A 57,671-nucleotide genomic window follows, 5' to 3' on the forward strand; every position below is an offset into this window, starting at 1 on the left:
TGACCATCCGATTACCGCCATTGCCATCGCGAAGCAACTCGGAATTTACAGTGATGATGCGCAGAGTGTTATAACTGGGCATGAGCTTGACCGTTTATCAGACGAAGAGTTGAGCCAAATTGTGGAGCAAGTATCCATTTTTGCCCGGGTCACGCCTGAGCATAAGCTTCGCATTGTAACAGCGCTGCAAAAACGAGGACAAATCGTTGCTATGACTGGCGATGGCGTCAACGATACGCCTGCTATCAAACAAGCCAACGTTGGTATCGCAATGGGAAGAACAGGAACGGAAGTAACGAAGGAAACTGCGGATATGGTGCTAACGGAAGATCATTTCGGCACGATTCTGGAGGGGGTCAAAGAAGGCCGAACAATTATTGGAAATATTCGTAAGGCACTCGGCTGTTTATTAACCGGAAATCTGGCTGAGATCATCGTCACCAGCGTTGCCGTGATGGTTGGATTGCCGATCCCTTTGGTTCCTATTCAAATTCTGCTGATGAATTTGTTGACCGATGCTTTGCCGGCAATGGTTCTCGCTGTAAATCCAGGGCAGAAAACGAAGCAGCAGAAACGAATCGATTTCATCGATAAAGACCTGTACCAGAAAGTGATTACAAGAGGGGTTCTGCTGGGATTGGGATCGCTCGGCTTATTTGCTGCAAGCCTTGCAGTCGGTACGCCAATGCCTGTCGCTCAGAGCGTTGCTTTTGCAACATTGGTCTCAGGGCAATTGATCCAAACCTTTTCGTGGCGACAAGAAGGCTCTGAAGAAACAGTGCGCGATTGGACGAAAGATCGCTTTTTGATCGGGGCTCTCTGCGTTTCTTGGCTGGCTCTGCTAGGAGCGCTGTATATTCCGCCATTGGCTGGGTTTTTCCATACCGCCAGTCTGCCGCTGAAATATTGGATTCCCATCCTTGGTGTAGCCGGATCGGTATCTCTTTTGTCCAAACCGATTTTGGCTCTAATTTCAAAAAAGCAAGCAATCAGGGCTTTGCCTGCAAATCAAACCTATGCTGCGGCTTAAACGGCCGCAGTAATACTTAATTACTAGGAGGATCACGATGCTGCAAAATAACATTGATAAAATTGTAATTGGCACTGCGCTCGCCTTTGCCGCTTCTGCTTTGCTTCCTATTGCTAAAACTACTTTCCGCCCTCTTGCCGAAGCTGGTATGCAAGGCGGAGCCAACTTGATCAATCGGAGCAAATCTTACATTGAATTAGCCCGGCAAGAAGTGGAAGATATCGTTGCCGAGGCCCAATTTGAAAGAATGAAAAAGCAGCTTGACCAAGAAATCGCATTGCTTGACAATACCCAAAAATGAGGAGAACAGATAAATGAACGAACAAAGTATAGATAATCATTTACGTGAAGCCTTATTGCACTTGGAATCTGCCTTAAACCAGAGCGTAAGATGCGTCCTTGAAAACGATAGCACGAAAAAAGAAATAGGTTTAAAGTGGGAACGATTTCTTGGAGAATTTATGGGACAAATCCGGGAAAAGGGAAAAAAATCAAGATTAAATCTGCTGGGCTGGATCAGTTTTCCACGAATACGCTAATCAATTGTATGCAGCCTAAGTCGACAGCAGGCTGCATACTGGATTCTCTATACCCCAGAGAGTCTTTTTTCTAGCTATCCTGTACAATCATAATGAGGATAGGTAAAATCAGGAATGAGGCTAAAGTGCTCCACAGGATACAGGTGGACACGAGTTTGGGCGATGCATTGAATTTTTCTGCCAAGATGACAGCATTCACGGCAACCGGCATGGAAGCCAGGATAAAGAGCACGGAGAACAAAAGGCCCGATATCCCCAGGATCAGCATGGCAAGACAGGCCGCAAGCGGAGAGAGCAGAAGCCGAATGATAAGCCCTGCGTAGCTGGCTTTTTTAATAGACGGCTCCAGCTTGAATATTTTTACATAAGCCACCTGGGTGCCAAGGATTGCCAGCACGACTGGAGAATAGGCTGCTGCAATCATCGAGACACCCGATTGGACGCCGGAGGGCAGATGCCAATCCAGTAGTCGAAGGCTCAGCGCGAGTAATGCCGCATAGATCGCAGGCAGCGAGAATACGGACTTGAAGGCGCTTTGAACGGAAAATTCAGAGCGGGCCGCAAAGTAAACTCCAAGGGTATTGACCAGAATCATCTGGATGACAACATACACAGAGGCCTTGTCCAATCCAAGCTGTCCAAAGGCTAGTAAAATGAGCGGTAATCCATAATTTGCACTGTTGGTCAGCGTGGAGATCAAGGTGAGTCCAGCCGTTTCAGGGGCGCTTAGCTTAAAAATTTTTCCTGAAAGCTGTGCAATTCCCCATAACAGCAGCAGATTCAAGATCGAAAAGGCGGCTGTTTGCGCCACATCATGCAAAGAAAGCTGTGCCTTGAGCAACGTGTCCAGAATCATCGCGGGACTTAAAAAATATAAGTATAAAGTCGAGAGCGGTTTCGTTTCCAGCTTCATGAATTTGCCGAGTAAAAAACCGGCGATTACCGGAAGGGACAGCGGAACGATAACGGATAAAAGAGTTGAAAGTACAATTTGAATCATGAAATCCACCTATCCTTTCTGTAATGACATTTTTCATTATAAGGCGCAGCTTTTAAGCCCGTCCAAGATGAAAATGCGATCAAGGCTATAGGTATATACTATGAATCTATAGACAGTTATTCTAATTTGCAACGAGTAGAATAACAAAAAGGGATGCCCAGAGCCATGTTGATAGGCTAGTGGGACATCCCTTTTTACGATGAAACCAATTATCCTGCTAATTTATGCAGAAGCAACGGCTTCTGCTTTGGTCCGGCATTCATCAGAGCAATAGTGTTGATGATGCTCTTCACAGTCTGGACATACGATATGCTGGAGATTGCACACCGGGCAGTTGATATAATGATCGTTTGGCGTTTCACAATGGAAGCATGAGCCGACAATAACGTCCTCGTCGGTATGGTTGATCGGGATCGAGATGCGTTCATCAAACACATAACATTTTCCGTCAAACAAACGGCCTTGAACCTCCGGGTCCTTGCTGTAGGTTACAATGCCGCCATCCAGCTGGCCTACATCGTTAAAGCCTTCTTTGATCAGAAGACCGGACAGCTTTTCGCACCGGATGCCGCCAGTACAATAGGTCAGTATTTTCTTGTCCTTGAACTGACTCATATTGTCGCGGATCCACTGTGGAAATTCACGGAAGGACTCGACTTCCGGACGAATGGCTCCACGGAAATGACCGATGTCATATTCATAGTCGTTACGTCCGTCCAGCACAACCACATCTTCACCTTGAAGCTGCTCATAAAATTCCTTCGGTGACAAACGCTTGCCACTGATTTCGTTAGGGTCTAGTTCATCCTCATGACGCAGCGTAACCAACTCCTGACGATGGCGTACAAATATTTTCTTGAACGCATGACTGTCAGACTCATCTATTTTAATAACGATATCGTGGAATTTCGGATTGGCGCGCAAATCACGGATGTATTGCTCGGTTTGCTCTACCGTACCAGACAGTGTTCCGTTAATTCCTTCCTGAGCGATCAAAATTCTTCCCTTGACGCCCAACTCCTTGCAGTAAGCCAGATGATCTGCCGTAAAGGTGGCAGGATCTTCAATATTGACATATTTGTAAAACAACAAAATTCTGTAAGCATGCTTGCACACGTAAAATCACCCTCTGATTCAAGTCAAAGTTTTTTAACAACCAATTTTAAATGTACCACATTCTTTAAGTTAGTCAACTAATTTGTATGAAAAGTGGGACTGGAAAATAAAGAGGCAGGTGACGAGCGACAAAAGTAAGGGTTTACATTATAATAATACCGTAGTGACGAGGTGGATTTTCGCAGCAGGATGAGTATTCTTATGATGAAAGGATGAATCGGAATGAAGCATCATTTGGTAGCGCATACACCACCAATGGGGTGGAATAGCTGGGATTGCTACGGCGCAGCGGTGCGTGAGGAGGAGGTACGGGGAAATGCGCAGTATATGGCAGAGCACTTGAAGGAATACGGTTGGGAATATGTCGTGGTGGATATTCAGTGGTATGAGCCGGGAGCTGTTTCTTCACAATATCGCTCCTTTGTTCCGCTGGAAATGGATTCATTTTCACGTCTCATTCCGGCAGTGAATCGTTTTCCTTCTGCAGCAGATGGACGCGGCTTCCAGGCTCTTGCGGAATATATACACCGTCTGGGTTTGAAATTTGGTATACATATTATGAGAGGCATTCCGAGGCAGGCGGTGCATCAGGATACGCCGATTTTGGGAACTCAGGCAACAGCAAGGCAGATTGCACATCCCAACTCCATTTGTCCCTGGAATACAGATATGTATGGGGTAGATGCTACCAAGGAAGGCGCACAGGAGTATTATAACTCGCTGTTTGATCAGTATGCCGAATGGGGTGTCGATTTTGTAAAAGTGGATGACATTGCGGCCTCCCGACTCTACGGCATTCATCTGGCGGAAATTGAATTGATTAGGCAGGCCATCGCCCAATGCGGGCGTCCGATGGTTTTGAGTCTGTCGCCCGGTCCGGCACCCCTGGAGCATGCAGCCGAATTAATCGCCAACGCCAATATGTGGCGCATGACCGACGATTTCTGGGATGTATGGCCTTTGCTGCATGGCATGTTTGAGCGCTGCGAGAAATGGGCTGAACACGTGGGGCCAGGCCACTGGCCGGATTGCGACATGCTGCCACTGGGTCATCTGGGTATTCGCTCGGTAGATTCTGTAGATTCCGGTAGCCATGACCGCTGGACACGCTTTACGAAGGATGAGCAATTGACGATGATGACCCTGTGGAGTATTTTCCGATCCCCGCTGATGTTTGGGGGAGAATTGCGGGATAACGATGCGTGGACGCTTTCTCTGCTGACCAATGAAGAGGTGCTGGATGCTCACCGCAACGGTTTGGATGCCCGGCAGGTGTACAGAAAGGATGAACATATTGTCTGGACTTCGCATAACGGGGAGGGTCATGTATATGCGGCTTTGTTTAATGCTGGAGACGAAGCCTCGCGAGTCTGTGTATCGCTGCAAGACCTGGGCATTGAAGGACAGACCAGTGGCAGAGACTTATGGAATCGTGTGAATCTGGGCACTTTAGAGCAAGAACTGTCCGCAGAGCTACCTCCTCATGGAGCTGCTCTATTTATTTTAAAATAGCATATTGTAACGAAGGATTTAGGTTGTATTTTTAATCGAATCACCTATTCGTAAAATGGATGATATTTTTACGAATGGGTGATTTTTTAATGGACTCGACATTATTCTTGAGAATTTGACATTTGGAACATGTTAATTTGATATAGTACCTATTTCTGTACAAATTTAAAACATCCTCTGCCAATAGATTTGCGAAAGGAGTCAAATGATGAAATTAAAGCAGATTCACAAAAATGAACTGGACGAGCCTTGGCCCTCTAGACAAAAAATACTATGTATCGGGGGGGCTAATCTTGACCGTAAAATTATGATTAAAGGTGCATTTCAGCTTCACACCTCCAACCCGAGCAGCACCAGGCAGCAATCATGCGGTGGGGTGGCTCGCAATGTAGCCGAAAATTTGGGGAGGCTAAGCCAACAGGTCAGTCTGTTAACCGCAGTTGGGGATGATGCGGAAGGCGAATTTATAGTCGAGCAGTCTAGACATTATATGAAAGTGATTCCTCTGCAAGTCAAAGGTGAACCGTCAACAGGAGTTTACACTGCTTTGCTGGACGAGCGTGGGGGGCTGATTGTAGCGACAGCAGAGATGGAAATTTATGATCAGATCCTTCCTTCAGTAATCTTTGAAAATACTCCTTTGATCGCCTCGTCCCGACTAGTGCTGCTGGACACGAATTTCTCTATGAACGTAATTGCTTCCATCATACGGCTATGCCATGAACATCGGATTCCGCTCGTCGTTTCTTCAGTGTCCGCTTCCAAAATGAGAAGGCTTCCTCGAAATTTGAATGGGGTGAGTTGGCTGGTATGTAACCAGGTAGAAGCTGAATCCTATTTGGGAATAGAACTTACGGATGATCAGAAAATGCTGGACGCAACCCGAATTTTTCATCAACTCGGGGTTCAAAATGTAATTCTTATTCGGGGAGCTGACCGTGTTTTGTTTGCCTCGCAGGATGGATCTCATGGACAAATTTTGATGCACCCAGTTCAGGAAGTTAAGGATGTCACGGGCGCAGATGATGCTTTTATTGCCGGAATGATATATGGCATTATCCAAGGATATCCTATGGAGCAAGTGTGTCAATTCGGAATCAGCTGTGTCGCCTTAACTATTCAAACAGATCGGACGGTTTCAGAGACCATTTCTCTAAATAATCTTCATTCCATGTTCAAAGAGCTGTACGGCATACATCCGCGAAATTTTGTGTTTTTTAAGGGGGTTTATTTTAAGGAGAAAGATACATAAATGAAGAAGAGAATCTAACCTACTTTTTGTTGCTGAAACTGTAAAAGGAGCAGGCCGCTTGATGAACAGTGTGAAATACGCTATCGTTTTTCTGCCGCTGTTCCTCCTGTATGTGTTTTTAAAGGGAGGTTCTTTCGTGGTAGGTTCGCTTTATCGACTGATCTATACAATGCTGCCCTTACATCGAAGGCTGAATGACGAAATTTTTGCTGTGCAGCACGCCAAACGTATTATCGTGATCGGTTCGCCGGGGAGCGGCAAAACCTTTTTTGCCAAACGTTTATCCAAGTGGACTCATTTGCCATACATCTCTCTGGATGATTTGTATTGGGGACCGGAGTGGAAGCGGAGCACGGATGAACAATTTTTGCAACAGCTTGGGGAAGTGCTTCAAAGAAACGAGTGGATCATTGAAGGGAATTATCATGATTATTATTTTACAGAGCGGCTCCAGCGCTCTGATACGATCATTGTGATGGATGTCAGCACGATTGAAGCGATAACAGGAGTTATTACACGATCGCTTAACCGTTTTCTCTTCTCCAATGAGTTGCCCAAAGGAATAGAACAGGAAGCGATTCGTATTTGGGACATTTCGCCTCGTTTTATCCGCTTTGTTTTAGGCTTTCGCAGGCGTATACGTCCTAAAATTTGGCCATTCATTATGCAATATGGCAAACAACGAAGTTTAATTATTTTGAAATCAAAATATCGTTCATGTCTCTGGAAGAATTCCAGATAGATAATTATCTGCTTGACCACGGCTTCCGTTTCGTGTAATGTAATGAAAATTGTAATATACAGGAATAGTGTAGACCAAGGATCAAAGGTTCAACAACCGCCGTACAGAGAAGAAACCCATGGGCTGAAAGGTTTCTCGCCGCGAATGAACGTTTTCCTGCCTTGTGAGCTGTAGCGGAATGTATTTTAAACCGTTACCGGTTAGACGCCGTTATCTGATGAAGGGCCGTTCCATACTATGGATATGGTCAAATTAAGGGTGGTACCACGACACATTCGTCCCTGACGGATGTGTCTTTTTGCGTACATTTTATCGTCCATACAAGGAGGCAGCCACACATGCGCCAAAGTCGATTATTACTGACAACATTACGTGAATCGCCCGCAGAAGCCGAAGTGATCAGTCATCAGCTTATGCTGCGTGCAGGGTTTATCCGGCAACTCGCAGCCGGAGTGTATAGCTACATGCCACTCGGCAGACGTGTTCTCCGGAAAGTGGAGCAAATCGTACGGGATGAGATGGATCGTACAGGGGCTGGGGAGCTGTTAATGCCTGCATTGCAGCCTGCTGAGCTGTGGCAAGAGTCAGGGAGATACGATGTGTACGGTCCAGAGCTGATGCGTATTCAAGACCGACATGATCGGGAGTTTGCCTTGGGTCCTACCCATGAAGAGGTCATTACGTCATTAGTGCGAAATGAGGTGAACTCCTATCGAAAATTACCTGTCATGCTGTATCAAATTCAAACCAAGTTTCGGGATGAACGACGGCCACGATTTGGCCTGCTCCGTAGCAGAGAATTTTTGATGAAGGATGCCTATTCGTTTGATGCGAGCTGGGAAGGGCTGGATCAAGCTTATTGGAGTATGTTTAAGGCCTATCATCGTATTTTTACCCGTTGTGGCCTAAACTTTCGCGCAGTTGAAGCAGATGCGGGTGCTATTGGCGGCGAAGGTGGAACACATGAATTTATGGCGCTGGCTGACATTGGCGAGGATACGATTGCTTCTTGTAATTGCTGTGACTATGCCGCTAATCTTGAAAAGGCCGTGCCACGAAGCATGGAAAAATCAGAAGCATTAACTGCCGCAGATAAAATGGAAAAATTTCACACTCCAGGTCTGCGCACGATAGATCAACTGGTTGAATCGCTGCAAATACAGCCACAGGGTATGATCAAAACACTGATTTATATGGCTGATGATCAACCTGTTGCTGTAGTCGTCAGGGGAGATCATGAGGTCAACGAAGCGAAAGTTAAACATATTTTAGGTAGTGAAAAATTCGAAATAGCAAGTTCAGATACCGTATCAAAGGCGACTGGAGCCCCTTCGGGGTTCATAGGTCCATGGGGCTTGACGATCCCTGTGTGGGTGGATTACGCCGTTGTTCAAATGTCCAGCGGTATCGCAGGCGCGAACGAACTGGATTATCATTATCGGCATGTGAATCCAAGACGCGATATGGACCTTCGTCATGTGGCAGATTTACGCAACGTTATGGAAGGGGACCTATGTCCTCGCTGTGACAAAGGGGAATTGAAGCTTCATCGTGGAATTGAGATTGGACACGTGTTTAAACTGGGCACCAAATACAGCGAGAAGCTGGGTGCGACTTTTTTGGACGCGTCTGGAGCAAATCAGATGATGATTATGGGCTGCTACGGCATTGGCGTTTCCCGAATCCTCTCTGCCATCGTTGAGCAAAATCATGATCAGAACGGAATGATATGGCCTCATGCGCTGGCCCCGTTTCAAGTTCATATTATTCCGATCTCTGTTAAAGACAGTCTGCAAATGCAGATGGCTGAGGATTTATACAACCAGCTACAGGATCACGGTGTCGAGGTGTTGATGGATGATCGAGAGGAACGCCCCGGGGTTAAATTCAAGGATTCGGATTTAGTGGGTATTCCCGTGCGCATCGTTGTGGGTAAAGATGCTGGACACGGGAAAATAGAGCTAGTAGATCGGAGAACCAGCAACAAAGAGACGATTCATATCAAAGATGTAGAGAGACGGATATTGGAGCTTATTCAACAATAGCTACTCAGCTTATTCATTTACAGGCCTGTACCACCTACGCTCCCACAATTCAATACGCCCGGACTATAATCGTGTGGGCGTATCTTTAACAACAATTACTATATATCATCAAGTATCTCTGTCTTGTAGAATGTGACCTTCTCCAAGTGCAATCTCATTGAAGTCAGCCATATGGCGTGCCTGAAATCGGATCGGCTTGTCTCGGCCTATCATAATGATATTTTGCAGGTCAGCAGCGCCTTCCGAGGGGAGGGAGAAAGCTGTGACATAAGCGAATACCCCACGCAACGTTGTATGAATGGCATTCATCAGATGATCGTGTTCACTTTTGCCCATTACATTCATAATCATGGACCCTTCCAAATCCAGCTTTTCTTTGACGATCCCGAAAAATTCTCTGGATATTAAATGCGGCGGCGTTCCCTGATCTGTGAAGGCATCTAAAATAATATAATCATAAGTATCTGACGCTTCTTTCTCCAAAATGAGGCGACCATCACCAACGGTCACGTTGTCCTTGTCATATCCAAAGAATGTTCGGCTGAATTCCACGACTTGTGCATCCAGCTCGGCAATCTTAAAACGTTTATCTGTAAAATGACCCGCAATCGTACCTATACCGTGCCCGATTACAAACACGTCTTCAAATGACGGATCGTTCAGCTCCATGAGATGGATGATTGCTCTCGGATATTCGAACAGAATGCGTTGAGGATGATTCAAATCCACCGCGCCTTGTACGGCTGCATTTGAAAACTGCATCACCCGGAATAATCCTTTTTCACCATACAGCTCTGTGGTATCGTATACCGTTATTTCATGATTATTGCTCAACTTTTTATATAGTACATCCAAGTGATCTATCCCCTTCAAGTCATACTCCACCATCATATTAGACATTTATGAGCCTGTTGTCCATATATTAAGCGGCGGTGCCGTTCTGCTCTTGCCAAGCAGCTCCAATCCATATAATTGTTCAATCATGCGCAGCACGGAAAAATGATTACTTTTCCCTTCGTAGGGACCGTTTTTCAAATGAGGACCTATGATCATAGTCGGGATTTTGTTGTTGCTGCTCATGTCATCTTCGTCCCATGTTACGACTAAAAGACTGTTATGCTGCGGCGCCCAGCGGGCATAAGAGGACAAGTGGGCTTGCAACCATTGATCCGCTTCCCGGATCGTGCCGTCGTGCATATCGTGGTTCAGGTTGGGAATGACAAAAGAAACGGCCGACAACTGATTAAAATTTTGCGGAAAGCTGGTTAAAGGCATATTGATCGAGGCTGGCAGGTTGGTGAAATTCACCCACGGATTATGTTTTCTGGCATATCGGGTTTTCAGATCATAAGGGCCTGTAAATCCGGTTTTGGGCAGTCCCTCTGAGTAGCCCCCAAACGTATATCCATGTTTCGTAAGCTCCAATGCCAGATTGTTGGCGTTCATCTTCTTGGGAGTCAGGTCATTATTCACCCCTTGATTGGAACCGGAAAAAAGATCCAGATAGTTCGGTTGACTCGGGTGTTCGATCGCATAATGATTCATCAGAGAGACACCGTTTTTCATCAGGTCATTCATAAAGGGTGCGGAAGAATTGCCTGATATTTTTTTCGACGAATGATTTTCTTCCACAACAATGACGATATGATCCATACGGTGCGGAGATTTGGCGGCATTGGACTGCGTTGTTTCAGACTTGACGGGTGTGACCGCCAAAGCCGAGGGTTGAACGCCCTTAGCATCAGAACGGTTCGTAAACCAGTCGGAATGAGACATTATACAAAAGGCTACCGTTAGAGCGATGGCGGTCAACAGTATTTTCATTTTCAACAGAGGAACCTCATTTCATGATTAATTGATCACAGAACTGTGTTCATGGATTCATGATCAAGCTTACTCAGGACACATTAAAATATCATGAGAAAAATAAAGTGAAAAGATCATTATTTTTTAATGTACATAGAGTAAACTGGTTTCTATATCAAGCATACTAGGAAAAGACGCCCCGAGCATAGAAAGGATAGCTATGAAGAAGATACTGCTGATCGAGGATGAGAAAAATTTGGCCCGTTTCATTGAACTGGAACTAAAGCATGAATCTTACGAGGTAACCGTCAACTATGAAGGTCGGAAGGGGCTGGAGTCTGCGTTAAACGAGGAATGGGATATCATCCTGCTGGATTTAATGCTTCCAGGTCTCAACGGAATCGAAGTATGCCGACGGATTCGCAAAACGAAGCAAACTCCCATCATTATGCTGACCGCCAGAGACGGTGTGATGGACAAAGTGATGGGGCTGGACAGCGGGGCAGATGATTATATCCCTAAGCCATTTGCTATTGAAGAGTTGCTGGCACGGATGCGTTCTTTGCTGCGACGCAGTGGCTCTGTGGAGGATACCAATCAAATTATCTACAATGGATTGGTGTTGGACAGCGAGGCCCGCATTTTGACCAAAGACCAGCAGATTATTGAGTTGACGAAGCGTGAATTTGATCTGCTGTCCATATTAATGCAGAATATTGGGCGCGTCATGACCCGGGAGAGGCTAATGGAACTCATATGGGGCTATGATTCAGAGGTGGAAACGAATGTCGTCGATGTATATATTCGTTATCTGCGAAGCAAAATCGACGAGCCTGGGGAACCGAGCTTTATTCAGACACTACGCGGATTGGGGTATGTGATCCGAAGATGACAACGTTAAAATTCATATTTTCCCGACTCCCTATTCGTTGGAAATTGGCGGTGTGGTCTTCGTTGCTGCTATGTATTCTGTTTGTTTTGTACAACGGTGTCCAATATTTTACGATTAACCAATGGATGGTCAGCGAGGGAGAAGTGAGCATCCGCAAGAGTATGAATGAAATCCAAAACTTTTTTCAGGAAAAACAGATGTCTGCGCAGGAAATAGTAAACAGTCAACGTTTTGTTGAGGATATGAATGATCCGCATCAAATGATCCGCATATTGAATCAGCAAGGAACCCCACTATTGAGCGTCAGCGATGAGATGCCTGAGGATTGGTTTCCGCCGCAAACGGCGCAAAGCACCCGGATTATGACTGCCTGGCATCTGGAGGATCAGGTTTTGATCATGCGAAGTCCGCTGAATTCAGGTGGTTTTAGGGGAACAATTGAAATTATCAATAATATGGAAAATTTAGAGAAGGTGAGTGACAAAATAAAAGGTGTCATGATTATGGGCGGTATAGGTGCTATTCTATTAAGCGCTTTAGGAGGAGTTTTTCTTTCACGCCAGTTAATCCGGCCGATTCAGTCCATGACGGATACGATGACAAGAATACGGAAAAAAGGGCTGCATGAGGAACGTGTCCAAGTATCCGATAACAATGACGAGCTGTCAAATCTGGGAAGAGTGTTTAATGGGCTGATTGATCAGTTGGAGCGTTCTTTTCTACAGCAAAAGCAGTTTGTTGAGGATGCCTCCCATGAATTACGTACACCCATTTCGATTATTGAAGGCCATATCTCCTTATTGAACCGCTGGGGCAAACACGATCCGGCCATATTGGACGAGTCGCTCAGTGTGTCCGTCCAGGAGCTTGAGCGTTTGAAAGGCATTGTAAACGATCTTTTGGAGTTGACGCGGGCCGAATCGGGAACTTCTGAACAGAATGTGCCTGTAATAGATATCCGTCACACCGTTCAGTATACGCTCACCAATTTTGCCATGCTGCATCCTGATATGATATTCCGGGAGGAACTGACTCCCCTCGAAAAGGTGCAGATTCACATCACGCCTCAGCATCTGGAACAACTGTTACTGATCGTGCTGGATAACGCCGTTAAATATGCTGGCTCTTCGAAAGAAATCCTTGTAACGGGGACGCTGGAACGAGACGAGGTTTATATTCATATTACCGATTACGGAATCGGAATTCCGGCGGAGGACTTGCCATATGTATTCGACCGATTTTATCGGGTGGATAAGGCCAGAAGCCGCGAGCAGGGCGGGACAGGTTTGGGCCTTGCGATAGCCAAGCAGCTGGTCAAGCGATATAACGGTGACATCAGAGTAAGCAGTATTGAACATATAGGGACAACCGTAACGCTTTGTTTTCCAATATACAAAGTCTAAATAGGTTAGACAAATCAAAGAAGCTCCGTAAGCCATATCCATGGTTTACGGAGCTTCTTTCACACTCAAGCATCGTCAGCTTGTGGTTTGTTTGATCTGTTCCAGATTTTATGTTCCATTTTTTCGTACAGGTTCAAGCAAGAGTTTACCAGTTTCCGAGGACGTTTGAAACGCAGGAGCAGATATCGGGTACTAACCGCGCACAAGGTGCCAATCAGCGCACCAGCGGCAATATCTGACGGGTAATGAACGCCAGTCCAGATACGGGAAAAACCAATAAGTAAAGCTGCGGCGAGCCACAACAATCTAAACCTCTTACCGTACAGCCAAAACGTGGCCGCCAGCGCAAAAGCTCCAATGGCGTGGTCGCTCGGGAAAGAGGCGTTGGCCGGATGCTTGATTAGCTGAATGACAGCGTGGGTGACGAAGGGACGATCCCGGTACACAAGATGCCCGATGATAAAGCTGAGCCCCATGCCCAGACATACGGATACCACCGCCGATATGGTCATGTTACGGTTGGGTTTATTTCTTGAAAACCAGTACAGGAGCAAGCCCAAGGCGAATACATATTGGGCATCTTCGGCGAAAAAACGCATCAGCCCATTCAAAACAGAAAAGCTATTCGCTTGTTCATTAATGAAATGGAAAATCTGATAGTCCAGGTTAGATAACATATTAGAGATTACTCCTTTTCTTATATGATTCAAAAGTTGAAAGTAATATGATCTTAACTCTTGAACATGGGAGCACCTTTAGATGAAAATTAGAATTTCATGAGAAAAGGAGATATTTTTATCACTAAATCCTTTGAACTTGTTCAAGTGTCCTTTAGGAGATATAATATACAAGGCAGCATTTTGCATCATTCGATTCCCGACGCTTGAAAGTACAATATATAGACGAACTAAACCGTTTCGATCTATATATTGCTGATCTAAAATCGCTCTTGGGATTTATGCAAAATGCTCAAGGATATAATGAATACCGTTGTGTATATTCATATAGAAAGAGAGCGGGATATTATGGGACGTAAGTGGAACAATATTAAAGAAAAAAAGGCATCCAAGGATGCTAATACGAGTCGTATATATGCTAAATTTGGCGTAGAAATTTATGTAGCAGCCAAACAGGGTGAGCCTGATCCTGAATCCAATCGGGTTCTCAGAGTCGTGCTAGAACGTGCAAAAACGTACAATGTACCGAAAGCCATCATTGACCGGGCGATTGAAAAAGCAAAAGGTGCCGGGGATGAAAACTATGTTGAGCTTCGCTATGAAGGCTTCGGACCGAACGGTTCCATGGTCATTGTAGATGCACTCACCAATAACGTAAACCGTACGGCATCTGATGTGCGTTCTGCTTTTACTAAAAATGGCGGCAGTCTGGGTGTAAGCGGATCTGTAGCCTATATGTTTGATTCAACGGCGGTTATTGGTCTGGTAGGTAAAACCGCAGATGAAGTGTTGGAACTCTTGATGGAGGCAGATGTAGAGGTACGTGACATCATCGAAGAGGATGAGGCTGTTATCGTATATGCGGAGCCTGACCAATTCCATGCTGTACAGGAAGCCTGCAAGCAGGCGGGAGTTACAGAATTTACAGTGGCCGAACTTACCATGCTTGCCCAAAATGATATTACACTTCCAGAAGATGCACAGCTTCAATTTGACAAATTGATTGATGCATTAGAAGATTTGGAGGATGTTCAACAGGTTTACCATAATGTAGATTCTGATGAATAGCTTCAAGCTGAACGACCTTAATCCGTAAATTTATAAAAACATCGTATTCCGATACGGTGTTTTTTTGCGTATTTGCAGCTATTTCTGTGTAATTAGGCAACGGCCTTGGTTTCTTGAATGGGAGAATAGGCTTTTTTTCTTGACTGATTAGTCTGATAAAAGTATGATCTTAGGCAAGGTGGTGAACGTGGGGATTGGGAAGAGCTAAAGAATTTGATACGGAGAGTGTACTGCGAAAAGCCATGGCTGTATTTGGAGAGCATGGTTATGAGGGAACTTCTCTGACGATTTTACTGGATCAGTTGGGTATAGCACGGCAGAGTCTTTACGATACCTATGGAACGAAATATGATTTATTTTTCTCGGCTATTCAGCTCTATATAAGTGACAAAACCGAAGCCGTAGTTCATCTTCTAAGTCAACCAGGGAGCATTAAGGAAGCCATAGCGATGATTTTTAATGAATCTGTCAGGGTTTTGACGGACCCCAATCTATCCAAGGAATGCTTTATTATGAACAGTGCTATTGAACAGGTTCCGCATCATCATGAAATCAAAGTTTTTATATCTGAGAGTACAGAAAGGCTTGAGCTTGCTTTCTACAACGCCCTGGTCCGTGCTCATAAAGAGGGAGAGATTCATTCCACGGAGTCTGAGCTACGGTCGATCGCCAGATTTCTAAATCATGCCCGACTATCGTTGACATTTACCGCCAAGACAGGCGCAAGCCCTGAGGTGCTTAAAGATATCGTGCGTACGACGCTGTCGATTTTGGATTGATTTTTTATGAGCGCTCTATAGCGTTTATTTTTTTGATAATTCCGGACCGATTAGTCAAATTTTTTTTAGAAATTCCAGACTGTTTAGTCTGAAAAATTTCGTTTTCGATAAGGAGAAAAGTCCAATGACAAACAAAAATATAACATTGATTACAGGGGCAAGCGGCAAAACCGGTAGTCGCATTGCTGCCAGACTTAAGCAGTTTCAGCATCCAGTCCGGTTAGCAGGACGTAGCAACTCGACAGATTTGCCCGGCTCAGATCATATACATTTCGATTGGTACGATGAATCAACACATATAAAAGCGCTGACGAATGTAGATAAAATTTATTTGGTTGTGCCTGTATTGGACGTAAACCCCGCCAAAGTCATGATTCCTTTTATTGAAAAAGCCATTCATGAAGGCGTGAAAAGGTTCGTGCTTCTGGGCAGCGCATCTATCCCTGCGGATGGCCCGGTATTCGGACCGGTGCATCAAGCCCTCAGCAATTTAGCTCCTGAGTGGACAGTATTACAGCCATCCTATTTTATGCAGAACTTTACCGAAGGTCAGCATGTAAGCACCATCAAAAACACCGGCACGATTTATAGTGCGACAGGGGATGGGAGAGTGGGTTTCGTCAGCGCAGATGACATTGCAGAAGTGGGGGTAAGAGCCCTGATTGACGATAAGCCTCATAACACAGCTCATGTAATCACTGGACCTCATTCGTTGACATATGGTGAAGTTGCTCAGTTGATCGGCCATGTTATAGGAAAAACGATTCAGCACATCTCGCTGTCTGACGAAGAACTGAAAGTCGGCATGATTCAGGCAGGTATGCCTGCGAACTACGCTGCCATGCTGGCGGGATTGGATCAAAGGATACGTGAAAACGGAAGTGAAGACCAAGTTACCGATATCGTGGAGCGTGTCACCAGGCGCAGCCCGATCTCATTTGAGCAGTTTGTGCAAACCCATGTAGGCACCTGGAAGTAAATGTAGGGGCGTCTCAAACAGATCTGATAGCCTGGTTGAGACGCCCTTGTCAGTTGGCGACAGACACTTTACATAATGCTTGATGTTACCTTCCAGTTATTGAAATCATAGGTCCGTCTCTCTCTGTCATGAACCAAATCGAGTTTATTTCCATTATAATTCTGATGCATCCACGGATCATCCAGCAGAGGCCAATTAGCATAATTGACTTCTGCACCCTGAATTTTACGTGAGGTGGCATATACGATTTCCATCTCTTTACCTGTTAATCCTTTGTAATAGACCCGGGGATTGGTATCGTTAACACCGCTGAAATCCACTACGGTTTTCGTCAGGACAGCCTCAGCAAAGCAGTCAAGCTCTCTAATGCAAGAACCGCCTGCGTAGTCCATAAGAGGTGCTGTTTCAACGATGACCGCATTTTTTGCCCCGTCACTCCGCAACGCTCTCTGATAACCTCCGTATCTCCACGATTCCGTGTCATAAGGCCAATCGTAAGGTTGTGCCGTTCTGACAGCCATCAGCATTTTACCTGTATGGAAGAATACCCAGCCGTTCCTGTTGAATGGGTCCTGTTCGATCGTTGCTTTGATTCCGTTATATGAAACAGGGCCGTCGATCCATGTATTTGAATTTGTGATATTGTATACAGCAATGAGTGCACCGTCGTCCTGAAGCACTTCCTCCATATTCGTTCCGCCAATCCAATATTCCGAGTTGGACGGATTCAAGTTAATCGGCTCACTGAAGTGTTGCTTCATGAAGAACGTATTTGGTTCGTCACTGTATGTATCTCCCACCCATTTGATGCCCCAACGATGAAGCTGGTTTTGTGCGAGCCGATTGTCCTTTTGACTGAATACGGCGTAATCCGGGGTGATGTAGCTTGTCTTATACGGTTTGTTACTGTTTCTAGGCATCCGTTCCTTATGTGTGTAAGTTGTAGAACGGGCTGTCGCTATACTCTTGAAAATGTCTGGTAACTCGTAGTTCGCAACCGTAAATGGAATCGTGGTAAATTTCAGATTGGTTTCATTGCCGAGATATATCGGCTTACGACTGTCTCCAAACAACATCCACAGTAGCACTGCACTCTCATCAAGTGTATATCCCGGCTCTTGCTGCGCATTATAAGTTCTGGCCTGACTGGTCACCCAGTACCCATGCAGCCACTCCCCTACGATACTGGCAAAATACCACTCCAACGTCAGTTTGGCCATATTCCGCAATGTCGCATCTTTCAAGTGTTCGGTAATGAACAATAGCGGTCCTACATGATGGATAAAATATGTTGGGGAGTCGTATTCAAAGTACCCCTGTTTTGTAATTGTGGAAAGTTCGGACAGCAGATAGCTTCTGGCGATGGTAGCATAATTCACCGGATAATCTGGCCATTCTTCCGCTCCGACAACCCCGACTGCCGCATACATGAGCCGTTGATTTTCTGTATTTCCCGACAGAGCCGTCCCATCGGCATTCAAAATGTTAAAACTTAGCATTTTTGCTTTTACTTTATCCTTTAATGCAGGTGAGTAATACTCTTTATACTTCATATAAGCTTCCATTACGTTAATTCCCCAGAACATGTCTTTGTTTCGATCCAAATGAATGTTGACGTAGGCAAGTCCAGTGCTGATATTTCCTTTGGAAAATTGCGCCATAGCCGCATAACCACCGACCTTTCGGCCCTGATCATACTCACTATAAGGGTAGCCCAATGCTGCTACATCGTCGATTACGATCTGTTTGCGCTCCTGTAGTGAGCCTGTTAAAATCTCATTTTTAAACATAATTAAAGCCACTCCCCTGATAATGGAATAATAACGCAAAAATAGTGTAAATTTAGAGATGTGAGAGAAAGAAAAACCTGAACATAAATCTGGCTGAGAATTGCGAATTTTAATTGTTAGAAGAGATTATTTGTTGTAATTATAAGATGTTTGGTTATTAATCTCAATATTTTTACTATATTTTTATTGTGAAAATATAGCATTAGAATCAAGATGAAATCTACCCGGGATTATTCCGGCTATGTCCCGGGTACGTTTTCTTCTATGCTTTTTAGCTGATTATGATGATGGTTGGGTTTGATCTATTCCGGATTTCGTCAGGTAGATCACCAAGGTTAAAATAGTTACGAGAAAAATCACGCTGGTTCCGGCCGTACCCAGGCCGAGTCCGCCATCGGTGTGAGATTGTGACAGATAATCCCCAAGAGAGGCGCCGAGAGGCCGGGTCACAATGTACGCCATCCAGAAGGACCACACGGCATTGAATTTAAACCGATTGCGGGCAATCGTTACGATACCAATCAGTGAAGCAAACATAAGCGCTGACCTCCAGTAACCTAAGTCAAGGCCTTCTGATATAAGATCACCAGCCGCTGTACCCAAGGCAAAGGTAAAGAATATCGTTGTCCAGTAGAATATTTCACGCTTGATCGTGTAAATAGAATGAATGGATAATGTTTTCTCGCTCCCATACCAAAGTGTAAAAGTCACCAGGAGAGCAAGGGCAAAGACAGTCGTGGTAACTTGCAGCGAGACCCCTATGTGGTCCACAAGGTTATCTGAGACAAGCGTGCCCACAACACTGATGAGAGTCACCACGAGCCAGTAGATTCCAGGTATATATTTGCGCGACCTGAACTGAAATAGAAGTGTGACGAGTAAGAGAACAACCATGACCACAGTTGTACGAGTCAAGCCCCAATGCAAATTAAAGTTAAGAAAGTCGGCAGCGGTTTCTCCCACGGTCGTCGTCATAATCTTAATAATCCAAAACAAAATGGTGACCTCCGGCACCTTGTTTAGCATTTTGCGGATTATGGATATGTTCGCCGTCTCCTCCGTGGAAATGGAGAGACTTTCGCTTTTCATGTTCTGATCCTGTTCCTCTTTTTTCATTGATAATCCTCCTCATGTTCTGGGGAACCTATTTAGATACTTGTCCCTCCTGAACAATGTACATAAAGAACATGAAACGATAGTGAGAATTACATGTGAAAAAACATAGAACATTTAAGCTTAGATTAGAAACTGATTAGGAATGAGGGACTTCAATGTATTCAATGCTCCATCTAGGGAAGGAAGAAAATCAACCTGTAGATGGACTCCAAAGCGACTGCTATGGGTTAAACTGGCTACGTACAGTTGAGAAAAATAAGGAATGTGGGGGGAGAACATGGGCAGCTATGTCATTATTTTGGTTATTGTCGTTTTTTTAATGCTAAAAGAGAAAGAAATTCGCCCGTCCCGTTTATGGATCACACCAGCGTTGTTCGCGTATCTAACTTTTTCAAGCATGACCGGAAACACCCTGACAGCAGGAAGCTTCTTTCTGTACTCGATTTGTTTGCTTGTTGGGCTTGCTATCGGCGCATGGAGAGGGAAACTGGATAAGGTTCGAATCCATCCTGTAACCGGCAAAGCAACCTCTCAAGGCTCCATTGCCGGGGTTATTCTTTTCTTAGTAGTTATGCTTCTTCGTGTATTGGCGGGTTCATGGGGAGCACAATGTCCTTCTCTTTGAAGGAACCTGTCGCCTGAGCTTGTTTGATCCAGCGGTCTAAAGCTGAGGCTGTGAGGCCATATTCCTCCACAAGGGCTGCTCTGGATTTCCCATTTTCATAGAGTCCCACCATTTGTTTTTTGAATTCTGCTGTAAAGGTACGTCGTTGTTGTTTTGGCATTGTAGAGATTCGCTCCTTAACATGATAGGTTTATTCTACAAGCCCTTATTTTTTCTGTCCAACTTAGCTTAAAGAGTGGATACAAGATTCGCAAACGTCATTACCGAAGCAACTCCTGTGACGATGACCGATAGTCCGGGCAGTACACCCCGGAATATTCGTATTTAGAGTAAGAAAAGACGCCAAGCCGGTCATGCTCAAAGGCTTAGCGTATATTTTCGTTAAAATGTTGGCGGGACCCCGTTAAATGATTAACTTGCGTTTAACTCTGGTGTTTGTTTCATTTTAGAAGCATTTAGAGTAGTATAGATAATTAAAGCTATAAGAATTGTAACCAGTACCAGCGAAGATCCCATAGTTCCTAAATCCAATCCTCCCTTTGCGTGGGATTTGGTAAGAAGGTCTCCAAATGTCGCTCCAAAAGGACGTGTTAATACAAACGCTAGCCAGAACAGAAATACTCGTGAAATATTTGTGAAATAAGTTAATAGTAGAATAATACCCAGCAAGCTCCCTATTAAAACCGCTCCTCCTACAAAACCAAGACCGGAACTATCCGCCAAAAAATCACCTAAAGCAGTACCTAAAGTGTTTGAGAACAAGATGGCAATCCAATAAATCAATTCTACTTTCCGTGTAGTAATATTATTGACGTTCAATGATCGCTCACTAAAATACCAAAATGAAAAAATGGCTAACAATATACATACTAAAATTAATGATCCCGTTGCATAACCCAACCCTAGGCTACGATCCATGTAGTCAGACATGGTCGTGCCAGCAGTGCTCGTTGTAAGAATTACAGTCCAATAAAGAAATGGATGGTACTTCTTAGAAGAAAGTTGAAAAATAAGACTAATTAAAAAAACACTAACAAAATCATGGAACTAATGGCATAGCCTACATTAAGGGTTTGTGACAATAAGTCACCTGCGGTTTCACCCAGCGTAGTAGCGCAAATCTTCATAATCCAAAAAAAGGCCGTGACTTGTGCAATTTTTTGCATCTTTCATTTCTCACTCCCCGAATTTTAACAGCCTTTTATTTTTATAAAGTGCTATTTGCTTTAATATATTCGGAGATAATTAAATTCACATTAGAAAGCAGTAAGAAATGCATGAGGATATGCTTTTTTCTGAGAGCATGGACAAGACGCACGTTCACCGAATTCTTCAGAGTTCATCCTTTGGATAAAAAGAATAACCGGGATACTTGACGACAGGCCATTTTACCTTCCGCAAATTAGAGGTCACATCAGCACCAACATTTAAATTGCTCTGAATGAGCTCTGTGGGGGTAAGAGCCATCCATTGATTCAGGGAAACATCCGCGAAACGGTCACTTTTAAACATTTCAAGAAACCATAACGTACTTGAACCTGTATTTTGGATGTAATGACCGTAAGCAAAAGGAACATATCCAACATCCCCGGCTCTGAAATCAAACGTGCGCGCCGCGCCATTTCCGCCAAAAACAGTCATTCGGCCTTGCCCGGTAAGATAGTATTGCCATTCGTCATTATTGGGATGCCAGTGCATTTCCCGAATGGCTCCAGGCTCAATCTCAACAAGAGCAGCGGCGATCGTTTGGGATATCGGAAAATTGGAAGAATCGACGATTCGTACGCTTCCACCCGGCGTTTTGATGGGGGGCTGAGCGAGTAATTCATATTTAAAGGATTGAGGTATCGTACCATAGGGAGAGGAAACCGCCTGGCTTTGGATTGAACCAGGAACGTTATCCTGATAAATGTATACTTGTTCTTGAGGAATGGACGAAAAATCAGCTTCAGGAACGCCGAAATTGGCAGACAATACATCTTTTGGAGTATGTGCAAACCAATCGGAGATGGATAACGTGTTCAGATCAGAAAAGTTGCCGTCATCAAAAACTAGCAAAAATTCGCAGCCTTCCTCAAGACCTTGTATAGAGTGTGGAATGCCGGGTGGGAAATACCAGAGATCACCAGGACCCACATCAGCAATAAAATTCCGACCATTTTGGTCGACGGCTGTAATACGGGCACTCCCCAACAGCATATAAGACCATTCTGCCTGCTGGTGCCAATGAAGCTCGCGTACGCCGCCTGGTGTCAAACTCATATTAACTCCGGCAAGAGTGGTTGCAATGGGTAGCTCCCTTGCGGTTATTTCTCTTGACCAGCCACCGTGATTCAACTGCATATGGGCATCTGAAAAAGAAAACCTCATGTTCGGGATGAGTCCATTATCTGTTACGGGTGGAACCAGCATGTCAGGATTTTGCAAATCCCTCATCACATCCCGGGGACCCTTATCAATGCCTCCAGCGCCATCACTTCTGATGGGCTGCGGCACTTTGGAATTTTTCGAGCAATCATTATGCATCATTTGATCTTCCTCTCCAAGTTGAGGCTTCATCAATCTTAGAATAAGAAAAAATCCGCATAAAGATTTTATGAACTCTTGGAGGGTTTTATGCCTTCTGAGCCAGATCAGCAAACTGTGCATCCATGAGCTGAACTAAATCCTTCGGACTTAATTCAAGTTGGGTTCCAATTTTCCCGGCGCTCACAACAATGGTTTCCAACTTTACTGCGGGTTGGTCAATAAAAGTAGGATAGAGCTTTTTCATTCCTATAGGAGAGCAGCCACCCCTGATATAGCCCGTATGCTTTTGCAGCTCTTTGACTGGAAGCATTTCGATTTTCTTTTCTCCCGCTGATTTGGCAGCCTTTTTGAGATCAAGCTCTTTATGTACAGGAATCACAAAAACAAACAGATGTTGTTTGCTATGTGCAACCAACGTTTTGAAGACAGCTTCCGGAGCTTTTCCGATTTTCTCGGCTACATTCATACCATCTATTTTTCCATCCTGATGATCATAACTCAGAATTTTGTAGCTTACATTCTGTCCATCCAATATTCGCATCGCGTTTGTTTTACTCGCACTCATCTTATTTCGTCGTCCTTTCTAAGCTCTTGCCGAGGCAATTGTAGCAACCATATCCCCCGGCAGAATTATTTGGTTCTCATCATTAGAGTCGTTCCAGATCATCTACATAGTCCTTTGCTTCCTTTAAAGAGAGGTCTTTAGCTACTCTTAGCTCTTTTATCGCCTGAATCTTTTTGCCTTCTCTAATCAACAGGAGCAGCCTTTCATTGATATCCTCCGAAATTCCTGTGTATAGCACATGTGGTGGCGCGGTAGCAGTTGTGCCTGACAGCGATATTCCCGACACTCCAGAATGATTCTCAAGGCGCTCTATATCGGCTTTCAGGTCATTAAGCCGAGCTTGCAAGCTGTAGACTTTGATCAAAAGTATGATGGAAATAATCAACGCGATCAATGCTATAAATTCCATAGTTTCCACTAATGTTCCCCCTTTATTTTCTTATTTCTGCTTAAAACTGACACATTAATAATCGTTTAATTACAAATAGTATAGCATGAGAAATTCATTTTCCCATCACTAAGGTTGCCTCGTGGCTACAAATTGACTTTTTGCAGACAGAACGTTATAACAGATCTTATTTTAATTAACAATAAATCATACCCGTGAAAAAGAGCCGTCCTCAAATCGATCGAGGGCGGCCTTTATACGTGTGCATCCTAAACTTTTTATTTCCTGCCCAATCAACTTTCACTGTTAGCCGTAACGTCATGCCAAATAAGGCGAATGACCGTGCCTTTCCCTAAAGCCGTGTCGACCGTAATTTGCCCTCCCATGGCTTCAATCAGTCCTTTGGATACAGCCATACCAAGACCTGTCCCATTCGGCGTAGTAGAGGTATTGGTTCCCCGGTAATAACGTTCAAATAATCGGCTTACCGTATTTTCATCCATTCCTCTACCGTTATCAGCAAATTCAATCGTGAACCCTTTACCACCTTCGCTGGATATAACCGAGACGGTAAGTGTCGTTTCAGGCGGATTATGAAGCAGAGCATTGGCAGTCAAATTGTTAATGACCCTTTCTAGCCAAGGCGTATATAGCTTAACAAAGATGTCGACAGGAGCAGGCCGGAACAAAATGGCTTCTTCCTTATAAAAAGGGTCGGTACCTACCTGCTCTAACGTTTCCCGTAGCCAGCTATTCAACTCAATTTCCTCAGATTCAGGGGGACGGGCGCCACTTTTTAAGCGATAACTCATGGCAAGATCGTTAATCAGCATATCCATGTGCGCAGATTTTTCCAGCATTGTACCCGAAAATTTACGAACTTCTTCTGCGGTCCAATCATATTGCGGCTCAGCCAGTAAGTGAGCGTAACCTTTGATGGAAACGAGCGGTGTTTTCAGATCATGGGTGATCCCGGCAATCCATTCCTCTCTGAGACTATCGGTTTGCTGACGCAGTACCTGATCTCTTTGCAGCGTACATGAGAGCTTATCAATAGAATCCATCACATCCGCAAAAATGAGGTAACGTCGCTTCCATTTGCCTGAACCCAACCGGCTGCGTTGAATGCCTCTATGATCAACAGGCTCTTGATATACGGATTTACCGAGTGCATCGAGCCAGGAGAGCATATGAAGTAACGGGACTCCGAAGCGATGCGCCTGCCACAGTGAGAGAAGCAGGAATAAAAGAAAAATAGCTGAGAACATGGCGACTATGGACTTTAGTATCGTTCTTTCTTCCTCAGGAGGAAGCCAGCTATTGCCTGTAGCAACACCGCCAGCATTCGGAAGACTAATGACCCATGTACGATCCGTTTCTTCCATATATTCGGAGGAAAGGTGGAAGCCGTATCTTTCACTGTACATGGTGCGAAGGGAAAGCTCCTGAAGAGTATAGGCTGTCGGTGCAGATGTTGGACGATTGTAGGAAGCAAGCTCCGACCCGGTTGCATCCAGTAACTGTATGTAGCCACCAAGCTGCTTGAGACGGGCAGTGACTTCATGGGGCAATATCAGCTTTCTATTCGAAGACAATGTTCCCTGACTGCTTACTGTTTTTAATAGGGTTCCCATAGGATTAGGCTGACCATATAGCAGTGTGAAAGTTCGACCATCCTTCTCCTGAACCCAAAGAGAAAGCGCATAGGGGAAGGAGCGGGTACCTGTCCAATAAGAGACGAACTCGCCGGGTGCATATTTCTTCGGTACATCTTGCGGTGTATTGTAGGACTGATTCACCTGCCCGTTTTCGTCAAGACTTTGCAGCCAGCCGCCGTTTTTCTTGACCTGCTCTAGCAAAAGTGGATCAAAGTGTATGCCATCCTTGCCTATTTCGGAGGACGCTACAAGCTGTTCTAATCCAGTAGAGGCAAAATCATTGGAGAGACGGATATCGACCAAGCGCTGATACGCCCAAAAGAACGTAACAGCAGCAATCAGGAACGCAAAAGCTTCAGCGGTAGCCAACTGAAGCACGAATCGCATCATTAGCTTGCGTTTAATATTCATAATCGTTGGGAACTCCCTATTTTCGCTTGTACGAGCTTATAGCCAAGTCCTCTAACATTTACGATAAAGCTTGGATTGGCAGGATCAGGTTCAATTCGTTCCCGGATGCGATGAATATGTACCATGACGGTATTGTCATCGCTTAATGCTTCTTCTCCCCAGACGGCTTCATATAGCTCGCTTTTGCTGAAAATTCGATTGGGGTTTTTGCATAAGAAAAGCAATAATTGGAAGACTAGCGCAGGACAGGCTACGACTGTTTGCTCAACACGAAGCTCGCCGGCTGTTTCATCGATCTGAAAATGTCCATAGTCATAAATGGCGTTCATTTTGCTGGAGGGCTGTGCAGATCCAGATTCTTTGGTTGTATTATTAATGGTCAAGTAACGCCGTAGTTGTGAACGTATGCGTGCGACAACCTCTAACGGATTAAACGGTTTGGTAATGTAATCATCGCCGCCAACAGCGAACCCAGTCAGCTTATCAAAATCAGATTCCCGAGCGGTTAAAAACAAGATGGGTGCATCCGTCGTTTGACGGAGAAACGGACATATTTCGATTCCACTGCGTCCTGGCAACATGACATCTAATATGATCAAATCGTAGATTTTCCCTTCACAGGCAGTAATGGCCGCTTCACCGGTCATTACTGTATCGACATTTGTGTAGCCTTCCTTATGTAGGACGGTCAGCAAGAGTTCAAGAATAGATTGCTCGTCGTCGACAAGTAAAATTGCCGCATTGTTCATGCTTTCATTCCTTTCTTCTATATCTTTATCCCTTTCATCATATCATGATTCCTCAGAGATGAACGAAGCGTTGTTTAACGGAAGCTTGATTGTGATCTGTAGATCTGAAAAAGAGTTAAGGCTTAGTTAAAGTGATGTTACACGGGATCTAAGACCGTCTTGTTAGAATGGGGTAGATAAAATAATAATATACACAAAACGGGGGTGCAGCAGTGAAGAAGGCAACTAGAAAGAACAGGATAGAAATCTTCCACTATGGCAAAATGGTACTGGTGGCAAGTGCGTTTGCTGCTTTTATAACGGCATGCGGAGGAGGAGGGAGCTCGGAAGTGGCCAAAGACATACCGAATGAAACAACAAATACAAAGGACCAAACGGTAAAGCCCGAGGAGGTACCGGAAAAGCTGCTTGAGGGCAAGTATGCGGAGGTTTATGACCAATTCAGCAATGAGTTTAAACAACGACTGAGCGAAGATGATTTTGAAAAATTGGCTCCTGACTCTCTAAAAGGTGCTGATTCATTTAAGCAGGCGTCAGTCATGAAACTCAATGGCAGCGAACAACGTTCATGGATAAGCGACTCAGGGAAAATAGGGCTGATCACTGTTTTTGATGAGAAAGGAACTATATTGGGGCTTCAAGCCAAGAAACTTTCCCCTTCGCCGGAAACAGACAATCGCCTGACCAAATTCAAATACGATTGGCCATTGAAGGGGGAATGGTTTGTTACCTGGGGGGGAACCAATGCGCTTGTGAATTACCACTATGAATATGAAAGCCAGCGATATGCCTATGACCTTATACAGAAAAAAGATGGCTATTCCTATAAAGGTGATCAGCTGAAAAATACAAGCTATTATGCTTTCGGCCAACCGATTCTTGCGCCGGCAAGCGGAACCGTGGTCTCGGTTGTAAATAACATTCCTGATAACGAACCTGTCGGCGTGATGAACGAGAAGGTGCCTGCCGGGAATGAAGTTGTGATTGACCATGGCGGGGAATATAGCGTGCTAGCTCATATGAAGAAAGGCTCTGTTAAAGTGAAGGTAGGAGATAAGGTGAAGAGTGGCGATGAAATCGGGCTACTTGGTAATTCAGGCAATTCCAGCGAAGCCCATCTTCATTTTCAGGTGTCAGACGGTGCAGATTTATTCAAGTCTCGTTCGATCAACATCAATTGGAAAAACCGGATTGCTCCTGTGCAGGGAGAGACAATAACAGCCGAGTAATTTCAAAAAAATTCAAACGCTCAGGCAAAGGTTGATCTTCAGTTTTATGATGATCAACCTTTGTTTTTTGTCATCTGACAGCAAGTTATTGAAAAATATCGTCCTCATTACAAAGCAGAATGTTATTTTAAGTTCGTTGACAACTTGTATATACATGATATATTCTTGTATATACAAGAAACATGAAAGCGTTATAATGTTTAATTTAGGGAGAAAGGAACGAGTATGATGCAATCGATAAACAAAGCTTTGATTCATCAAGATACGGACTGGTGGCGCAAATCGGTGGTCTATCAGGTTTATCCCAAAAGCTTTAATGATACAACAGGTAATGGAACAGGTGATATACGAGGATTAACACAAAGGCTGGATTATTTATATGAACTGGGCGTTGATATTATCTGGTTACAGCCGGTATATGTCTCCCCGCAGCGTGATAACGGGTATGATGTAGCCGATTATTGCAGGATCAACCCCGATTTTGGAACTATGAAGGACTTCGAGGAATTGAGTCAGGAGATCCAAGCACGTGGAATGCATCTGATGATAGATATTGTAGTAAATCATTCTTCGACAGAACATGTCTGGTTTCAGGAGGCACGACAATCAAGGGATAATCCATACAGGGACTATTACATTTGGCATGATCCTGCACCCGATGGTGGGCCCCCTAACAACTGGAAGTCTAAATTCGGTGGACCCGCTTGGCAGTATGATCAAACAACAGATCAATATTTTCTAACCCTGTTTGACAAAACTCAGGCAGATCTAAACTGGGAAAATCCGAAAGTACGTCAGGAAGTCGTAAAACTGCTGGAGTTTTGGGCTGAAAAGGGAGTCAGCGGATTTCGGCTGGATGTGATTAATTTAATTTCCAAAGATCAGCGATTCCTGAGTGATGATCGCAGCACTGCTCCGGGCGATGGACGCAAGTACTATACGGACGGTCCGCGCGTACATGAGTACATTCACGAATTATATGAAAAAGTATTTCAAAAGTATAATAACGTGACTGTGGGCGAGATGTCCTCTACGTCGCTGGAGCACTGCATCCGTTACTCCAATCCAGAGAAAAAAGAATTGTCCATGACCTTCAATTTTCATCATTTGAAAGTAGATTATCCGAAGGGTCAAAAGTGGGAACTGATGCCCTATGATTTTGAAATGCTGAAAAGCCTATTCTCGGAATGGCAAATGGGCATGCAACAGGGTGGCGGCTGGAGTGCATTATTCTTTAACAACCATGATCAGCCACGAGCGATCTCCCGTTTTCTAGATGATAGCGTATACCATGCCGAAAGCGCTAAGCTGCTGGCTACCACACTACACGGACTTCAAGGAACGCCCTATATATTCCAAGGCGAAGAAATTGGTATGGCCAATCCGAAGTGGTCAGATATCGAAGAATTTCGAGATGTGGAATCTCTAAATATGTATCGTATTCTGCAAGAACAGGGTAAGAGTGCTGAAGAAGCATTAAATATGATCCGGGAGCGATCCCGCGATAATTCGAGGACGCCGATGCAATGGGATGATAGTCCAAATGCGGGGTTCACTTCAGGTACTCCCTGGATCAAGATAGATGAGCGTTATCCACAAATTAATGTGCAGGCCCAGTTAAAGGATCCGAACTCCATCTACCATCATTACCAAAAGCTGATCAGACTGCGCAAGACGGTGCAAGTCATTACCGATGGGAATTATCAGCGACTGGACGAGGCCCATCCTCAGATATATGCCTACCAACGCAGCAATGAAAAGGAGACTATGATCGTCATCTCTAATTTTAGCGGGCAGGAGGCCAAATTCCAAATACCTGATTCATGCTACTTACAACTAAAAGATCAGGCATTGGTTTCTGCTGAACTGTTAATTGGTAATACCGAACAAGCTCTTGAATTAAAGCAGTCTATCACTTTGTCCCCATATGCTTCCTATATGTGGCTCGTTCATAGACGCAGTTTATAGTGTAGCAACAACCAATAGCTCCAGGTTCCTTCACTGTTATGGCAACCTGGGCTGCTACTTTATTAATTAAGGGAGTGGGTTAGATGTCGATTGAAAGAGCACAGGTGGAACGAATTATAGAAGCCGTTGGCGGCAAAGATAATATTGAGGCAGCTACCCATTGTGTAACCCGTCTGAGGTTTGCCCTCTATGATGACAAACAGGTTGATAAAGATGCATTGGATCAAAATGATTTGGTCAAAGGCCAATTTTCCTCACAAGGACAGTATCAGGTCATCATTGGACCGGGTCTGGTTGATAAGGTGTATGACGAAATGATGGCAATTACAGGCGGCAACCGGGCTTCCAAAGATGATGTTGAAGATGCGGCCAGCAAGAAACAGAATCCTATTCAGCGTGCCATCAAGTCACTGGCAGATATTTTTATCCCTATATTGCCCGCGATTGTGACAGCAGGCTTACTGCTTGGCATTAACAATATTCTGACGGGTCAGGGGATTTTCTTCGAGGGAATGTCTCTGGTTCAGGTCTATCCTGAATGGACTGATTTTGCTGCTATTATTAATACGATCGCCAGCACTGCATTTACGTTCTTGCCCGCCTTGATCGGATGGTCGGCAGTTATCCGATTTGGTGGCAGCCCATTACTCGGGATTGTACTTGGTCTGATTCTGGTTCATCCAAACCTGCTGAGCGCTTACAGTTATGCAGATGCAGTGACTAAGGGAACGGTTCCGGTATGGAATCTGTTTGGCTGGGAAGTGAACAAGATTGGTTATCAAGGACAGGTTCTGCCGGTTCTTGTATCCGCTTACGTGTTGGCACAAATTGAGAAATTCTTGAACAACAGAATAGCTGATTCATTTAAGCTGTTACTGGTCGCGCCGATTACATTATTAATTACGGGATTTCTTGCATTTACGGTTATCGGACCGGTTACTTTTATGATCGGTAATGCAATTACGGGTGGACTTGTATACGTTTTCGCTCAAGCTCCTGCGCTGGGAGGGCTGATTTATGGAGGTCTTTACGCGCTGCTCGTCATCACGGGAATGCACCATACTTTCTTGGCCGTAGACGTACAATTAATTGGAACACAGGGCGGGACCTTCCTATGGCCAATGCTGGCGCTTTCCAACATTGCTCAAGGTGCTGGTGCATTGGCTATGATGCTGGTATTAAAGGATCAGAAGGGCAAAGGGCTGGCCTTTACTTCATCCGTGTCTGCTTTTCTGGGTGTAACGGAACCGGCGATCTTTGGGGTAAACATCCGTTATAAATATCCATTTATGTTCGGAATGATTGGTTCAGGTATTGCGGGTGTATTGCTAACGGTGAATCATGTTATGGCTTCTTCAATCGGTGTTGGGGGTATTCCAGGTTTCCTGTCTATTTTTCCTATGAACTGGGGCGTGTTCTTCATTGGAATGGCAATCGTGTTAATTCTGCCGTTCAGCTTAACTTTAGCGTATGGAAAATTATTAAATAAGCGCCAGCAAAAATCAGATCTTACTAAGGAAGAGTCGCCAAATGCTAATCATTCAACTTCTTCATTCACAAATCAGAACAGTCCAGCTAACATACCTGCCGAGACAAAAGGCACTGACCATAAGACTTCCGCGCTCGATGTACTTGAAGTCATGACTCCGGTTCGGGGACGTATTGTGCCTCTGGAACAGGTTCCTGATCCGGCTTTTGCCGAGCGTCAGATGGGACAGGGAATTGCGGTGCAACCGGAGGAGGGTAAAATTTTTGCCCCTTTCAGCGGAAAGGTCATCCATATTATGATGAAGAGCAAGCATGCCCTGATTCTGGAACATGCGTCAGGTGTACAGATTCTGGTACATGTGGGCGTTAACACCGTGTCGCTGAAGGGTGAAGGTTTCACTATGCATGTGAAGACAGGTCAAACTGTTGAACAGGGACAATTGCTGATGGAATTCGACCGTGATCTAATCCAGGAATCCGGATACCCGGTTATTACACCAGTAATTGTTCCGGATGGTCAGGAAATGATTGAGTCCGTTGAAGAACTGCCAGGTGAGGCGAACGCTTTGCAATATATCTCTATGAAAATTCACTTAAAGGCTTTATCTGTAGACAAGAATAAATCACAAACTTAAAAAGCATACAGGTCGCCAATTAAAGTAAAAGAATGCTACAATAAACGTGGTGATGAAAATTGACAACGAATATTTTTCTGCAAATTTATCAGGATTATTTGGAACGAATCCGGGCAGGTGAATTAGCCTCAGGCACGAAGATACCCTCTGAAAATGAGCTGGCCAGGGAATATAATACTTCCCGTGAGACCGTACGTAAGGCACTTCACTTGCTTGCGCAAAATGGGTATATCCATAAAATAAAAGCTAAAGGTTCCTTTGTACTGGATATCGGGCGTATGGATTTTCCAGTTGGCGGATTGGTCAGCTTCAAAGAGATGTCCGAACGAATCGGGCGTAAATCACGGACGATTGTGCATGAGAATCGCCTGATTCCGGCTTCAGAAGAAATAATCGGTCATCTTGAACTCGACAAGCATAGGCATCTTGTCTGGGAAGTGATTCGCGCGCGTGAGATTGAAGACGAATCCGTTATTTTGGATAAAGATTATTTTCGATCAGACATTGTGCCTGTGCTTACCAAGGAGATTAGCAGCGGATCCATTTATGAATATCTGGAGAATGAGCTTCATCTTCAAATCAGTTATGCCAAAAAAGTAGTGTCCGTAGAAGAGGCAAGCGAAGAAGATCATAAGTTGATGGATCTCAACGACTATATTCACGTGGTAGTAGTGCGCAATTATGTCTATCTGGAAGATACCACCTTGTTCCAGTACACCGAGTCAAGGCATCGGCTGGACAAATTCCAATTTGTCAACTTTGCCAGACGTGCTCACGGGGAAGAGAAAAAATCGGATCTATCCAGAAACCCTGTCTTTTGAAGACAAGGGTTTCTTTTCTGTATAAGTTGAACTCGAAAAATGCACATTAAAACGGATAAACCTTCATGAACGGGGAAAAGAATAATACGAGCATTTTTCAAAAATGTTGTATTAAAAAAACACTTGACATGAAACGCGTTACAAAACTTAGAATCTAAGATAGAAACACTTTATAACACATTAGCATAAGGGGACAAGGTCCTACCCTAGTTAATGAAAAAACATAAGTAAAGGCGGAGAGAACATGAGTACACAGTTTCCAAAAGATTTCCTGTGGGGCGGCGCAGTTGCTGCTAACCAGCTCGAAGGCGCTTATCAAGAAGATGGAAAAGGCTGGTCTATTCAGGATGTAACCCCTCGTGGTGGTTGGGGACCTGTTACGGATGTGCCGACAGAAGATAATATGAAGTTGATCGGTATTGATTTCTATCACAAATATAAAGAAGATATCAAACTTTTTGCAGAAATGGGCTTCAAAGTGTTCCGGACTTCCATCGCCTGGTCACGCATTTTTCCTAAAGGCGACGAGCTGGAACCCAACGAACAAGGTCTGCAATTTTATGATGATTTGTTCGATGAGCTTCATAAATATGGAATTGAACCGCTCGTTACATTATCTCACTATGAAACACCATTACATCTGTCCAGAGAATACGACGGTTGGGTAAACCGCAAGCTTGTTGATTTTTATGAGCGCTATGCTACAACGGTATTTAACCGTTACAAAAATAAAGTAAAATACTGGTTGACATTTAATGAAATCAACTCCATTCTTGAAGCTCCATTCATGAGTGGCGGGATTAGCACGCCAAAGGATCAGCTTACTAAGCAAGATCTTTATCAAGCCATTCACCATGAGCTTGTGGCGAGTGCAAGAGCGGTAAAAATCGGTCACCAGATCAATCCTGATTTCAAAATCGGCTGTATGGTGCTGAGTATGCCTACTTATCCGCTGACACCTAATCCAGACGATGTGATCGCTGCGATGGAGTTTGATCACAGAAATATGGCCTTTGCAGATATTCATGCCAGAGGTCAATACCCAGGCTACATGAAACGTTTCTTTAGAGAAAACGGAATCTCTATTCATTTTGAACCAGGAGATGCCGAAGATTTGAAGCATACCGTTGATTTTATCTCGTTCAGCTATTACATGAGCACTTGTGAAACGGCTGACGAAGCCAAGAAAACGAAAGGTGAAGGCAACATCCTCGGTGGTGTCAGCAATCCGCATCTTGAGGCAAGCGAGTGGGGCTGGCAAATTGATCCTCAAGGTTTGCGTTATGTACTGAACACATTCTATGACCGCTTCCAAAAACCACTATTCATAGTTGAAAATGGTTTGGGCGCCGTTGACGAGCTTATCACCAATGAAAAAGGCGAAAAAACCGTTGAAGATGACTATCGGATCAACTATCTGAATGATCATCTGGTTCAAGTTGGCGAAGCTATTGACGACGGAGTAGAAGTTATGGGCTATACGTCTTGGGGTTGCATCGACGTTGTTAGTGCATCCACAGCTCAGCTTAAAAAACGTTATGGCTACATTTATGTAGATCGTCATGATGATGGAAGCGGCACACTTGAAAGATATCGGAAGAAATCGTTCCATTGGTACAAAGATATTATTTCGACCAATGGTGCAAGCTTGCGACGGAAATAAGATGCTGCTTGCTTGATCAAGGCAGCAATTCAACAAAATAGGGTTTTATACAGCGACCGCTTCCTGCTATTGTACAGGGAAGCGGTCGCTTAGTTTTGTTTGCATCACGATCAGGCCCTTAGCTGATAATTTTATTACTGACGAGCGATTGTCAGAAAGGCTATGATACGGTGAGAAGCATATTCAGAAAGGAATGAACCATTATGAAGCTTATGTTTGTATCGGATATTCACGGCTCGCTGCACTGGTTGCAGCTGGCACTGGAAAAGTTCAGGGAGGAAAAAGCAGACCGTCTTGTCCTGCTCGGAGACTATATGTACCATGGACCGCGTAATCGGCTACCGGAAGGGTATAATCCGGCAGAAGTGGCCGCTAAACTGAATCAGTACAAGTCGCATATTGCAGTGGCTGTACGAGGTAACTGCGATGCAGAAGTGGATCAGATGCTGCTGGAGTTCCCGATGATGGGCGGTTATGCTTTATTGTACCATGAAGGTCGGCGCATCTATATCACGCACGGACATGGCTTCAGCATTGGGAACTTACCACCACTGGAAAAGGGGGATGTGTTCATCCAGGGACATACCCATATTCCGGTAACGGATGTGGAAAAGGGAGTCTTTGTGCTGAACCCCGGTTCGATAGCGTTGCCGAAGGAAAACTATCCTCCATCCTATGGGCTATTGGAGGGAGTGCAATTCACGGTTAAGGATTTTGATGGCGACACGATTAAAACGATCACATTTTCAATGTAATCCATTTTAGCTTGAATGGGATCCCTTCAAAACTTTTTCGATCTGATTGAGACAAAGATCATATTATTGTATGATAGGAACGGAGTCTGTCCGTCTTGTTTATTAGACAACGTTTTCCAGTTACAGAAAAGACTCAACATTATGATGAAGAAAGAGAGCTTCAATACATGCAAATTAAGGATTCACAGTATAAGATGCCGCCTGAATGGGCGCCGCATGAACGTACGTATATTTCTTGGCCTGTACAGTTTTCCATGGTTTACCCGGATATGCATGCCGATGTATGCATGGGCTACGCTGGAATTGTACGTGCCATGGCTGAGTTTGAACCAGTTACCGTGGTCGTAAATCCAGATGATCTGGAGAGCGTCCAGGTACTTGAGCTCGGGGAACGGGTGGAGCTGCTTCCAATAGAGCATAGTGATGCGTGGCTGCGCGACAATGGTCCTACTTTTCTAACGAATGAGCATGGACAGTTGGCAGGTGTGAACTGGAAGTTCAATGCCTGGGGCGGCAAATACGCTCCGTGGGATCTGGACGATCAGGTAGCGCCGCAAATTTTAGACACGCTTGGATTACCAAGATTTGATGCACCGCTTGTAATGGAAGGTGGCTCACTGCACGTAGACGGCGAAGGCACACTTATTACAACGGAAGAGTGTTTGCTGAATCCGAACCGCAATCCCGAATTAAGCAGAGAAGAAATCGAACGGTATGTCTGCGAATATACAGGCGTTGAGAAGATTATCTGGCTGAAACGTGGACTTAGTGGCGATGAAACGGATGGGCATGTGGACAATATTGCTTGCTTTGCTGCTCCCGGCAAGGTCATTATGCAAGTATGCGATGATCCTAAGGATGAAAATTACGAAATCACGCAGGAAAATCTGCGCATTCTGGAGCAGGCAACGGATGCAAAAGGCCGCAAGCTGGAAGTGATCCAAATTGGGCAACCACCGCGCGTGGATTTTGACGACAGCCGGTTGACGCTGAGCTATATCAACTTCTATTTTGTGAACGGCGGCATTATTTTGCCGGTGTTTGGCGGCACTGCTACTGAAAGCGATCGCGCAGCCGAGCAGGTCCTGGCCAATGTATTTCCGGAACGTACCATTCGTACCGTGGACGGCATGGCGGTCATACGTGAAGGCGGCAACGTACACTGCACTACCCAGCAGATGCCTGCTGCAAATAATTGAACTTTATAAACATCCCCGAGGAGGACTGACGTGAGAAAAGTAAAAGTGGCAGCAACCCAAATGAGCTGCTCTACCAACATTGATGAAAATATAAGCAAAGCTGAGAAGCTGGTACGTGAAGCGGCTGCGGAAGGCGCGCAGATTATTTTACTTCAGGAATTGTTCGAGACTCCGTACTTCTGCCAGAAGGAAAAGTCCGATTATTTTGCATATGCAACCGAACTGGAGCATAACAAGGCGGTTAACCATTTTAAAAAGATTGCCAAGGAATTGCAGGTTGTGCTGCCAATCAGCTTTTATGAGAAAAAAAACTACGCCCGCTACAACAGCCTTGCTGTGATTGATGCGGACGGGGAAGTGCTGGGTAAATACCGCAAGAGCCACATCCCGGACGGTCCCGGGTATGAGGAAAAGTTTTATTTTAATCCGGGCGATACCGGTTTTAAAGTGTGGAATACACGATATGCCAAAATTGGAATAGGCGTATGTTGGGATCAGTGGTATCCTGAAGCTGCCCGTTGTATGGCGCTGATGGGTGCAGAAATTTTGTTCTATCCGACAGCGATTGGTTCGGAACCGCAGGATTCTTCCATTGACTCCAAGGATCACTGGCAGACTTGCATGCTCGGTCATGCTGCTTCCAATCTGATGCCAGTTGTTGCTTCCAATCGCATTGGAATGGAGACAGATGAGGACTCCAGTATCACATTTTACGGTTCATCCTTTATTGCTGGGCCACAGGGTAACAAAATTGCAGAAGCTGGTCGTACGGATCAGGAAGTGCTTACTGCTGAATTTGATCTGGACGAGCTGGAAGTGGGGCGGATTGAATGGGGCATTTTCCGTGACCGCCGCCCGGAACTATATAACATGATTGCTACCTATGATGGTGATTTAAAAGTATAACCTTTATACGAATATAGACAAAGTTCCCCTTGCTGATAAGCCAAGGCGTTTCCCACATTCGGATTCGCTCGGCTTTTCGGGAAGGGGATTTTTCGAATGCTTGAGCGAATATGACTAAAGATAAAATTAAGATTCTCCGAGGACTTTGCAAAGTTACAAAATAATAATTTGCCCTATCGTACATGAGGTGTATACCCTTAAGTACGATTTTTTTATTTGGTATTCGATTTAAGATGAATATAAGAAATCTAAGTAAATTAGCAGGATGTTCATAATGTGAATTTTCTTTTTATGATATGAAGGGTGTGGTCAGTTGAAGAAGTTCATTAAATATGTAAAGATAGAAGGGATTGGGTTTAATGACTAATCACACTTCCAAAATCAATAAGTTTTTTAAATGGTGTATAGGCATTATTTTTGTTCTCATCATTATATATTTGTGCACACTGGTCAATTTTTTATTTAAACCGCTAACTTCTTTAATCAGCATTGTCTTACTTCCATTAATATTGTCTGTTTTTTTCTATTATCTTCTGCGCCCGTTGGTAGATTTACTGGAAAAACACAAGTTAAATCGTTCTCTTGCGATCATACTCATTTATATCGCCATTGCAGTCATTTTAGCTGTCTTTGTTGTTGGTATTTGGCCTTCCATACGTAACCAAATGATCAATCTGGTGGAGAGCGCACCCAGTCTATTTAGTACATTAAGTAAAAAAGTTCAAGAATTAGAACAGAACGGGGCACTTTCTGCCATTTTCCTGGGCGACATTAATCCACTGTCACACCTAACCGAATACTTGAACAAAGGTTTCTTTTTAATTACGGATTATGTAACCGGATTGTTTAGTCTTGTTTCCAATGTAACAATCGCATTGTTTACCTTTCCTTTAATCCTTTTTTACATGCTGAAGGAAGGGAACAAATTCGGCCGCAAACTGGTTAGTTTTGTTCCTAAACGCTTTCTAATAGCTGCAAACGAGGTTTTGGATGATATTGATAGTGCGCTTGGCAGCTTTATTGTGGGAAGGGTAGTTATTAACTTGGCACTTGGTGTGTTAATGTATTTGGGATTCTTATTAATCGGATTGCCATATGCACTATTATTAACCGTGGTTGCGGTGATTATGAATTTTATTCCTTTTGTCGGCGCCATTTTATCATCAATCCCTATTGTTATTATTGGCTTCATTCAGTCACCGACTGTTGCTATATGGTCACTTATCGTTATTCTTTTGGCCCAGCAAATACAAGACAATATCATTTCTCCTTATATATTCGGTAAGCAGCTGGATGTTCACCCTTTGACAGTCATCATTCTCGTACTGATTGGAGGAGATTTGGCAGGAATTACAGGAATCGTGCTGGCTATCCCATTATACATGATTATTAAAGTCATCTTTAGCAAGGTATATTTTCTTTTTTACAGAGAAAAATGGGAAAATTTATAATTGATATTGAATATTTAGCATACGAATATCTATTTTTGCCCAAACGTACACACGTCCTCGCCCATGTGTACGTTTTTTTTATCTCCATCATTTTGTAAAATGGTTTGAGAAACAGTTTACTTACTTATAGCTAAGCTACAAAGTGATAAAATATAAGTATAATTTTTTTGTAAACATTAAAGAGGTGGACTATGGGCAAAGAATCCAGGGAACAAAACCAAGATGTAGACTTAAAGATACACAGTGGAGAACATGATCGACTTGATATATCCAGAGTTCCTATTATATTATGGATCATTTTGATTTATCTCGACGGAATTATTTTTCAAAATGTTCCCCCACTACTACCGCTTCAAATTATATTATTCACTTTTACAATGTTTCTGCACGTACTTTTGTACTGGCATGCTCGTAAAATTCTACAGTACTTTTCATGGATTTATTTTATTATTCAAGCAGTAATTATCTTTTCAAGCGCATTTCTCCTGCCTGAGAGTTTTCCGATTGTGCTGATTGGATTAATCCCAATTTTAATCGGGCAGAGCATAGGTATTTATTATCAAACGAAAAAAGTTGTGTTGGTGTTTTTTAGTTTCTATTTTCTTTTTTGTGTTTCTATTATATGGCATCAAGATGGCAAGAACTCCGTGCTGTTTATTGGCTTGCTCATTCTTATTGTTATTGTCGTCGCTGCATATGCTATTCTTTTCTTCAGGCAAGTCAATGCGCGGATTCGTACCCAAAACTTTCTTACTGAATTGGAGCTTGCACATCAAAAAGTGGAAGAGCTTACGTTAGCCAACGAGCGGCAACGCATGGCCCGGGATTTGCATGACACACTGGCTCAAGGTCTTGCTGGCCTGATTATGCAGCTGGAAGCCGTAGATGCTCATCTGACAAAAGGCAGTTCACAGAGAGCACATGAAATCGTTCAGCAGTCCATGTCCCAGGCACGCAAGGCGTTGGCAGACTCACGCCGGGCTATAGATAACCTGCGTTCAAAATCGGCCTCGGAAGTCGACTTTGCTGATGCAGTCCGGGAAGAAGCGCAGCGCTTTACGATGGCTACCGGAATCCGAACAGCGCTGGACATCAGGATCAAATCCTCGGTATCAAGGCTATGGATGGAACATGGGCTACATATCATAAGTGAATGTCTAACGAACGTAGCCAAGCATTCGCATGCCAAGAACGTATGGCTGTATATTTTGGATGCACATGGTACAATTTCTATAGAGATTCGTGACGACGGAAAAGGATTTAACCCGGATATTATCGCCAGACAAGCAGGACATTATGGATTAATAGGCATTCATGAGCGTGCGCGTTTGCTGGGTGGAACCATTAATATCAACAGCACAGTAAGAGAAGGGACGTCGATTAAAGTAGAGGCTCCCCTTACTAAAGGAGACGTATCATGAAATTTAAAATATTAATTGTAGATGATCATTGGGTGGTTAGAGAAGGGCTAAAGCTTGTTCTGGAGACAAATGACAGCTATGAAGTTGTTGGTGAAGCTGAGGAAGGGGAAACAGCTCTTACCCTGATTGAGGAGCTTCATCCAGATGTAATACTAATGGACCTATATATGCCCCAAATGAGCGGGCTGGAGACGATGAAAGCTTTAAAGGAGAGGCAAAATGAAACGCCGGTTATTATCCTGACTACCTATAATGAGAATGATTTAATGATACAGGGACTATCCTTGGGAGCGAAAGGATATTTATTAAAGGATACCAGCCGTGAAAATTTGTTTCGGACTATTGAATCAGCATTAAGAGGAGAGACCCTTCTTCAGCCGGAAATTACAGCAAGAGTTTTTGCTAAAACAAGTGAGAGAGAGCTCAAGAGCGAGCAGCGTGAAGAGCCAACAATCCTGACCGAGAAAGAAAGAAACATATTACAGTCTGTTGCAAGGGGACTTAGGAGCAAAGAAATTGCGTTCGACATGGGGATTTCGGAGCGCACCGTGAAAGCACATTTAACGAACATTTACAATAAACTCGGTGTAGATTCCCGATCTGAAGCGGTGGCCGTGTCTCTGGAACGAGGCATTCTGCATCTTTAAAAATCGAAAATAAAAACATATATTCATTTTATTTTGCCCTATCGTACATGAGGTGCTTGCCCTTATGTACGATTTTTTTGTTTATAAACTGTTGTACTCTTAAAAGAGAATAAATGCAGTTTAGACCATGGATTGCTGAAACTGCTTAGAGGAAGTTGAGGAGGATGAAATTGTTGAATAGGACACGAATCAAAATGCTAGTCACGGGAATAACTTTCGCTATGGTGGTTTCCGGTTGCTCAAGCGCTTCGGAGGATTCCACTGTAAAATCCAGTCAGCCGGTAGAAATTCAAAAAGTAACGATGAAGCCTTTGGCTAATGAATTTAATCTGGCGGGAACATTGCAGGCCAGCAATCAAACCGCTGTTTCCTTAGAAGCGAATGGACGTATTTTAAATACAACGGTTGAAGTGGGGGACCAGGTACATAAAGGGGCTGTCCTCGCAAAAATGGACACAACCACTTATCAGTTGCAGCTTGCTCAGGCCAAGGCAACTATGGAGAAGGCGAAAGCCGGTGTTAGCCAAGCGGACGCTTCTGTCCAATCGGCACATGCAAGCATTCGTAATGCACAATCCCAGATTAATTCAGCCCAATCTAAATTGCAGGAATTGAACAATGGAGCCAAAAAACAGGAAATTGCACAGGCGCAAAATGCGGTTACTGCGGCAACCAATATGTACAACAAGAAAAAGGCAGATGCCGCCCGGATCCAAAGTCTATTTCAGGCAGGGGCCGTATCATTAACGGAAAATGAAAATGCGCAGTTGGAAGTAACGAACGCACAAAAAAGTTTAAGTGATGCGCAAGAGCAATTGTCCCTTTTGCTTGCAGGGGCTTCCCAGGAACAGCGTACACAAGCTTCGGCAGGCGTCGATCAGGCCAGGGCGGGGCTGGAATCAGCTATGGCTACTCAGCAACAAGGGCTAGCGAGTAAAGCTCAGGCACAAGCTTCCTACGAGGATGCGGTAGCTGCTTATGAGCAAACGGCTTTAGCTCTTAAGAAAGCTACTTTAACATCCCCCATAGCTGGTGTTGTAATTGAGAAAAAGGTATCTGATGGCCAACTGGGCTCCAGCGGGAGTGAGGCGTTTATTGTCGGAAATATTAGTACCTTAAAAGTGCTCCTGCCCGTACCGGATAGTGAAATCTTATCGTGGAAGAAAGATCAAAAAGTAAATATATCTTTATATAATGAAATTAGAACAGGAACTGTTACCCAGATCTATCCATCGACTAATTCCAAAACGGGAAGCATCAATGTGGAAGTGAGCATTTCCAACCCCGAACTCAATTGGAAGCCTGGTCAAGTCATTAGTGCATCTAAAAGCATAAATCAAAACGAAGCGCTTTTAGTGCCCGTAGAGGCCGTAATTAGTACGGGAAATGCCCCCTATGTCTTTAAGGCTGTAAATGGAAAAGCCGTTAAAACGGCGATTAAACTGGGGAAAGTGACTAATAATCAGCTCGAAGTTGTCTCTGGACTACAGGCGGGCGATCAAATCGTTACGCAAGGAGCTGGAACCTTATATAATGGTGATTTACTCGGGAATGATGTACTTGGGAAATCGGAGGAGTCGTCCGAATGATTAAATATATCGTTAAAAAACAGAAAATCACACTTATTTTCTTTGGCATGTGCATTTTGCTAGGAATTTACAACTTTGCATCGTTACCTAAACAGGAGATGCCTGATGTTGTTCCTATGGGAGCCAGTGTCACAACCGTGTATCCGGGGGCCTCGCCTGAAAGAATCGAGCAAACCATTACGAAGATTTTGGAACAGAAAATTAAAGAAGTGCAAGGTGTCAAAACAATTTCTTCCACTTCGTCAAAAGGCCAATCCAGTATAAGCATAGAAGCTTTGAATGAGGCCGATCCGACAAAAGTATGGGCTGATCTTCGTACAAAAGTACAGGATGCACAGTCTGAGCTTCCGGACGATGCGATGCAGCCCATTATTAATGATAGCATGGCAGGCTCCTTCATCGGATCATACGCAATCACTTCTGATAAAGTTGAAAATTTGTATGCGTTAAATGAGTTGATGAACACCTGGAAAGATCAATTAAAAACGGTTTCAGGTATTTCAAAAGTTAATATTCAAGGAATTCCAGAACAAGAAGTACGGATAAGCCTAAACACTCAAAAAATGCAGCAATATGACATCTCCTGGGAACAGGTCCTTCAAGCCATTAAAAATGAAAACGATAGAGTGCCTACAGGAAGTCTGGATTTCAATCAGCGTACCTATCAGTTGACGGTAGATGCTTCAACTGATCCGAATGTTTTAAATAACGTTCAGATTTCAAGCAACGAAGAAGGGTTTCCTATAGCCTTGAAGGATATAGGTACGGCCTCACTTGTTTTTAAAAAAACGGAGAGTTATACGTATGTGAATACCAAGCCTGCTATTTCAATCAGTTTGAGTGGAGATACAGGCACAGACGTACCAACGGTATCCAAAGCGGCGACAGCCAAAATCAACGAACTTGCGAGTAGCTTGCCAAAGGATGTACATTTTGAACTGCTGTTTGCTCAAAATGATCGCGTAAGTGAAATCTTTGGTAATCTGTCCAAAGAAATGATGATTGCTATTGCATCAGTTATTGTCATTTGTACATTAGGATTAAACTTGCTGACCTCTGCATTTGTGGCCTTGGCTATCCCTGTTTCTATTGCCATCGGTTTTATTGTCTTGCCGATGACAGGAACGACGCTGAATCAAATTTCAGTCATCGGATTAATCATCGTACTGGGAATACTGGTTGATGATGCCGTTGTGGTAAACGACAACATTGAACGCCGACGCTCTGAATTTGGAGAAGATGCTACGGAGGCGGCAATTAAAGGAACGAAAGAGGTATCCTTATCAATCATTACAGCCACGCTGGCTACAGTTGCAGCATTTGCCCCGCTTTTATTTCTGCCGGGCAATATGGGAGACTTTATTAAACCGATCCCTACCGTTATTTCGTTAACGATGCTGGCTTCCATGATTATGTCGCTTACGATCATTCCTATTTTCCGTCAATGGTACGATAAACGAAGTAAGGGCAAAGAACGTAGCAAACCGACCAAGCCTCCGGGGCTCCTCGGCAACCAAATTCAGTCCCTCTCTAATGCATACGCTAAAAACTGGATGCCAAGAATACTGCGTCGACCACTTTTCACTGCGCTTATTGGTCTTATGATTGGTACGGCAGCTTACGGACTGCTTGCTATTGTGCCCATTCAATTATTTCCTGAATCGGACCAACCAGATGCCACAATCAACGTAACGATGCCAGAAGGAACGTCGTTGCAGGCAACCAATCAGGTTATAACTGAGATTGAGAACTGGGTTAAGAAGCAGCCAGAAACAGAACATCTGGCAGCAACGGCAGGTGGTGGAGCACCTCAAATGTACAGTGACATAGTAGCCGGTAGTGGCTCCGTGGGCGCGGTGCACGGCCAACTTGCTGTTGTTGGAAAAGAGGGAGTCTTTGATATCAAAAAAACAGTGGACAGCTGGACAAGTACACTGCAAGCCAAATATCCAGCAGCATTAATAAGTATACGTGTTCCTCAATTAGGTATCCCAGTCGGCAGCGCAGTGTCTGTCCGTATTAAAGGAGAAGACCTTGGTAAGCTGCAAATCATGACAGCTAAAATAAAAGAAATCGTTGCGGGAACTCCCGGGGCTGTAGATGTGACCGATAACATGGGGATGCAAAGCTATAATTTGAATTTTCAAGTCAACCAGCAGGCCTTGGATAAATATCAGGTCAACTATTCCAACTTAACCCGCACTTTGTTGCTAATGGGTGACGGAGTAAAGGTCACGGATTTTGATACGGGTAAGGAACTGCTTGATATCAATATGTACATGAATAAACCTAACCATGATCCTGAGGTGTTATTCCAACAGCTGAGTGTCACTAATGCGGGAGGAGAGCAGGTCCCGTTATCCCAGTTAGCCACGATGAAACCGGATTTTTCCATTCAGCAAATTCACCGCTATGATTTGGAACGGACGGTAACGATCTCAGCCAATGCAAATGGGCGTACGGCTACGGAGCTCACCCAGGATATCCGCAGCAAGCTTACAAGTACACATTTCGATTCGGGGTACACTTGGGAAATGGATGGGGAAACATCTACGCAGTCCGATTTGTTTAAGGATTTGGGCAAATTAGCCGTTATCGTTGTTTTTCTCATTCTGCTCTTGATCACCATGCAGTTTTACTCGGTTTCCACACCGCTCATTATTATGACGACTGTTTACCTGGCAGCAGCAGGAGGAGTGCTTGGAAGCTTTATTACAGGTATGCCAATCGGCTTTATGAGTATCATGGGTATCATTTCCCTTGCCGGTATCGTCGTGCGTAATGGTATTGTATTGATCGAGTTTATTGAAGACGCGCGGCGTGAAGGCGCCGAATTAACAGAAGCCATCTTAATGGCATGCTCTGCCCGTTTTCGTCCGATCTTTCTCACCTCGCTAACTGCGATCGTTGGTATGATACCGATTGCTACGATGGGAGAAATTCTATTCAAGCCATTGGCAGCGACTATTATATTCGGACTGATTTTTTCAACTATTTTAACGTTGTTTGTAGTTCCGACTCTTTATATGGTCGTAGCTCAACTGAAGCTGAAACGGAAGCAGAAGAAAGAAATGGAGACAAATAACGATAGCACATAATTATGCTTGAATATTACCCGATCGTACATTAAGCTGTTGCCCTAATGTACGATTTTTTTCTTTTGCTGGCGTAATACAATGAATAGTAAGAGTAGTCTTATTATTCAAAAGCAGTATAAACAGAATTTTAGATGGTACCAAAGGAGAGCATTGTATGACTGAAAACGAGCTGCACGGCCACATTCAAATATCAGATGATGTTCTATCCCAAATTACTGGTTTGGCGGCATTGAAAATTCCCGGAATATCAGCAATCTACGGAGGGATTTCAAAAGAAGCAATCAAACGTCCGAATAGAAAAAATTTTAAAAAAGGAATTTCAGTGACAGTAAGCCCGGATGGAACGATTATTGATCTCAGAGTAGTCGTCGATTACGGATGCTTCATTCATGAGGTGGCCCGAGAGTTACAGAAAAATGTCATGGAGGATATAACTAATATGACAGGATTATCCTCGATCGTGGTGAACGTCAAGGTGGAGGGAGTTGCTCGCATACAGAATCCCTGAAGTGAAAGAGCCAACGGTCGTTCCGAAATACATCGATAAGTTGGCAAGTGATAAGATGGTTCCACGCACTGTGGCAGACAGGGTTTGAAGCAAACGAAAGTGAATGAATATACCTAAATTATCGGATTAATGATGAAACAAGGCAGACCAGAGAATCTATCTGCCTTGTTTTAATTTTTTTATCGTCCTATTATCGTCACTAGCTGCTCCATTATCCGCAGGGGATAGCCTTAAGGCGGAAGGTAGAGCTGACAAAATCTCCTGACAGATCCGAGACAACAAGCCCTATTTTCATTAAGCGATCACCTCCAAAGATTTCGCCGCCGAACGCTTCGTGGAAGGGGGAACCGCCGTCTTCCGCCAAGGTATTACCTGTATGGTCTGCAGCATTGCCTGCTGCGCCGGCTTCGATCTTATACTTTTTCTCTGGGTCAAGTCCTTTTAAAGTTAATCGCAGGATTGGACCATTGGGCTCAGCCAGTACGCGGAAATAAGCAACAAACGCTTCCGACTGGTCCTCGCTAACGAACATCCAAGCCGTATCGCCTCGGCCTTCAAACGGGCTAAGCAGCCGATACATATTCCCCTGCTGTACAAGGGAGCGAATTTCCTTATACTGGGCGATTTGTTTGGCAGCGAGCTCTTTTTCTTTCTTTGTAAATGCAGTAAGGTCAAGCTCGTAGCCAAAGTTTCCACTCATTGCCACGTCACCACGCATGGCGAGAGAGGTCATTCGTCCCACCTGGTGGTTCGGTACGCTCGATACGTGTGCTCCCATGGTGCTGGCTGGATACACGATGCTTGTTCCGTACTGGATAGCCAATCTTTCAACCGCATCGGTATCATCACTGGTCCATGTTTGCGGCATATAGTAGAGCATTCCGGGATCGAAACGTCCGCCTCCTCCAGAACAGCTTTCGAACAAGATGTCCGGGAACCGGGAGGTCAGACGTTCCAGCAGGTCGTAAAGTCCAAGCATATAACGGTGTGCGGTTTCCTTTTGACGTTCGCTAGAAGCTGTAGCCGAAGCAATCTCCGTCATATTACGATTCATGTCCCACTTGACATAAGTAATCGGAGCGATCGAAAAAACGGAGCTAAGCGTATCGTATAAATAATCGCATACTTCCTTGCGGGAGAGATCGAGCACTAACTGGGATCGACCTTCCGTCCGCCGCCGACCCTCAGCATGCAGGCACCAGTCGGGATGCTTGCGGTACAATTCACTATCAGGAGATACCATTTCCGGCTCTACCCACAAGCCAAATTGTAATCCTTGTTCATTAACCCTTTTGGCTAGGTCGGCAAGACCTCCAGGCAGCTTGCGGCTGTTTTCAAACCAGTCTCCAAGCGAATTATCATCGTTGTCTCGTTTGCCAAACCAACCATCATCCAGAACAAAGAGCTCAATACCGAGGGGGCCCGCTTCCTTAGCAATTGCTTCGATTTTATCGGCGTCGAAGTTGAAATAGGTAGCTTCCCAATTGTTTACGAGAATAGGGCGCTCTTTGTCACGATAAGCCCCCCTGGACAGTCGAGTGCGGTAGAGACGATGATAAGTGCGCGACATGCCTCCAAGACCTTCTTCGGAAAAGACCAGGACGGCTTCGGGGGTCTGGAATGACTGACCCGGCTCAAGTCGCCAGGAGAAGTCAAAGGGATTGATTCCGATACTTACACGGGTCTGGTTGAACTGCTCTACTTCTGCCTGTGCGACGAAGTTGCTGCTGTAGACCAGACTAAAGCCGTACACATCTCCGCGATCTTCAGTTGCATCCGGACGAAGCAGTGCCAGAAAGGGATTCATCTGATGACTGCTGGAGCCCCGACGGCTTTCCAACCGAATGGCCCCGGGTCCTAGGTCGCGGCGCTGGATATGTCTTTCGCGCACCCACGCTCCGGACAGGTAGAGAGCCTGGTAGTTGGAATCGGCGAAATCGACAGAGGCACTCATTGCTTGCTCAATATTCATGACAGCGCTTCCCTTATTGTCAAAAAGGGTAGACCTGGCAATAGCACTGTGATTCGCAAATACAGTATAAAGCAGTGTAGTTTTAAGACCCGAGTATTTGTCCTCAAGCATCAGAAAGAGAGTTGCCGCTTCATCATCCGATTCGGTATAGACGGCAGGAAGTCCCTCAAGCTTTGGTTTACCTGGGGCAATGCGGTAGCCACAATATTTTAGCTCCGTAATGCGAGTTCCTTCCGCAAGTGCAGCCTGATAAGCGGGCTGACGAAAGTCGCTTGTTCCATACTGAGGATATTCCTGGGGAAGCGTGTCCAGGGAAATCGTGCGATTGGAAGGAACAGGATTGGGAGAGAAGGAGCAGCGCTCCCTGAGTTCCAGTACACTTGCTAGACTAGTGTCATGATGAAGTCGAGCTCCCCAATAGACATGTGCGGGATATCCTTCTACAAGCTGGATAATATAACTGCAATCCTTGGACTGCAGGTGAAACAAACCAAGCGTCTCGTCTACATGAATGTTCATGGTATTCACTCCTTGAGGATTCTTCATATCAATTTGTTTTCACGTATGTTTCTGCACGAGCTCTCCCGTATGACAAGCTTAGTCCCGATCACGCTGTGCGCAGGTGGTTCACGTCCCTCGAACCGTTCAGAGAGCAGTTGAACGGCAGCCTTTCCCATCTCTTCGGGGTAGGCGCGCACAGTGGTTAGCGGAGGATGTACGAAGGCCGCCATCTCAATGTCGTCAAAGCCGACGATAGCCATATCCTCTGGTACATTGACTCCATGCCCATGCAGGGCACGGAGGGCACCGATGGCGAGCGGGTCGCTTGCAGCGAAGCAGGCCGTCGGTCGTTCCTGTTCGACAAGGAGCTCGTTCATCATCCGATAGCCATCCGCGGTACTCCAGGCGCCTATACGAACGAATTGAGGATTGTACAACCCATGTTCCCGCATGAACCGTTCAAAATAATGCACCCGTCGCTCTCCGTCGCTCTTGCCGCCGATAAACCCGATTTGTCGGTGGCCCAGCTCAATTAGATGTCCGAGTGCCTGATCAACAGCTTGACGGAAGTGGAGGCGTACAGAATCGTACTCCAGTTGTTCATGGTACTGGTCCACAAGGACAATGGAGTTCTTGTCGGGATGCAGTTTGATCATCTCTTCAGGATCAACGCCGCCCACAACAATCAGACCGTCTGTCTTCTGCAAGGTGGAGATGGAAGAGCGGCCCCGCAGGGTCTGTCCCAACGTCAGGCCAAGCTCTTCACAGCGCAGCTCGATTCCACGACGGATCGAGGCGTAATACGGATCGTCCCGTTCCTCTTCAATGGAACACCACAACAGGAGGGAGACCGTCTTTCCAGCACGTTCCGTGTTCCGCTTTAATTGTCTCAGCCGGGAAGGCTTATACCCAAGCTGTTCGGCAATCGAAAAAATTCTGTTTTTGGTGTCTGGGCTCACGGACAGAGACAGATCGTTATTTAAAACCCTTGAAACTGTTGCGGCAGACACACCCGCTTCGCGGGCAATGTCTTTAATGGTTGCCAACGAGCTCACACCTTTTTAGTTAATAATTTTACTAAAAATCAACTTCATCCTAACACATCCTCTTTATACTTTCAAGATAGCTGTTGAATTTACTTTTGATCTACTACTGTGCAGATTTGTTGTGTTAACATGATGAATATTCTCTTGAGGACGGAGGGGTTTCAAATTGAATATTCTGTCACTAGCGCGAAAATGGTTTGGTCGGCTTCGATTCAAAAGCAAGGTTATTACGGTATTTCTTCCGCTAATCATTGTTTCTCTGCTCATTCTTGGACTGTTATCTAACCAACTCTTCAGTCGTTCTTTGATAGACCGTACCAACAACAACGTGGTGGACGAGTCTCAGCTTATCCTGTCTCGGACCGATTACATATTCAGCAGTGTGGAAACGGCGGCCAATATTATGGTCACGAATATTAACCGGGTGTATGATTCATACGGTCCCAAGCCTGATACTGCCATGGAGCGTATTCAGTTTGGAAACCTGATGCAGAGCCGCCTATCCATTGACTTGTCAATCTTTCGTGAGATAGATGCCGCTGTATTCATTGATAATAAAGGGACAATTTTCGCATCTTACACCGAGAGTGGGGATGAGAGCAAAGTCTATAGCATGATTAAGCGGGTAAGGGAATCAAAAAGTTATGGACAGGCACTCTGGTTTGATATGGAGAGGAGAGATTTCCTAACTCCAGATCCGAACTTCCCGGTTTTGACGCTGGGGAAGACGGTCATTAATATAGACACCGGCGAACCCTATGGAACGCTTTTTCTGCTAGTGAAGGAAGAAGATCTGTCCGCTTTTTTTCGTTCTAGTGATCCGGATGTGCCCAAATCCTATTATTTTTTGAATAACGGAACTCGCGTGGTCGTGGCAAAAGATAATGAGATGCTGATGAATCCGGTGAATCCACATCTGGCTGAGGCCATTCAACGTTGCGCCCCTGATATGTCCCAAGAAACGTGCTCTTTCGAGGATGAGGGCAATTTGGTAACGGTCATTGATTATGACCGGATGGATTGGAAGTTGGTCAATATTGTATCTCTCAGCCTGCTTACGGCTGATGTCCGGCAAAATGTTAGGCTGTCGCTTTTAATCGGCGTATTATGCCTTGTTTTTTCCTGGCTGGGTGCTAGCTTTCTGTCCAGAATGGTCGTTAGCCCTCTCGAACAACTGACTAAGGCAATGCGAAAAGTAGTAACCGGTGATTTGCAACCGGTTACTACTTTTCGCACTGAGGATGAAATCGGTACCATTGTTGAAGCGTTTAACTTTATGGTAAGACGGGTTCGGGAGCTACTGGATGAGGTGAGGCAGGAACAGAACCGTAAGCGTGAATATGAGCTTGCACTGATGAGCGCCCAAATTAAACCGCATTTTCTATACAACACTTTGGATACCATTTACGCACTCAATGAGTTGGACCGTAGTGATGAGGCTAGAGATACTACAAAGGCGCTGGCAGATTTTTATCGAATGGTGCTAAATAAGGGACGGGAGCTCATTATTCTAGAGAAGGAAGCTCAGATTACCGATGATTACCTGACGATTCTGCAAATCCGTTATCCCGATGTGTTCCGCTATGAGGTGAATATTCCATCGGAACTTACGGGTACACCGATTCCGAAGCTCTCGCTCCAGCCGCTTGTCGAGAATTCGATCTACCACGGTCTTAAGAAGAAAGGAACAAAAGGTTTTATCCGTATTTATGCCTTTAAACAGGGTGATAAGGTGGTCGTTCGAGTGGAGGACAACGGAGTGGGGATGGACGAAATCCAGGTTCAGACCATAATGTCCAGACATTTACCGGATGAAGGAATACGGTCAATTGGCACCTACAGCGTTCAGCAGAGACTGAGTCTGTACTTCGGTGAGGAGTATGGGATATCGGTGCAGAGTGTTCCCGGAGAAGGAACCATTGTTGACCTTTCGCTGCCGACGATACCAAAGGGGAGTGAGCACAAAGATGTATAAAGTGATGATTGTCGATGATGAGCCGCTGTTCCGGGATTTTCTGCGAATTAAGATAGACTGGGAAAGTCACGGATTTCGGGTTTGCTGTGAGGCAAGGAATGGGCGGGAAGCGCTTCAGGAAGCCGAGCGACACCAGCCTCATCTCGCCCTAAGGCCCGTTTTATTCCTTAAAGGGGTTCCGCCAACATTTTAACGAAAATATACGCTAAGCCTTCGGATGTGACCGGCTTAGCGTTTTTTCTTACTCTAAGCCCAATAGTCCAAGTGGCATAGCCCGAACCAACCGGTCATTCAACTTCCTGTTGTTTCAGCGGTCGTAATGAATTGAGAGACGTATTCTGCCTAAAATTGAATTTGTATTCGCCTAAGAAATTGATGTGCTCCCATCCGAGTGGAGAAATATGGTTTAGTAGTTCTTCTTGAAGCTTTCCTTGCTTTTTGCGGTGTTCTGTTGCTTGCTGGAGATAGACGGTATTCCAAACGCTAATTGCATTGATGATAATGTTCAACGCACTTGCCCGTTGGAGCTGGTCTTGTAGCGCCCGTTCTCGCAGTTCGCCATGTTTGCCGAAGAAGATCGCTCTGGCCAATGCATTCATGGCTTCCCCTTTGTTCAACCCACGATGGATTTTTCGTCGCAGCGCCTCGCTTGAAAGGTAATCCAGGATGAAGATCGTTTTCTCGATACGTCCCATTTCTCGCAGCGCGGTAGCCAAGCTGTTTTGTCTTGCATAGGAACCGATTTTCCCCATAATGAGTGATGCTGAAACGGTACCTTCCCGGATGGAGTAAGCCAGCCGAAGAACATCATCGTAGTTTTCCTGGATGATCTTTGTATTAATCTGTCCGCGCAGCAGCTTCTCCAATTTAGAAATATCGGAAGGTTTCCCGATAGCGTATAGCTTGGAATCAGCCAAGTCGCGCAAGCGAGGCGCAAAGCGAAATCCAAGCAGATGCGTTAAACCGAAGACTTGATCGGTGTAACCGGCTGTATCCGTATAATTCTCCTCGATGGCCAAATCCGTTTCATGGTGGAGCAAGCCGTCGATGACGTGTACGGCATCCCGAGCGTTTGTATTGATGACTTTAGTGTAGAACGTGGAAAATTGGTCGCTCACGAACCGATAAATCGTAGCTCCTTTTCCGGTTCCGTAGTGGGGATTCGCATCTGCATGAAGCGCCGAAACTCCGATCTGGACGCGCATTCCATCAGATGATGAGGTCGTGCCGTTCCCCGAATAGGAGGGCAGCGCTAGCTTGTGATGAAAATTAACAAGAACAGCCTGCGCTCTATTCATTGCGTCTTCGTACAGCCGCTATTGCGCTGTATTGGCCATTTGCCTATATGAAATGCTCGGCGTGGCTTCAGCCATCTTTGTAAGCCCCAATGTTCGTTCCCATTGCCATAAGCGTAGCCATTAGGATCGTCGTTTCTTCCTCGTTCGGAACGCGGTTACTGGAAGCGTGAATAAACTGCTCATGAAAATTCGTCCAGTTAGCTACTTCCATGAGCAGATCCGTTAGCTTGATTCGTGGCAGCAGCTCATAGAGGGAAAGGCTGAAATTCCGGGATTCATCGGGAACATCTTTCTCCAATCGCTCGATGTGTAATTTCCCGTTCTCCACATTAACGCCGTCCAGCTCGTCGATGTGATCTGAAACCCAGTTTAATCTTTGAAGAAGTGATTCAGTCCGTTCTTCAATATATTCCTTTGTGGACAAGCAGACGGCAAGCTTTGTAGAGCTAGGATCGATACCATTCCAATCAGCTTTCGGTACAAGGTATTCCTCGAAATCCTTATACTGACGGCTTCCGACAATGGATACGTCCCCGGAACGAACGTAATTGCGCAGCTCTGTCAGAACGGCCATTTCATAATAATGCCGATTGATCGTTCCGTCATCATCGTAGACGTGCTTTTGCCAACGGTTTGAAACGAAATTTAGCGGTGCGCCTTCCGGAACTTTTCGTTTCCCAGTTTCATTCATATCCCGGATAATATCGACCGTCTTCATTAACGGCTCAGCCGACTTAGCTGACCAAATTCCAACGATTTTAACAGCGTTGGCGTGTATTTCCGGAGCACATAGAACTTCTTTTCCAGTAAGTCCAAATAGTCGTAATCGACGGGCCGCGCCAGCCGCTTGGCTTCCTCCACAGATGCAACGAGCTGATCCCACGGCATGATAGCTTCAAGCGCAACAAATGGATCAACGCCATCACTTCGGGCTTTGATTAGGGCCGCCCCAAGATCGGCAAAGTGAACAACCTTTTCGTTGATCGATTTACCGTTTTGCTTTTGAAGTTCTTCTTGGGCTTTTCTCCCTTTGGAGAGCAGTATCATGATCTACCGGTCATGAATCTCGAAAGCCAGGTCTGTCAAATCCTAAATCAGCTCCAATAGGTACGCTACTAAAATCGCGTACTTTTTCGGATCATTAAAGCGACGGAAGGAGTGAGGTTCGTATCGCCGAACCAATTTTAGAAAGTTGCCGCAGCCGGTTCGGATGAATGCCTTTGGTATCGACTTGTAGTTGCAATTCACGTATGTATTCGAGTTTTTCAATAATCTTCAAAAAAGAATCCGGAGAGTTGGTACCGGGAATTTAACTTAACCATGCTAAGTAGGTTTTGCTGCTTTCCGGCATGGTGGTCAAGACGCGATCCAGCTTAGCAATCTGTATTTCTGCCAGTGAGCTACTGAGCAGCTTGAATATTTTTTCTTCTGTTCGTTTGCAAGTCTCCCAAACTGCTCTTTCAATCGTAGCCATCGAAGGAAGTATCATTCTACGCTTACGTAAATCTTCGAGTGCGAGTTGTATCAAGTGTAAAGGATTTCCATTCGCCATTGCATGGTTAAAAAGATGCTTGCACAATGAACGATACTGACTCAAGGTAAACGTCTGGTAGCCATATTCCTTCCTTATTTCCTCCAAATGCTCGTATTTCGTGGCTTCTCGTTCCGCCGTAAGATGCAAAAGACTCCGTATCGGCGTAGATTTGTTTTGCGATATAACGAAGGACCTGAACTGGTACTTCCTTTACGTCAGAAAGCGTCCAGCCGATATAGCGAAGTACGCACAGCTGAACGGCAAAGCCGATTCGATTATAATCTCTTCGCCGCTGCTGAATGATTTCAAGGTCATGCTGAGTAAATGTGAAATAGGTACCCAATTCCCATTCGCCGAGATCAGGCGGTATTTGCAAATATTGGAGCCTTTCCTCCGGAGTTAGCAATTCCCTTACTCTCGCGTACATCGTTCTCATCCCCTTACTGCCAAGCTATTTTTTCCACTTCAGATTGCAGATCCGCACGAATCGCTTTAACGTAAATCATCGTTGTATCCAGACTATCGTGTCCCATAATTTGCGCCAAGCGGTGCAACGGCGTGTTCTCAGCCATAACATACCCGAACCTGTGCCGTAGATCGTGAGCGCTCAATCCTTCGAGCCGCGCAGCCGCCGGTTAATGGTCGCGGGTTTCAATTCCATTACTTTTTGAGCGGCTTCCCGGTATCGTGTTAATGTTGGAGTAGCTACATCTTCAATTCGAAATATAACCTCTTCCTCTTGGTGGTCGGCTGTCTCAAACCAACCGATAAAATGTTTCAAATCGCTTGCGTACTCTTTTAGTGTTTTGGGATTCAAATCTTCGTGGGTGGTGAGAGCGTGAATGAAGTCCTGAATCGTCTGCTCGCCCTGTTCCGAAATCCCAGTTGTATCTCTCATTTGCAAAGCCTCCGAATATTGAATTACATTAGCGGACATCAAGCATAGGTTCTGAAATACCTAATGACCGCTAATGTTAATTAGCGGCCATGAATAAAAAAAGGGAGATTATTCATGGCCGATTGCGCTTGCAGGCAGATTATTACATTGGTGAAATAACGTCAAAGGTGTTTGAGGATCCGATTTTCTTGAATATAATTTTTATACTTGTTGCCTTCCTTCCACAGGAAGGCTTTTTCTCTTTCCGTTGTTATTGAGACGCTAAGTGTCCCGAATGTCAATGAATATAAAGTTATGAGGTTAGGGGGGGTCTAAAGCGGGGCTCCAGCCTGATTTTTTCTTAGTTTAGGCTAATATCCGTATCGCAAAAATTCGTTTTAACATTTTATGTAGGGACTACTAATGTCTGGGGGTGTGATGGCGGATGTCTTCGCTCCAAAGGTTTAAAAGGAAGATGAAATACGGCGTCAAGGAACTGAGTGAAGGAATCCAATTTTTGCGCAAAGGCAATCCTAAAAAGGCAGAACACGAGTTTTCAGATTCCCTCCGTTATTTTCAACAGGCGTTAAAATTATTAAACGTGCTTAATTTGCAGGGACCTCCTGGTCCGTCTGGACCTGCAGGTCTGCAGGGGATACAAGGAGTATCTGGCGCACAGGGACCTCAGGGGCCTCAAGGAGAACAAGGATCTCAGGGACCTCAGGGGCCTCAAGGAGAACAAGGATCTCAGGGACCTCAGGGGCCTCAAGGAGAACAAGGCCCTCAGGGACCTCAGGGGCCTCAAGGAGAACAAGGATCTCAGGGACCTCAGGGGCCTCAAGGAGAACAGGGATCTCAGGGACCTCAGGGGCCTCAAGGAGAACAGGGATCTCAGGGACCTCAGGGACCTCAGGGGCCTCAGGGGCCTCAAGGAGAACAAGGCCCTCAAGGCCCGCCTGGAACTCCAGTTTTAACAGGAATTGGGGATCCTACGTGCGCAATTGGCAATTTGGGAGATATTTATATTGACCTTTCCACAGGGAATACATTTTACAAGCTCTCTCAACCTGTTCCTCCCCCGGTCAGACCTATTCCTGCTCCAACCGGTATCACAATCCCGGTAGGTTCAACGCGGACGTATACCACAATTGATGCGGCTTTAGCTGCTGCTAATCCTGGTGACAGACTATTGCTTGATGCTGAGACCTTTACTATTACATCCACTATCAATGTTAACACACCGGTGACGATTGAGGGTCAAGGAATAGGACTCACTATTGTAACCACTACCCTGAATACCGTGACCACTATGTTTAATGTGACAGTATCGAATGTTGTTTTTCAAAATATGTCTATCGTCCAAAATTTCCCGGAGGTATTGAGCATTGAGACCGTTATTTCATTAAATAATTTGTCGGCAACAGGTATATATGTCGACCATTGTGAGATTTCAGTATGCGAACTTGGTATCTCCATTAAAGTAACGGAATTCCAAATAACAAATTGTAGATTTACCTATGCACCTCTTGCTTCACGTCCCAATGGATACTACTATATCATTATTTCCTCTACTTCTGGACAAAGCATTATTGACAATAATACATTTGTATCTGACGCAGGTAATTCTGATTGCAGATTTATCATCATTACCAATATAGCTGTTAATTCAGGGACACTTCAAGGGAACTTGGTAGTAAGCAATAATACACAACTCGTCTCTCCCTTTACTTTGCGTCATTTGCTAGTGATCGAGGAATTTATCGGTACAAATTTTGGTTTGTATTTTATTAACAACACTACAATTAATGAGGGAAATGTCCCTGTCTTACTATTTAACGCAAACTTAAATATTTTTAAATTTATAGCGGCTTATGGAAACAGTGTTCAAAACACTGCAGGAAAAGGGCTCATCGGAATTGACTCAAGTTATATCGGTACAACCAATATTTTCAGTTCAGGCAATACAATTGCAAATGAATTTTTCACTTCGGGATGGGCTTCTGCAACCGTTCCGCCTAGTTTTATTGTGGGCTATAATACAACAGCAATTCCGACTGATCCTAATCTTCCATTAAATAATTGTTACTGGCTAATGTTGATTTCATGATGTATAGCTATACATTAGAACTCAAACTATGTAAATCACCATAATTTCATCTAATATGGGGTAATGCCAGCGTAGTGACAGCAACGCTGGTATTGCCCCATAATTGCCCTTGTGCTGCATTTCTTAGTGTATGGAAAATCGGCGATTTTATTGGGTTTTACTCCCTTAACGTGCGAAATCCGTGTTTTGTTGGCGGAAGCCCTTAGAGTAATAAAAAACGCTAAGCTGGTAACATCCGAAGGCTTAACGTATATTTTCGTTAAAATGTTGGCGGGACCCCTTAAAGAAGGAAAGAGTCAGGAGTATACTTTA

The 57,671-nt window shown here is 44.7% G+C and carries 45 protein-coding genes and 2 pseudogenes (1 of these 47 only partly in view); 29 read left to right on the forward strand and 18 right to left on the reverse strand.

Annotated elements, in window-relative coordinates; all coding sequences use genetic code 11:
* The 3 genes in view from NST83_RS11760 to NST83_RS11770 are tightly spaced (at most 37 nt apart) and all read left to right on the forward strand, a layout consistent with a single transcriptional unit that may run on beyond the window.
* Positions 1–1,030, forward strand: partial view of an HAD-IC family P-type ATPase gene (locus NST83_RS11760; protein ID WP_342417713.1) — the 3' portion only. Its footprint begins 3,650 nt before the window's first position; 1,030 of the gene's 4,680 nt are visible here — the last part of the coding sequence; the start codon falls outside the window, past its left edge; its stop codon occupies positions 1,028–1,030.
* Positions 1,031–1,067: 37 nt separating this feature from the next.
* Positions 1,068–1,331 carry a DUF5132 domain-containing protein gene (locus NST83_RS11765; protein WP_137063025.1) on the forward strand — a complete coding sequence of 88 codons (264 nt, stop codon included), beginning with the start codon at positions 1,068–1,070 and terminating at the stop codon, positions 1,329–1,331.
* Between the two features lie 13 nt (positions 1,332–1,344).
* Complete coding sequence (locus tag NST83_RS11770; protein ID WP_137063026.1) at positions 1,345–1,569, forward strand: hypothetical protein; 225 nt, start codon at positions 1,345–1,347, stop codon at positions 1,567–1,569.
* A 70-nt stretch (positions 1,570–1,639) separates the two neighbouring features.
* Here the strand turns inward: NST83_RS11770 and NST83_RS11775 are convergent, their stop codons facing one another.
* Both NST83_RS11775 and NST83_RS11780 read right to left on the reverse strand, forming a co-directional pair.
* Entirely contained in the window at positions 1,640–2,569 is a 930-nt protein-coding gene (locus tag NST83_RS11775) for an AEC family transporter (protein WP_342417714.1), read from the reverse strand.
* A gap of 222 nt (positions 2,570–2,791) precedes the next feature.
* A complete protein-coding gene (locus tag NST83_RS11780) occupies positions 2,792–3,685 on the reverse strand; it encodes a rhodanese-related sulfurtransferase (protein WP_342417715.1) in 894 nt (297 codons plus the stop codon).
* A gap of 222 nt (positions 3,686–3,907) precedes the next feature.
* Between NST83_RS11780 and NST83_RS11785 the strand changes: the two genes are divergently transcribed.
* The 4 genes from NST83_RS11785 to NST83_RS11800 all read left to right on the forward strand — a co-directional run bounded on the left by NST83_RS11785 (position 3,908) and on the right by NST83_RS11800 (position 9,236).
* The gene (locus NST83_RS11785) at positions 3,908–5,197 is read left to right on the forward strand and encodes a glycoside hydrolase family 27 protein (protein ID WP_342417716.1); all 1,290 of its coding nucleotides are present in this window, start codon (positions 3,908–3,910) and stop codon (positions 5,195–5,197) included.
* 208 nt (positions 5,198–5,405) lie between these two features.
* The gene (locus NST83_RS11790) at positions 5,406–6,449 is read left to right on the forward strand and encodes a carbohydrate kinase family protein (protein ID WP_342417929.1); all 1,044 of its coding nucleotides are present in this window, start codon (positions 5,406–5,408) and stop codon (positions 6,447–6,449) included.
* A gap of 61 nt (positions 6,450–6,510) precedes the next feature.
* A complete protein-coding gene (locus tag NST83_RS11795) occupies positions 6,511–7,191 on the forward strand; it encodes an adenylate kinase (RefSeq protein ID WP_342417717.1) in 681 nt (226 codons plus the stop codon).
* 338 nt (positions 7,192–7,529) lie between these two features.
* On the forward strand, positions 7,530–9,236 hold the full coding sequence (locus tag NST83_RS11800; RefSeq protein ID WP_342417718.1) for a proline--tRNA ligase: 1,707 nt from the start codon (positions 7,530–7,532) through the stop codon (positions 9,234–9,236).
* Positions 9,237–9,344: 108 nt separating this feature from the next.
* Here the strand turns inward: NST83_RS11800 and NST83_RS11805 are convergent, their stop codons facing one another.
* On the reverse strand, positions 9,345–10,109 hold the full coding sequence (locus NST83_RS11805) for a fused MFS/spermidine synthase (RefSeq protein ID WP_342417930.1): 765 nt from the start codon (positions 10,107–10,109) through the stop codon (positions 9,345–9,347).
* 27 nt (positions 10,110–10,136) lie between these two features.
* A complete protein-coding gene (locus NST83_RS11810; protein WP_342417931.1) occupies positions 10,137–11,060 on the reverse strand; it encodes an alkaline phosphatase family protein in 924 nt (307 codons plus the stop codon).
* 202 nt (positions 11,061–11,262) lie between these two features.
* On the opposite strand from NST83_RS11810, the gene NST83_RS11815 reads away from it, so the two are divergent.
* Positions 11,263–11,934 (forward strand): response regulator transcription factor, encoded by a 672-nt coding sequence (locus NST83_RS11815; protein WP_137063033.1) that lies wholly within the window; start codon positions 11,263–11,265, stop codon positions 11,932–11,934.
* Positions 11,931–13,337 carry a HAMP domain-containing histidine kinase gene (locus tag NST83_RS11820; protein WP_342417719.1) on the forward strand — a complete coding sequence of 469 codons (1,407 nt, stop codon included), beginning with the start codon at positions 11,931–11,933 and terminating at the stop codon, positions 13,335–13,337. The genes NST83_RS11815 and NST83_RS11820 overlap by 4 nt, the downstream gene beginning before the upstream one ends.
* Before the next feature lie 65 nt (positions 13,338–13,402).
* On the opposite strand, the gene NST83_RS11825 is transcribed toward NST83_RS11820, so the two are convergent.
* Positions 13,403–14,014, reverse strand: a complete 612-nt coding sequence (locus NST83_RS11825) for an undecaprenyl-diphosphatase (RefSeq protein WP_342417720.1) — start codon at positions 14,012–14,014, stop codon at positions 13,403–13,405.
* A 348-nt stretch (positions 14,015–14,362) separates the two neighbouring features.
* On the opposite strand from NST83_RS11825, the gene NST83_RS11830 reads away from it, so the two are divergent.
* From NST83_RS11830 to NST83_RS11840, 3 genes are all read left to right on the forward strand, one after another.
* Positions 14,363–15,082: a YebC/PmpR family DNA-binding transcriptional regulator gene (locus tag NST83_RS11830; protein WP_342417932.1), complete on the forward strand. Its 720-nt coding sequence runs from the start codon at positions 14,363–14,365 to the stop codon at positions 15,080–15,082.
* Positions 15,083–15,276: 194 nt separating this feature from the next.
* Positions 15,277–15,861: a TetR/AcrR family transcriptional regulator gene (locus tag NST83_RS11835; protein ID WP_342417721.1), complete on the forward strand. Its 585-nt coding sequence runs from the start codon at positions 15,277–15,279 to the stop codon at positions 15,859–15,861.
* Between the two features lie 124 nt (positions 15,862–15,985).
* Positions 15,986–16,840 (forward strand): NmrA family NAD(P)-binding protein, encoded by an 855-nt coding sequence (locus tag NST83_RS11840; RefSeq protein WP_342417722.1) that lies wholly within the window; start codon positions 15,986–15,988, stop codon positions 16,838–16,840.
* A 68-nt stretch (positions 16,841–16,908) separates the two neighbouring features.
* On the opposite strand, the gene NST83_RS11845 is transcribed toward NST83_RS11840, so the two are convergent.
* Positions 16,909–18,630: a hypothetical protein gene (locus NST83_RS11845; protein WP_342417723.1), complete on the reverse strand. Its 1,722-nt coding sequence runs from the start codon at positions 18,628–18,630 to the stop codon at positions 16,909–16,911.
* 279 nt (positions 18,631–18,909) lie between these two features.
* Positions 18,910–19,746 (reverse strand): hypothetical protein, encoded by an 837-nt coding sequence (locus NST83_RS11850; RefSeq protein ID WP_342417724.1) that lies wholly within the window; start codon positions 19,744–19,746, stop codon positions 18,910–18,912.
* A 277-nt stretch (positions 19,747–20,023) separates the two neighbouring features.
* Here NST83_RS11850 and NST83_RS11855 point away from each other — a divergent pair, with 277 nt between their 5' ends.
* Entirely contained in the window at positions 20,024–20,371 is a 348-nt protein-coding gene (locus NST83_RS11855; protein ID WP_342417725.1) for a hypothetical protein, read from the forward strand.
* A 411-nt stretch (positions 20,372–20,782) separates the two neighbouring features.
* Here the strand turns inward: NST83_RS11855 and NST83_RS11860 are convergent, their stop codons facing one another.
* The 7 genes from NST83_RS11860 to NST83_RS11890 all read right to left on the reverse strand — a co-directional run bounded on the left by NST83_RS11860 (position 20,783) and on the right by NST83_RS11890 (position 26,671).
* Entirely contained in the window at positions 20,783–21,301 is a 519-nt protein-coding gene (locus NST83_RS11860) for a hypothetical protein (protein ID WP_342417726.1), read from the reverse strand.
* 89 nt (positions 21,302–21,390) lie between these two features.
* The gene (locus NST83_RS11865; protein ID WP_342417727.1) at positions 21,391–21,537 is read right to left on the reverse strand and encodes a hypothetical protein; all 147 of its coding nucleotides are present in this window, start codon (positions 21,535–21,537) and stop codon (positions 21,391–21,393) included.
* Positions 21,538–21,703: 166 nt separating this feature from the next.
* A complete protein-coding gene (locus NST83_RS11870) occupies positions 21,704–22,897 on the reverse strand; it encodes an oxalate decarboxylase family bicupin (RefSeq protein WP_342417933.1) in 1,194 nt (397 codons plus the stop codon).
* Between the two features lie 88 nt (positions 22,898–22,985).
* Positions 22,986–23,465 (reverse strand): Cys-tRNA(Pro) deacylase, encoded by a 480-nt coding sequence (gene ybaK, locus NST83_RS11875; RefSeq protein ID WP_342417728.1) that lies wholly within the window; start codon positions 23,463–23,465, stop codon positions 22,986–22,988.
* Positions 23,466–23,547: 82 nt separating this feature from the next.
* On the reverse strand, positions 23,548–23,883 hold the full coding sequence (locus tag NST83_RS11880) for a ribosomal protein L7/L12 (protein ID WP_342417729.1): 336 nt from the start codon (positions 23,881–23,883) through the stop codon (positions 23,548–23,550).
* A 263-nt stretch (positions 23,884–24,146) separates the two neighbouring features.
* Positions 24,147–25,922 (reverse strand): HAMP domain-containing sensor histidine kinase, encoded by a 1,776-nt coding sequence (locus tag NST83_RS11885; protein ID WP_342417730.1) that lies wholly within the window; start codon positions 25,920–25,922, stop codon positions 24,147–24,149.
* A complete protein-coding gene (locus NST83_RS11890; protein WP_137063047.1) occupies positions 25,919–26,671 on the reverse strand; it encodes a response regulator transcription factor in 753 nt (250 codons plus the stop codon). The genes NST83_RS11885 and NST83_RS11890 overlap by 4 nt, the downstream gene beginning before the upstream one ends.
* A gap of 212 nt (positions 26,672–26,883) precedes the next feature.
* Between NST83_RS11890 and NST83_RS11895 the strand changes: the two genes are divergently transcribed.
* The 14 genes from NST83_RS11895 (at position 26,884) to NST83_RS11960 (ending at position 46,049) form a co-directional block, all read left to right on the forward strand.
* A complete protein-coding gene (locus NST83_RS11895; RefSeq protein ID WP_342417731.1) occupies positions 26,884–27,900 on the forward strand; it encodes a peptidoglycan DD-metalloendopeptidase family protein in 1,017 nt (338 codons plus the stop codon).
* Between the two features lie 228 nt (positions 27,901–28,128).
* Entirely contained in the window at positions 28,129–29,868 is a 1,740-nt protein-coding gene (gene treC / locus NST83_RS11900; protein WP_342417934.1) for an alpha,alpha-phosphotrehalase, read from the forward strand.
* 83 nt (positions 29,869–29,951) lie between these two features.
* Entirely contained in the window at positions 29,952–31,991 is a 2,040-nt protein-coding gene (gene treP / locus NST83_RS11905; RefSeq protein WP_342417732.1) for a PTS system trehalose-specific EIIBC component, read from the forward strand.
* Between the two features lie 59 nt (positions 31,992–32,050).
* Entirely contained in the window at positions 32,051–32,812 is a 762-nt protein-coding gene (gene treR, locus NST83_RS11910) for a trehalose operon repressor (RefSeq protein ID WP_342417733.1), read from the forward strand.
* Between the two features lie 244 nt (positions 32,813–33,056).
* Complete coding sequence (locus tag NST83_RS11915; protein ID WP_342417734.1) at positions 33,057–34,475, forward strand: glycoside hydrolase family 1 protein; 1,419 nt, start codon at positions 33,057–33,059, stop codon at positions 34,473–34,475.
* Between the two features lie 203 nt (positions 34,476–34,678).
* Positions 34,679–35,230, forward strand: a complete 552-nt coding sequence (gene yfcE, locus NST83_RS11920) for a phosphodiesterase (protein ID WP_342417735.1) — start codon at positions 34,679–34,681, stop codon at positions 35,228–35,230.
* Between the two features lie 167 nt (positions 35,231–35,397).
* A complete protein-coding gene (locus NST83_RS11925) occupies positions 35,398–36,429 on the forward strand; it encodes an agmatine deiminase family protein (protein WP_342417935.1) in 1,032 nt (343 codons plus the stop codon).
* 30 nt (positions 36,430–36,459) lie between these two features.
* Positions 36,460–37,335, forward strand: a complete 876-nt coding sequence (gene aguB, locus NST83_RS11930; RefSeq protein WP_137063052.1) for an N-carbamoylputrescine amidase — start codon at positions 36,460–36,462, stop codon at positions 37,333–37,335.
* Between the two features lie 359 nt (positions 37,336–37,694).
* Positions 37,695–38,786, forward strand: coding sequence for an AI-2E family transporter (locus NST83_RS11935; RefSeq protein ID WP_137063053.1), 1,092 nt, complete (start codon positions 37,695–37,697; stop codon positions 38,784–38,786).
* Between the two features lie 191 nt (positions 38,787–38,977).
* Complete coding sequence (locus tag NST83_RS11940; RefSeq protein ID WP_342417736.1) at positions 38,978–40,207, forward strand: sensor histidine kinase; 1,230 nt, start codon at positions 38,978–38,980, stop codon at positions 40,205–40,207.
* The gene (locus tag NST83_RS11945; RefSeq protein WP_342417737.1) at positions 40,204–40,854 is read left to right on the forward strand and encodes a response regulator transcription factor; all 651 of its coding nucleotides are present in this window, start codon (positions 40,204–40,206) and stop codon (positions 40,852–40,854) included. Before NST83_RS11940 ends, NST83_RS11945 begins: the two co-directional genes overlap by 4 nt.
* A gap of 164 nt (positions 40,855–41,018) precedes the next feature.
* A complete protein-coding gene (locus NST83_RS11950; RefSeq protein ID WP_342417738.1) occupies positions 41,019–42,443 on the forward strand; it encodes an efflux RND transporter periplasmic adaptor subunit in 1,425 nt (474 codons plus the stop codon).
* Positions 42,440–45,541 carry an efflux RND transporter permease subunit gene (locus tag NST83_RS11955; RefSeq protein ID WP_342417739.1) on the forward strand — a complete coding sequence of 1,034 codons (3,102 nt, stop codon included), beginning with the start codon at positions 42,440–42,442 and terminating at the stop codon, positions 45,539–45,541. The genes NST83_RS11950 and NST83_RS11955 overlap by 4 nt, the downstream gene beginning before the upstream one ends.
* Before the next feature lie 154 nt (positions 45,542–45,695).
* Positions 45,696–46,049, forward strand: coding sequence for an Asp23/Gls24 family envelope stress response protein (locus NST83_RS11960; protein WP_342417740.1), 354 nt, complete (start codon positions 45,696–45,698; stop codon positions 46,047–46,049).
* Between the two features lie 211 nt (positions 46,050–46,260).
* On the opposite strand, the gene NST83_RS11965 is transcribed toward NST83_RS11960, so the two are convergent.
* Positions 46,261–48,540 (reverse strand): alpha-galactosidase, encoded by a 2,280-nt coding sequence (locus tag NST83_RS11965; protein ID WP_342417741.1) that lies wholly within the window; start codon positions 48,538–48,540, stop codon positions 46,261–46,263.
* A 23-nt stretch (positions 48,541–48,563) separates the two neighbouring features.
* Complete coding sequence (locus NST83_RS11970) at positions 48,564–49,568, reverse strand: substrate-binding domain-containing protein (protein ID WP_342417742.1); 1,005 nt, start codon at positions 49,566–49,568, stop codon at positions 48,564–48,566.
* A 166-nt stretch (positions 49,569–49,734) separates the two neighbouring features.
* Between NST83_RS11970 and NST83_RS11975 the strand changes: the two genes are divergently transcribed.
* The gene (locus NST83_RS11975; RefSeq protein WP_342417743.1) at positions 49,735–51,543 is read left to right on the forward strand and encodes a histidine kinase; all 1,809 of its coding nucleotides are present in this window, start codon (positions 49,735–49,737) and stop codon (positions 51,541–51,543) included.
* A gap of 287 nt (positions 51,544–51,830) precedes the next feature.
* On the opposite strand, the pseudogene NST83_RS11980 reads toward NST83_RS11975, so the two are convergent.
* Both NST83_RS11980 and NST83_RS11985 read right to left on the reverse strand, forming a co-directional pair.
* Positions 51,831–54,802, reverse strand: a pseudogene (locus tag NST83_RS11980) (Tn3 family transposase).
* A gap of 13 nt (positions 54,803–54,815) precedes the next feature.
* Positions 54,816–55,273, reverse strand: a pseudogene (locus NST83_RS11985) (tyrosine-type recombinase/integrase).
* Between the two features lie 424 nt (positions 55,274–55,697).
* Here NST83_RS11985 and NST83_RS11990 point away from each other — a divergent pair.
* Positions 55,698–57,359, forward strand: a complete 1,662-nt coding sequence (locus NST83_RS11990; protein ID WP_342417744.1) for a collagen-like protein — start codon at positions 55,698–55,700, stop codon at positions 57,357–57,359.
* Positions 57,360–57,671 lie beyond the last annotated feature (312 nt).

Source organism: Paenibacillus sp. FSL R10-2782, from assembly GCF_038592985.1.
Classification (GTDB): domain Bacteria; phylum Bacillota; class Bacilli; order Paenibacillales; family Paenibacillaceae; genus Paenibacillus; species Paenibacillus terrae_C.

What these genes read in the sequence shown, in the direction of transcription:
- NST83_RS11765 (WP_137063025.1), top strand. Translation starts at nt 1,068, where the DNA reads ATGCTGCAAAATAACATTGATAAAATTGTAATTGGCACTGCGCTCGCC.
- NST83_RS11770 (WP_137063026.1), top strand. Translation starts at nt 1,345, where the DNA reads ATGAACGAACAAAGTATAGATAATCATTTACGTGAAGCCTTATTGCAC.
- NST83_RS11775 (WP_342417714.1), bottom strand. Translation starts at nt 2,569, where the DNA reads ATGATTCAAATTGTACTTTCAACTCTTTTATCCGTTATCGTTCCGCTG.
- NST83_RS11785 (WP_342417716.1), top strand. Translation starts at nt 3,908, where the DNA reads ATGAAGCATCATTTGGTAGCGCATACACCACCAATGGGGTGGAATAGC.
- NST83_RS11790 (WP_342417929.1), top strand. Translation starts at nt 5,406, where the DNA reads ATGAAATTAAAGCAGATTCACAAAAATGAACTGGACGAGCCTTGGCCC.
- NST83_RS11795 (WP_342417717.1), top strand. Translation starts at nt 6,511, where the DNA reads ATGAACAGTGTGAAATACGCTATCGTTTTTCTGCCGCTGTTCCTCCTG.
- NST83_RS11800 (WP_342417718.1), top strand. Translation starts at nt 7,530, where the DNA reads ATGCGCCAAAGTCGATTATTACTGACAACATTACGTGAATCGCCCGCA.
- NST83_RS11810 (WP_342417931.1), bottom strand. Translation starts at nt 11,060, where the DNA reads ATGAAAATACTGTTGACCGCCATCGCTCTAACGGTAGCCTTTTGTATA.
- NST83_RS11815 (WP_137063033.1), top strand. Translation starts at nt 11,263, where the DNA reads ATGAAGAAGATACTGCTGATCGAGGATGAGAAAAATTTGGCCCGTTTC.
- NST83_RS11820 (WP_342417719.1), top strand. Translation starts at nt 11,931, where the DNA reads ATGACAACGTTAAAATTCATATTTTCCCGACTCCCTATTCGTTGGAAA.
- NST83_RS11825 (WP_342417720.1), bottom strand. Translation starts at nt 14,014, where the DNA reads ATGTTATCTAACCTGGACTATCAGATTTTCCATTTCATTAATGAACAA.
- NST83_RS11830 (WP_342417932.1), top strand. Translation starts at nt 14,363, where the DNA reads ATGGGACGTAAGTGGAACAATATTAAAGAAAAAAAGGCATCCAAGGAT.
- NST83_RS11840 (WP_342417722.1), top strand. Translation starts at nt 15,986, where the DNA reads ATGACAAACAAAAATATAACATTGATTACAGGGGCAAGCGGCAAAACC.
- NST83_RS11845 (WP_342417723.1), bottom strand. Translation starts at nt 18,630, where the DNA reads ATGTTTAAAAATGAGATTTTAACAGGCTCACTACAGGAGCGCAAACAG.
- NST83_RS11850 (WP_342417724.1), bottom strand. Translation starts at nt 19,746, where the DNA reads ATGAAAAAAGAGGAACAGGATCAGAACATGAAAAGCGAAAGTCTCTCC.
- NST83_RS11855 (WP_342417725.1), top strand. Translation starts at nt 20,024, where the DNA reads ATGGGCAGCTATGTCATTATTTTGGTTATTGTCGTTTTTTTAATGCTA.
- NST83_RS11860 (WP_342417726.1), bottom strand. Translation starts at nt 21,301, where the DNA reads ATGTCTGACTACATGGATCGTAGCCTAGGGTTGGGTTATGCAACGGGA.
- NST83_RS11865 (WP_342417727.1), bottom strand. Translation starts at nt 21,537, where the DNA reads ATGCAAAAAATTGCACAAGTCACGGCCTTTTTTTGGATTATGAAGATT.
- NST83_RS11870 (WP_342417933.1), bottom strand. Translation starts at nt 22,897, where the DNA reads ATGCATAATGATTGCTCGAAAAATTCCAAAGTGCCGCAGCCCATCAGA.
- ybaK (WP_342417728.1), bottom strand. Translation starts at nt 23,465, where the DNA reads ATGAGTGCGAGTAAAACAAACGCGATGCGAATATTGGATGGACAGAAT.
- NST83_RS11885 (WP_342417730.1), bottom strand. Translation starts at nt 25,922, where the DNA reads ATGAATATTAAACGCAAGCTAATGATGCGATTCGTGCTTCAGTTGGCT.
- NST83_RS11890 (WP_137063047.1), bottom strand. Translation starts at nt 26,671, where the DNA reads ATGAACAATGCGGCAATTTTACTTGTCGACGACGAGCAATCTATTCTT.
- treC (WP_342417934.1), top strand. Translation starts at nt 28,129, where the DNA reads ATGCAATCGATAAACAAAGCTTTGATTCATCAAGATACGGACTGGTGG.
- treP (WP_342417732.1), top strand. Translation starts at nt 29,952, where the DNA reads ATGTCGATTGAAAGAGCACAGGTGGAACGAATTATAGAAGCCGTTGGC.
- NST83_RS11915 (WP_342417734.1), top strand. Translation starts at nt 33,057, where the DNA reads ATGAGTACACAGTTTCCAAAAGATTTCCTGTGGGGCGGCGCAGTTGCT.
- yfcE (WP_342417735.1), top strand. Translation starts at nt 34,679, where the DNA reads ATGAAGCTTATGTTTGTATCGGATATTCACGGCTCGCTGCACTGGTTG.
- NST83_RS11925 (WP_342417935.1), top strand. Translation starts at nt 35,398, where the DNA reads ATGCAAATTAAGGATTCACAGTATAAGATGCCGCCTGAATGGGCGCCG.
- NST83_RS11935 (WP_137063053.1), top strand. Translation starts at nt 37,695, where the DNA reads ATGACTAATCACACTTCCAAAATCAATAAGTTTTTTAAATGGTGTATA.
- NST83_RS11940 (WP_342417736.1), top strand. Translation starts at nt 38,978, where the DNA reads ATGGGCAAAGAATCCAGGGAACAAAACCAAGATGTAGACTTAAAGATA.
- NST83_RS11945 (WP_342417737.1), top strand. Translation starts at nt 40,204, where the DNA reads ATGAAATTTAAAATATTAATTGTAGATGATCATTGGGTGGTTAGAGAA.
- NST83_RS11950 (WP_342417738.1), top strand. Translation starts at nt 41,019, where the DNA reads ATGAAATTGTTGAATAGGACACGAATCAAAATGCTAGTCACGGGAATA.
- NST83_RS11955 (WP_342417739.1), top strand. Translation starts at nt 42,440, where the DNA reads ATGATTAAATATATCGTTAAAAAACAGAAAATCACACTTATTTTCTTT.
- NST83_RS11960 (WP_342417740.1), top strand. Translation starts at nt 45,696, where the DNA reads ATGACTGAAAACGAGCTGCACGGCCACATTCAAATATCAGATGATGTT.
- NST83_RS11965 (WP_342417741.1), bottom strand. Translation starts at nt 48,540, where the DNA reads ATGAACATTCATGTAGACGAGACGCTTGGTTTGTTTCACCTGCAGTCC.
- NST83_RS11990 (WP_342417744.1), top strand. Translation starts at nt 55,698, where the DNA reads ATGTCTTCGCTCCAAAGGTTTAAAAGGAAGATGAAATACGGCGTCAAG.